The organism is Adlercreutzia sp. ZJ473 (genome assembly GCF_013185065.1).
Lineage (GTDB): Bacteria > Actinomycetota > Coriobacteriia > Coriobacteriales > Eggerthellaceae > CAAEEV01.
The window spans coordinates 1-40,808 of the sequence record NZ_JAAVTO010000021.1 but is presented as its reverse complement, the minus strand read 5'-3'; the positions used below and the strand labels follow the sequence as shown (position 1 = coordinate 40,808).

At 67.0% G+C, this 40,808-nt stretch carries 43 protein-coding genes; 19 read left to right on the top strand and 24 right to left on the bottom strand.

Annotation, left to right across the window (positions count from 1 at the left end):
* From HRL41_RS05710 to gluQRS, 6 genes are all read left to right on the top strand, one after another.
* The coding region (locus HRL41_RS05710; RefSeq protein ID WP_172135925.1) for a VanW family protein at positions 1 to 2,259 on the top strand (2,259 nt) is incomplete at its 5' end.
* On the top strand, positions 2,249 to 3,703 hold the full coding sequence (locus HRL41_RS05705; protein ID WP_172135924.1) for a D-alanyl-D-alanine carboxypeptidase family protein: 1,455 nt from the start codon (positions 2,249 to 2,251) through the stop codon (positions 3,701 to 3,703). The genes HRL41_RS05710 and HRL41_RS05705, both read left to right, overlap by 11 nt.
* 39 nt (positions 3,704 to 3,742) lie before the next feature.
* Complete coding sequence (locus tag HRL41_RS05700; protein WP_165171748.1) at positions 3,743 to 4,195, top strand: FHA domain-containing protein; 453 nt, start codon at positions 3,743 to 3,745, stop codon at positions 4,193 to 4,195.
* Between the two features lie 90 nt (positions 4,196 to 4,285).
* Positions 4,286 to 6,016 (top strand): thiamine pyrophosphate-dependent enzyme, encoded by a 1,731-nt coding sequence (locus HRL41_RS05695; protein WP_172135923.1) that lies wholly within the window; start codon positions 4,286 to 4,288, stop codon positions 6,014 to 6,016.
* A gap of 11 nt (positions 6,017 to 6,027) precedes the next feature.
* Entirely contained in the window at positions 6,028 to 6,609 is a 582-nt protein-coding gene (locus HRL41_RS05690; protein WP_165054810.1) for an indolepyruvate oxidoreductase subunit beta, read from the top strand.
* Positions 6,610 to 7,644, top strand: a complete 1,035-nt coding sequence (gene gluQRS, locus HRL41_RS05685) for a tRNA glutamyl-Q(34) synthetase GluQRS (protein ID WP_371808804.1) — start codon at positions 6,610 to 6,612, stop codon at positions 7,642 to 7,644.
* A gap of 14 nt (positions 7,645 to 7,658) precedes the next feature.
* On the opposite strand, the gene HRL41_RS05680 is transcribed toward gluQRS, so the two are convergent.
* Together HRL41_RS05680 and HRL41_RS05675 are read right to left on the bottom strand one after the other, a co-directional pair.
* A complete protein-coding gene (locus tag HRL41_RS05680) occupies positions 7,659 to 8,555 on the bottom strand; it encodes a prenyltransferase (protein WP_172135927.1) in 897 nt (298 codons plus the stop codon).
* A gap of 180 nt (positions 8,556 to 8,735) precedes the next feature.
* The gene (locus HRL41_RS05675; protein WP_172135922.1) at positions 8,736 to 9,299 is read right to left on the bottom strand and encodes a hypothetical protein; all 564 of its coding nucleotides are present in this window, start codon (positions 9,297 to 9,299) and stop codon (positions 8,736 to 8,738) included.
* A 457-nt stretch (positions 9,300 to 9,756) separates the two neighbouring features.
* Between HRL41_RS05675 and HRL41_RS05670 the strand changes: the two genes are divergently transcribed.
* Together HRL41_RS05670 and HRL41_RS12430 are read left to right on the top strand one after the other, a co-directional pair.
* Entirely contained in the window at positions 9,757 to 11,067 is a 1,311-nt protein-coding gene (locus tag HRL41_RS05670; protein ID WP_172135921.1) for a trigger factor, read from the top strand.
* A 307-nt stretch (positions 11,068 to 11,374) separates the two neighbouring features.
* Positions 11,375 to 11,533: a hypothetical protein gene (locus HRL41_RS12430; protein ID WP_172135920.1), complete on the top strand. Its 159-nt coding sequence runs from the start codon at positions 11,375 to 11,377 to the stop codon at positions 11,531 to 11,533.
* Here HRL41_RS12430 and HRL41_RS05660 read toward each other — a convergent pair.
* Positions 11,517 to 11,708 carry a TetR/AcrR family transcriptional regulator gene (locus tag HRL41_RS05660; protein WP_256368290.1) on the bottom strand — a complete coding sequence of 64 codons (192 nt, stop codon included), beginning with the start codon at positions 11,706 to 11,708 and terminating at the stop codon, positions 11,517 to 11,519. The two genes, HRL41_RS12430 and HRL41_RS05660, sit on opposite strands and share 17 nt — an antisense overlap.
* 355 nt (positions 11,709 to 12,063) lie before the next feature.
* Between HRL41_RS05660 and HRL41_RS05655 the strand changes: the two genes are divergently transcribed.
* Positions 12,064 to 12,432: a 3-hydroxyisobutyrate dehydrogenase gene (locus tag HRL41_RS05655; RefSeq protein WP_172135918.1), complete on the top strand. Its 369-nt coding sequence runs from the start codon at positions 12,064 to 12,066 to the stop codon at positions 12,430 to 12,432.
* Positions 12,433 to 13,059: 627 nt separating this feature from the next.
* Here the strand turns inward: HRL41_RS05655 and HRL41_RS05650 are convergent.
* The 3 genes from HRL41_RS05650 to HRL41_RS05640 are packed head-to-tail and all read right to left on the bottom strand — an operon-like array spanning position 13,060 to position 14,067.
* Positions 13,060 to 13,302, bottom strand: a complete 243-nt coding sequence (locus HRL41_RS05650) for a hypothetical protein (protein WP_172135917.1) — start codon at positions 13,300 to 13,302, stop codon at positions 13,060 to 13,062.
* The gene (locus HRL41_RS05645) at positions 13,292 to 13,849 is read right to left on the bottom strand and encodes a DUF3990 domain-containing protein (protein ID WP_172135916.1); all 558 of its coding nucleotides are present in this window, start codon (positions 13,847 to 13,849) and stop codon (positions 13,292 to 13,294) included. The genes HRL41_RS05650 and HRL41_RS05645 overlap by 11 nt, the downstream gene beginning before the upstream one ends.
* Positions 13,843 to 14,067 (bottom strand): DUF3791 domain-containing protein, encoded by a 225-nt coding sequence (locus tag HRL41_RS05640; RefSeq protein WP_172135915.1) that lies wholly within the window; start codon positions 14,065 to 14,067, stop codon positions 13,843 to 13,845. Before HRL41_RS05640 ends, HRL41_RS05645 begins: the two co-directional genes overlap by 7 nt.
* Positions 14,068 to 14,451: 384 nt before the next feature.
* On the opposite strand from HRL41_RS05640, the gene HRL41_RS05635 reads away from it, so the two are divergent.
* Positions 14,452 to 14,916: a low molecular weight protein-tyrosine-phosphatase gene (locus HRL41_RS05635; protein ID WP_172135914.1), complete on the top strand. Its 465-nt coding sequence runs from the start codon at positions 14,452 to 14,454 to the stop codon at positions 14,914 to 14,916.
* A 174-nt stretch (positions 14,917 to 15,090) separates the two neighbouring features.
* Entirely contained in the window at positions 15,091 to 16,113 is a 1,023-nt protein-coding gene (locus HRL41_RS05630) for a helix-turn-helix transcriptional regulator (RefSeq protein ID WP_172135913.1), read from the top strand.
* Positions 16,114 to 16,326: 213 nt separating this feature from the next.
* Here the strand turns inward: HRL41_RS05630 and HRL41_RS05625 are convergent, their stop codons facing one another.
* Together HRL41_RS05625 and relB are read right to left on the bottom strand one after the other, a co-directional pair.
* Positions 16,327 to 16,611: a type II toxin-antitoxin system RelE/ParE family toxin gene (locus HRL41_RS05625; protein WP_172135912.1), complete on the bottom strand. Its 285-nt coding sequence runs from the start codon at positions 16,609 to 16,611 to the stop codon at positions 16,327 to 16,329.
* The gene (gene relB / locus HRL41_RS05620; protein ID WP_172135911.1) at positions 16,608 to 16,835 is read right to left on the bottom strand and encodes a type II toxin-antitoxin system RelB family antitoxin; all 228 of its coding nucleotides are present in this window, start codon (positions 16,833 to 16,835) and stop codon (positions 16,608 to 16,610) included. Before relB ends, HRL41_RS05625 begins: the two co-directional genes overlap by 4 nt.
* Before the next feature lie 322 nt (positions 16,836 to 17,157).
* Here relB and HRL41_RS05615 point away from each other — a divergent pair, with 322 nt between their 5' ends.
* Genes HRL41_RS05615 through HRL41_RS05605 form a run of 3 tightly spaced genes read left to right on the top strand, consistent with a single transcriptional unit; the run spans position 17,158 to position 20,413 of the window.
* Positions 17,158 to 17,922, top strand: a complete 765-nt coding sequence (locus tag HRL41_RS05615) for a nitrogenase iron protein NifH (RefSeq protein WP_172135910.1) — start codon at positions 17,158 to 17,160, stop codon at positions 17,920 to 17,922.
* The gene (locus tag HRL41_RS05610) at positions 17,915 to 19,174 is read left to right on the top strand and encodes a nitrogenase component 1 (RefSeq protein ID WP_172135909.1); all 1,260 of its coding nucleotides are present in this window, start codon (positions 17,915 to 17,917) and stop codon (positions 19,172 to 19,174) included. Before HRL41_RS05615 ends, HRL41_RS05610 begins: the two co-directional genes overlap by 8 nt.
* Before the next feature lie 3 nt (positions 19,175 to 19,177).
* Entirely contained in the window at positions 19,178 to 20,413 is a 1,236-nt protein-coding gene (locus HRL41_RS05605) for a nitrogenase component 1 (protein ID WP_172135908.1), read from the top strand.
* Positions 20,414 to 20,530: 117 nt separating this feature from the next.
* On the opposite strand, the gene HRL41_RS05600 is transcribed toward HRL41_RS05605, so the two are convergent.
* Complete coding sequence (locus tag HRL41_RS05600) at positions 20,531 to 21,211, bottom strand: Crp/Fnr family transcriptional regulator (protein WP_165172520.1); 681 nt, start codon at positions 21,209 to 21,211, stop codon at positions 20,531 to 20,533.
* Between the two features lie 141 nt (positions 21,212 to 21,352).
* Between HRL41_RS05600 and HRL41_RS05595 the strand changes: the two genes are divergently transcribed.
* Genes HRL41_RS05595 through HRL41_RS05580 form a run of 4 tightly spaced genes read left to right on the top strand, consistent with a single transcriptional unit; the run spans position 21,353 to position 25,548 of the window.
* Positions 21,353 to 22,564 carry a molybdopterin molybdotransferase MoeA gene (locus HRL41_RS05595; protein ID WP_172135907.1) on the top strand — a complete coding sequence of 404 codons (1,212 nt, stop codon included), beginning with the start codon at positions 21,353 to 21,355 and terminating at the stop codon, positions 22,562 to 22,564.
* 2 nt (positions 22,565 to 22,566) lie between these two features.
* A complete protein-coding gene (locus HRL41_RS05590; RefSeq protein WP_216662535.1) occupies positions 22,567 to 23,577 on the top strand; it encodes an iron ABC transporter permease in 1,011 nt (336 codons plus the stop codon).
* Complete coding sequence (locus tag HRL41_RS05585) at positions 23,577 to 24,428, top strand: ABC transporter ATP-binding protein (protein WP_172135905.1); 852 nt, start codon at positions 23,577 to 23,579, stop codon at positions 24,426 to 24,428. The genes HRL41_RS05590 and HRL41_RS05585 overlap by 1 nt, the downstream gene beginning before the upstream one ends.
* 28 nt (positions 24,429 to 24,456) lie before the next feature.
* Positions 24,457 to 25,548, top strand: a complete 1,092-nt coding sequence (locus HRL41_RS05580) for an ABC transporter substrate-binding protein (RefSeq protein ID WP_172135904.1) — start codon at positions 24,457 to 24,459, stop codon at positions 25,546 to 25,548.
* A gap of 401 nt (positions 25,549 to 25,949) precedes the next feature.
* On the opposite strand, the gene HRL41_RS05575 is transcribed toward HRL41_RS05580, so the two are convergent.
* The 4 genes from HRL41_RS05575 to HRL41_RS05560 all read right to left on the bottom strand — a co-directional run bounded on the left by HRL41_RS05575 (position 25,950) and on the right by HRL41_RS05560 (position 27,752).
* Positions 25,950 to 26,393, bottom strand: coding sequence for a hypothetical protein (locus HRL41_RS05575; RefSeq protein ID WP_172135903.1), 444 nt, complete (start codon positions 26,391 to 26,393; stop codon positions 25,950 to 25,952).
* A gap of 113 nt (positions 26,394 to 26,506) precedes the next feature.
* Positions 26,507 to 26,944: a dUTP diphosphatase gene (dut, locus tag HRL41_RS05570; protein WP_256368287.1), complete on the bottom strand. Its 438-nt coding sequence runs from the start codon at positions 26,942 to 26,944 to the stop codon at positions 26,507 to 26,509.
* A 7-nt stretch (positions 26,945 to 26,951) separates the two neighbouring features.
* Entirely contained in the window at positions 26,952 to 27,401 is a 450-nt protein-coding gene (gene nrdR / locus HRL41_RS05565; protein WP_165172509.1) for a transcriptional regulator NrdR, read from the bottom strand.
* Between the two features lie 84 nt (positions 27,402 to 27,485).
* Positions 27,486 to 27,752: a hypothetical protein gene (locus HRL41_RS05560; protein ID WP_172135901.1), complete on the bottom strand. Its 267-nt coding sequence runs from the start codon at positions 27,750 to 27,752 to the stop codon at positions 27,486 to 27,488.
* A 112-nt stretch (positions 27,753 to 27,864) separates the two neighbouring features.
* On the opposite strand from HRL41_RS05560, the gene lexA reads away from it, so the two are divergent.
* Positions 27,865 to 28,497: a transcriptional repressor LexA gene (lexA, locus tag HRL41_RS05555; RefSeq protein WP_165172505.1), complete on the top strand. Its 633-nt coding sequence runs from the start codon at positions 27,865 to 27,867 to the stop codon at positions 28,495 to 28,497.
* A gap of 40 nt (positions 28,498 to 28,537) precedes the next feature.
* On the opposite strand, the gene hflX is transcribed toward lexA, so the two are convergent.
* The 11 genes from hflX to HRL41_RS05500 all read right to left on the bottom strand — a co-directional run.
* Positions 28,538 to 29,890, bottom strand: coding sequence for a GTPase HflX (gene hflX / locus HRL41_RS05550; protein WP_172135900.1), 1,353 nt, complete (start codon positions 29,888 to 29,890; stop codon positions 28,538 to 28,540).
* A gap of 24 nt (positions 29,891 to 29,914) precedes the next feature.
* Positions 29,915 to 30,868 carry a diaminopimelate epimerase gene (gene dapF, locus HRL41_RS05545; RefSeq protein ID WP_172135899.1) on the bottom strand — a complete coding sequence of 318 codons (954 nt, stop codon included), beginning with the start codon at positions 30,866 to 30,868 and terminating at the stop codon, positions 29,915 to 29,917.
* Between the two features lie 32 nt (positions 30,869 to 30,900).
* Positions 30,901 to 31,884 (bottom strand): tRNA (adenosine(37)-N6)-dimethylallyltransferase MiaA, encoded by a 984-nt coding sequence (miaA, locus tag HRL41_RS05540; protein WP_172135898.1) that lies wholly within the window; start codon positions 31,882 to 31,884, stop codon positions 30,901 to 30,903.
* 9 nt (positions 31,885 to 31,893) lie between these two features.
* Positions 31,894 to 33,243: a tRNA (N6-isopentenyl adenosine(37)-C2)-methylthiotransferase MiaB gene (miaB, locus tag HRL41_RS05535; protein WP_172135897.1), complete on the bottom strand. Its 1,350-nt coding sequence runs from the start codon at positions 33,241 to 33,243 to the stop codon at positions 31,894 to 31,896.
* A gap of 9 nt (positions 33,244 to 33,252) precedes the next feature.
* A complete protein-coding gene (locus tag HRL41_RS05530; protein ID WP_172135926.1) occupies positions 33,253 to 33,555 on the bottom strand; it encodes a stage V sporulation protein S in 303 nt (100 codons plus the stop codon).
* A 161-nt stretch (positions 33,556 to 33,716) separates the two neighbouring features.
* Positions 33,717 to 34,790, bottom strand: a complete 1,074-nt coding sequence (locus tag HRL41_RS05525) for an ATP-binding protein (protein WP_172135896.1) — start codon at positions 34,788 to 34,790, stop codon at positions 33,717 to 33,719.
* A 1-nt stretch (position 34,791) separates the two neighbouring features.
* Positions 34,792 to 36,357: a ribonuclease Y gene (rny, locus tag HRL41_RS05520; protein WP_172135895.1), complete on the bottom strand. Its 1,566-nt coding sequence runs from the start codon at positions 36,355 to 36,357 to the stop codon at positions 34,792 to 34,794.
* Positions 36,358 to 36,570: 213 nt separating this feature from the next.
* Positions 36,571 to 37,248, bottom strand: coding sequence for a regulatory protein RecX (locus tag HRL41_RS05515; protein WP_172135894.1), 678 nt, complete (start codon positions 37,246 to 37,248; stop codon positions 36,571 to 36,573).
* Positions 37,249 to 37,257: 9 nt separating this feature from the next.
* Entirely contained in the window at positions 37,258 to 38,313 is a 1,056-nt protein-coding gene (gene recA, locus HRL41_RS05510) for a recombinase RecA (protein WP_165054955.1), read from the bottom strand.
* A gap of 338 nt (positions 38,314 to 38,651) precedes the next feature.
* The gene (pgsA, locus tag HRL41_RS05505; RefSeq protein ID WP_172135893.1) at positions 38,652 to 39,863 is read right to left on the bottom strand and encodes a CDP-diacylglycerol--glycerol-3-phosphate 3-phosphatidyltransferase; all 1,212 of its coding nucleotides are present in this window, start codon (positions 39,861 to 39,863) and stop codon (positions 38,652 to 38,654) included.
* Positions 39,864 to 39,866: 3 nt separating this feature from the next.
* The coding region (locus tag HRL41_RS05500; RefSeq protein ID WP_172135892.1) for a MiaB/RimO family radical SAM methylthiotransferase at positions 39,867 to 40,808 on the bottom strand (942 nt) is incomplete at its 5' end.

The following is a 40,808-nucleotide window of genomic DNA, read 5'->3' as shown; positions in this document are numbered from 1 at the left end:
CAGCCTCGTCGCGCCGCAGGCGAGCACCGTGAGCGCCCTGCTGCCCCTGACCGACCGGGAAGGTCGGCGCAGCCCGCGCGCAAGCCTCGTCCCGCGCGCAAGGAGCAGCCGACGCGCGGAGCGCAGGGCTCGCATGGCCAAGGGCGCGACCGCAGCGCGCAGGGCACCCGCCGGAAGGACCGCGCCCGCCGCGGCGCGCCCGCCGCGGGCATTCCCGTGCAGGTCATCTCATCTTCGCAGTCCGCGGGCGAGCAGAGCCTTCCCGAGCGGGTGCTCGGGCTTCTGGCGGCGGCGCTCCTCGGCCTCATCAAGGTCATCGGACGCGGGCTTTCCCTGCTGCTCTCGCTTGTGCGGCACGTGACGGCGAGAAGCTGCGTCGCGGCGGTGGCGCTCGTGGTGGCGTGCGTGCTCGTGGTGGGCGGCCTCGTGGACGCGGGGCTGACCGGAGGCAAGGTGCACCGCGGCGTCACCATCGGCACCGTCGACGTGTCGGGCATGACGCAGGAGGAGGCCGCCTCCGCGGTGTCGGACGCGTACGCCGGCCGCCTGGCCGCCAACCAGGTCATCATCTTCGCGAACGACGAGGTGGCGAACTCGGTCGACGTCGAGCAGCAGATCGTGCAGGACCAGGCGCGCGCCGAGCAGATATCGTTCGAGGAGGCGCAGAAGAGCAAGTCGCTGTGGGTGCGCTCGGCCCAGTCGCTCAACGCGACGCTGCCCGTCGAGGGCCTCGTGGGCGAGGCGATGGAGGTCGGCCGCGCGGGCCTGGGCCCCATCGACCGCATCCGCGCGCTTGTGGGCGGCTGGAACGTCGACGTGCGCGTGGACATCGGCGCCGACGAGCTCGAGAGCCTCGCGAGCGACATCGACTCGGCCATCGGCGAGCCGCGCCAGGACTTCGACATCGCCTTCGAAGAGGGCGTGGCCAGCGTGGTCGAGGGGCATGACGGCTCCATGGTCAACCGCCAGACGCTCACCGACGAGCTGAACGCGGCGCTCTTGAGCGACGAGGGCGGCGCCCATTCGTTCGTGGCGCGCGTGGAGTACGCGCCGCTGCGCATCGACGAGGCGGGCGCGCAGGCGACCTGCGACGCGGTGAACGCGCTCATCGCCGACGGCGCTGCCTTCTCCACGGGTGACAAGGACTTCTCTGTCGAGCGCGCGGAGCTTGCCCGCTGGGTCGGCACGCGCGTGGAGGGGCAGGAGGGCGCCTATGAGCTCGTGCCCTTCGTCGACCACGCCCTCGCCACGCCGTCGCTCGTGGAGCTTCTGAACGAGAGCGTGTCGGGCTCGGGCGTGGCCGTCGACTTCGACGTCTCGGGCGACGACGTCACCGTCACGCCGCGCGGCGAGGTCACCGCGCCCATGCTCGACGCCGCGCTCAACGCGCTCGACGCCAACCTGTTCGGCCCCTATCGCGAGAAGGGGACGGCCCAGGTGGCGAGCGGGGATGCGGTGCCCGTCGAGACGAAGGCGGTCTCGGGTGCCCTGACCTTCGACGAGGCGGTCGGCTACGGGCTGGTCACCGAGATCTCCTCGTTCACCACGCTCTACACCAACACCGAGTCCACGAGCAACCGCAACCACAACATCCGCCTCGTGTCCGACCTGCTCAACAACTCGGTGACCCAGTCGGACGGCGGCACGTGGTCGTTCAACGACACGGCCGGCAACTGCAACGAGGAGGCGGGCTTCCTGCCGGCGGGCGCCATCTCGGGCGGCGAGTACGTCGACGAGGCGGGCGGCGGCATCTGCCAGGTGGCCACCACCGTGTTCAACGCGGTGTACGAGGGCGGCTTCCCCGTTGACAAGCGCATGAACCACACGCTCTACATGGCGAGCTACCCGGCGGGGCGCGACGCGGCCGTGTCCTATCCCGACCTCGACTTCGTCTGGCGAAACGATACCGATTCCGATGTTTTGCTGCGCACCAGCTACACCGACTCGAGCGTAACCGTTACACTGTACGGAGTTGACCTCGGCTACAGCGTCTCGACGGAGACCGGCGAGTGGGTCGAAGGCGAGGAGTACGACACGCGCGAGGAGGTCGACGACACGCTCCCACCCGGCACGCGATACGTCAAGACCGTGGGGACCGACGGCCTCGAGATCACGGTGCAGCGCACGGTCAAGGCCAAGGACGGCGCGCTGGTGCGGCAGGACTCCTTCTACTCGGTGTACGCCCCCATCGACGAGGTCATCGTGAAGGGCCCTGATGCGCCCGTCGACCAGAACGAGAACGGAAGCCATGCAGCTTAGGACTGATGTGACATACGCCCTTGCCTCGCCCGTCCGCCCGCGCGGGCGCGGGGGAGGCCGCCTGGGTCGCCTGGCGTGCGCGGGCCTGCTGTGCGCGAGCATGGCCATGGGCCCTTGCGCGCTTGCGCTGTCGGACGCGGACGCCGCCTGGGCTGACGTGCGCCGCACTGACGTGATCGCGGGCACCGCCATGGAGCAGCGCGGCGTCGCGGCGGCGGCCTGCCCCTCGATCGACGCCGAGCGGGCCATCGTGGTGGGCGCCGACGGCAAGGTGTACTTCGAGCGCAACGCGAGCGACCCCGCGCAGATCGCCTCCGTCACCAAGGTCATGACCGCGGTGGTGGCGCTCGACGCCGCGCCGCTCGACACGCCGGTCACGGTGAGCGCCCTTGCCGCCGAGGTGGGCGAGTCGAGCGCGCATTTGCAGGAGGGCGACGTCATGCCGCTCGAGGCGGCGCTCAAGGCCCTCATGATCCCCTCGGGCAACGACGCCGCCATCGCCATCGCCGAGAGCGTGGGGAAGGTCATGCTCGGCGGCGGCACTGACGAGGAGGCGCTCGCGGCGTTCGTCGAGGGCATGAACGCCAAGGCCGCCGAGCTCGGCTGCGCCGACTCGGTGTTCACGAACCCGCACGGGCTCGACGACGGCGAGTGGGCGGGCGACCTGCACAGCACCGCGGCCGACGTGGCCAAGATCGCCGCGTGCGCCATGGGCGACGAGACGTTCCGCGGCATCGTGGGCACGGAGGCGGCCACCATCGAGGTGGAGCGCGACGGCGAGAAGGCGAGCGTCGAGCTTGAGAGCACCGACGAGCTGCTCGGCGTCTACGAGGGCGCCTGCGGCATCAAGACCGGCTTCACCGACCTGGCGGGCGCGTGCTTCGCGGGCGCGGCGACGCGGAACGGCGTGGAGCTCTACGCCATCGTGCTGCACTCGAGCTCCGAGGCGCAGCGCTTCGCCGACGCCACCACGCTGTTCGACTGGGTGTACGACAACCGCGTGACGTATGCGCTCGCGCACGCCGCCGAGAGCGTGCCGGTGACGCTTGGCGGCACGCAGGTCGACGCGCCCGTGGTCGCCGAGGTGGCGCATGCCGACTGGCCCGACCGCACGGTGAAGGCGACGTTCGCCGACCCCGCGGCGTCGGTCGAGGTGTTCGCGCTCGACGGCAACGTGAGCGAGTCCTTTGAGTTCGACGAGCCGACGGGCGACGTGAAGGTGGGAGACGTGCTCGGGCGCGCCACCTTCCACCAGGGCAACGAGGTGGTCGCGCAGGTCGACCTCGTGGCGTGCGAGGACGTCGCGGCCCCCGGCGCGCTCGAGGGCATCGGCATCTGGTGGGACCGCTTCATCAAGGGATTCACGGGCGAGCCGACCACGGCTGACTCGGTCGTCCTCAACGACGTATCGCTCATCTACGACAAGCAGGCGCTTGTCGTGTAGGCTGGCCGCAGGCGAGCCTGGGCAGACGGGAAGGTGAACATGACAGAGAGATGTCCGGTGTGCCAGTCGCCGGTGAACCCCGGTGACGCGAGCTGCGCGCAGTGCGGCTTCAAGCTGCTCGGCGCGACGCAGAAGTTCAAGCCGCTCGTGCTCGACGAGCAGGAGCGCGCCTCGGCGAAGCGGGACGCCTGCGAGTGCGTGCTGCGCGTGGTGCGCGGCCCGCAGGTGGGCGTGACGTATCGGCTGAGCCCCGAGGAGCGCGAGCTCACCATCGGGCGCAGCCCGCAGTGTTCGATCTTCTTGAACGACATGACGGTGTCGCGCATGCACGCCACGCTTCGGCGCGAGGGCGACTGCTACGTCATCGCCGACGAGAACTCGTTCAACGGCGTGTGGGTGAACAACCAGAGCGTCGAGGCGAAGGCGCTCCGCTCGGGCGACTTCGTCCAGATCGGGACGTTCTGCCTGCTGTACGAAGAGAGCGCGCTCTAGCCCGGCGCCTCGGGCGCCTGCGGGCGGAGGGCATGGGCAGGGCATGGAAAGGGAAGGAAGAGGGCGCTTCGGCGCCAAGTGAGGTGTGGTATGGAGCTGTTGTCAGGTAACGAGGCTATCGCCCAGGGCGCATGGGAGGCGGGTGCCACGATCGGCGTGGCGTACCCGGGCACTCCCTCCACCGAGACGCTCGAGTGCTTCGGGCGCAAGGAGGGCGTGTACGCCGAGTGGTGCACGAACGAGAAGGTGGCCGTCGAGGTGGGGCTCGGCGCGTCGGCAGCCGGCGCGCGCGTGATCTCCACGATGAAGCACGTCGGCGTGAACGTGGCGGCCGACCCGCTGTTCACCGCGGCGTACACCGGCGTGGGCGGCGGCATGGTCATCCTCGCCGCGGACGACCCGGGCATGTACTCGTCGCAGAACGAGCAGGACTCGCACTACTACGCGCAGGCGGCGCACGTCCCGATGATGGACCCGGCCGACTCCGCCGAGGCGCTCGCGTTCACGCGCGACGCCTTCGAGTTCTCGGAGCGCTTCGACGTGCCGTTCATGATCCGCTCCTCGGTGCGCGTGTCCCACACCAAGACGCCCGTCGAGGTGGGCGAGCGCGCGGCGTTCGAGCCGAAGCCCTACGAGAAGGCGCCGCAGAAGTGGGTCATGATGCCCGCGTTCGCGAAGCCGCGCCGCAAGGTGCAGCTCGAGCGCATCGAGGACCTGCGCGCGTGGGTCGAGGAGTGCCCCTACAACGTCGTGACGAAGGGCGCGGGGAAGGTCGGCGTCATCTGCGCCGGCGCGGCGTACCAGCACGTGGCGGAGGCGCTGCCGGAGGCGTCCGTCCTGAAGCTCGGCGTGACCTGGCCTCTGCCCGCGGGCAAGATCCGCGCCTTCGCCGAGTCGGTCGAGGAGCTCTACGTGGTGGAGGAAGCCTCGGAGTACCTGGCGAGCGGCGTCGCGGCGTGCGGCGTTGACGTGAGGGCGTTCCCGCGCGAGCTGCCGCGCGACGGCGAGCTGTCGCCGGGCCTCGTGCGCGCCGCGTTCGGCTTGGAGGCGCCCGAGCACCTGCCCGCGCGCGACGACCTCCCCGGCCGCCCGCCGGCGCTGTGCCCAGGCTGCCCGCACCGCCTCGTGTTCAAGGAGCTCACGCGCCTGCGCGCCGTGGTCACCGGCGACATCGGGTGCTACACGCTCGGCGCCCTGCCGCCGCTCGCGGCCATGGACACGTGCGTCGACATGGGCGCGTCCGTCTCCATGGCGCACGGCTTCGAGCTGGCCTGGGCGGGCGAGGAGCACCGCCCCGTGGTGGCCGTCATCGGCGACTCCACGTTCGGCCACTCGGGGTTGAGCTCGCTCATCTCAACGGTGTACAACTGCGGCAGCGGCACGGTGTGCATCCTCGACAACCGCACCACGGCCATGACGGGCCGCCAGGGCAACCCCTTCAACGGCGTGACCCTGCAGCAGCGCCCGAGCCGCGAGCTCGACCTCGAGGGCGTCGTGCGCGCGCTCGGCGTCGAGGACGTGCGCGTGGTCGACCCGCATGACATGGCGGCGGTGCGCACGGCGCTCAAGGAGGCCACGTCGGCCGCCGACGAGCTGTCGGTGCTCATCTTCCGCGCGCCGTGCGTCCTGCTCGAGCGCAAGCGCCGTCCCCCGTATGCCGTGAGCGCGGCGTGCACGGGCTGCGGCGTGTGCACGACGCTGGGCTGCCCGGCCATCGCGCGCGACGCCGAGACGGGCACGGCGTCCATTGACGCCGGGTTGTGCATCGGCTGCGGCCAATGCGCCCAGTACTGCCGCTTCGACGCCATCGTCGCAGAGTAGGAGGTTCGTTTATGTCTGCAACAACTGTTTTGCTGTGCGGCGTCGGCGGCCAGGGCACCATCCTTGCGGCCGACCTGCTCGCCCGCGCGGCGCTCGCCGCCGGGCTTGACGTGAAGGTGTCCGAGATCCACGGCATGGCCCAGCGCGGCGGCGCCGTGACCACCGTCGTGCGCTTCGGCGACGAGGTGGCCTCCATGGTGTCCGACCTGGGCTGCGCCGACATCATCGTGTCGTTCGAGACCACCGAGGCGCTGCGCAACCAGGCGCAGCTCAAGGCAGGCGGCTCGCTCGTGGTGAACGACGAGGCCATCAAGTCGCTGCCCGTGCTCACCGGCAAGGCGCAGATGCCGGCGCGTGCGCGCGAGGACCTCGTCGGCCTCGGCGCGCTGCTCATCCCCGCCGAGCGCCTCGCACGCGAGGCGGGAAACGTGAAGGCGTCGAACGTGGTGCTGCTCGGCGCGCTCTCGGCGCGCCTCGACTTCCCCGTGAGCGCGTGGGAGGACACCATCTCGCGCCGCGTGCCGCCGAAGACTGTCGAGGCGAACCTCGCGGCGTTCGCCGCGGGCCGCGCCTTCGTGCTGAACGAGGCGTAGGTGCCCAACAACGCTCACGAAGGGGGTGGGCGCGTCGTCGGGCGCTTCGCCCCCTCGCCGACGGGGCGCATGCACGCGGGCAACATATTCGCCGCGCTCATGGCCTGGCTCGTGGCCAAGTCGCAGGGTGGGGAGATGGTCCTGCGCATCGAGGACCTCGACCGCGAGCGCTCCAAGCCGGAGTACTGCGACGCGGTGCAGCGCGACTTCGAGTCGCTCGGCCTCACGTGGGACGCCGGCCCCTTCTACCAGCACGGGCGCGACGAGGCGTACCGCGCCGCCTTCGACGCGCTCGCCGCGCGCGGCCTGACCTACCCCTGCTTCTGCACGCGCGCCGACCTGCACGCGGCCTCGGCCCCCCACCAGGGGGAGAAGCACGTCTACCCCGGCACGTGCCGAAACCTGACGGACGATGAGCGCGCGGCGCGGCGCGAGCGCCTGGAGGTCGAGGCGCGCGCCACTGGCGCGCCCGCGCGGCAGCCCTCGTGCCGCCTGCGCGTGGACGCGCGCGTGATCGAGGTGGACGACCAGATCCAAGGCCCCTACGTGCAGCAGCTCGACCGCGAGTGCGGCGACTTCCTCGTGCGCCGCTCGGACGGCGCGTTCGCCTACCAGCTCGCGGTGGTGGTCGACGACGCCGCGCAGGGCGTGAGCTCGGTGGTGCGCGGTGTCGACCTCTTATGCTCCACGCCGCAGCAGGTGTACCTGCAGGACCTGCTCGGCCTCCCGCATGCGCGCTACGCGCACGTGCCGCTCTTCGTGGCGCCTGACGGGCGCCGCCTCGCCAAGCGCAACCGCGACGCGGCCCTCGACGAGCTGCTCGCGCGCTTCAAGACGCCGGCGGGCGTGGTGGGGCACGTGGCCTATGCGGCGGGCCTCATCCCCGCTGACGAGCCGACGACGCCCGAGCAGCTGCTCAAGGCGTTTGACCTTGACGCGCTCGCGCGGCGCTGGCGCGGCCAGATCGCCATCGCGTATCCCCCTGACGGCGGGAAGGGCGCGCAAGGCGCTTGCGCGGCGTGCGCTGCCGGCTAGATGCGCGCGGCGCGCTAGATCATGAGCGTCATGCCGCGGCTCGCGAGCACGGCGGCGGCGTAGAACGCCCCGAGCGCCACGTTCAGGCTGCAGATCTGGGCCATGGCCCCGATGCGCGCCGGGTTCGCGAGCGGGTTCGAGCGCAGCGCCTTGGCGATGGGGTAGACGGCGAGCAGCATGAAGGGCATGACGACGAGGCCGCCCGTGAACCAGACGCCGACGATGACGATGACGGCTGCCACCCACGCGTACATGAGCGCGTGGTAGAGCCTCACGGCCCGCGCGCGCCCGAGCAGGACCGCGAGCGTCTTGCGCTGCGCCGCGACGTCCTTCTCGATGTCGCAGGTGTTGTTCGTGAGCATGATGAGGCCGATGCCGATGACGGTGGGGACGGCCCATGCGAGCGCGCGCCAGTCCAGGCTGCCGGTGAGCACCTGGTAGCATGCGAGCGGGATGAGGCCGCCCATCACGAACCCGCTCACGAGCTCGCCGATGGGCAGGTACGAGATGGGCGTCTTGCCGCCCGAGTACAGAAAGACGATGAGCGCGCCCACCAGCGCGATGACAAGCGGGATCCAGCCTGCCTGCACGATGGGGTAGATGCCGAGCGCGAACGCCGCGGCGAGCATGCCGAGGGCGAGGCGCAGGGCAGAGGCGGGGTTCACGTCGTTGTACACGAGGACGGCGTCTGAGGGGTCGACGTTGTCCTCCTCCGAGTCGGTTCCCTTGACGTAGTCGAAGTAGTCGTTGAGCGTGTTCACGGCCGACTGCATGAGGACGCAGATGACGAGCAGCGTGCACGCCATCGTCACCGAGAGCGCGCCCGTCGTGGCGTACGCGCAGGCGCAGGCCACGAGCACGGGCAGGATCGACGCAGGCCAGGTGTGGGGCGCGGCGAGGAGCCACGCCATCTGGGGCGTGAGGCGCGCCTGCGGCTCACGGCCGCGCGGGGCGGGGGCGGACGCGCGCGCAGCCTGCGTCGCAGGGCGGCGCGCGCTCGTGCTCTTCGAGGTGGTTTCGCTCATGAGGGTCGCTTCCTTCGGACAGCAGAGAGCCGCCCGCATAAGCAGGCGGCTCTCACGGGGCGCATGCTAGTTGGTCATGAGGGCGGTGGCGACGTCGTTGCTCGTGGAAGCCGCGGGCTCCCACACGTTGCCGGACTTCGTGTACTCGATGGTGACCGGCTCGGTCTGCGCGACCTCCACGCTGTCGAGCGCGTCCATGATGGTCGAGCCGATGAGGGCGTTGACCTCCTCCTCGCTCATCTTCAAGATGCTCTCGTCCTCCATGATGCCGGTGGCGGCCTCCTCGAGCGCCTTCTCGTAGCCGGAGTAGCTCTTGCAGGTCATGGTGATGACGGCCTCGGCGGTGTCGCCGTCAACCGTGACGCTGTCGATGGTGTAGTCGAAACCCGAGAGGTAGGACTTGATGAACTCGGCGCCGTCGATGCCGTAGTCGGACAGCTCGTCGGCGTCCATGTCGGCGATGAGCGTGTTCACGACCTCGTCGTCGAGCGTCTTGTAGGAGTCGAGCTCGTCGGCGATGGCTTCGCGGATGACCTGCTCGTCGTTGGCTCCGCAGCCGGTGAAGGCGACGAGCGAGAAGGCGAGCAGAGCGCCCAGGGAGATCATGGCGATCAGCTTCTTCATCTTCATGTTGCTTCCCCTTTCGTGCCGCCGTGCGCGGCGGGCCTTGGTTTCCCACGCAGACCATGATAGACCATCTGCCGCTCCTCCCCACGCTGAAAGGGGAAAACGTCGGCCGAAGCGCCCCTTGGCGAACGGTGGCGAAGGCGGGCCGATCCGGTCGGGAAGACGGCGGGCAGGAAGGCGGCGGGACGTGCGCCGCCTGACGCGCACCAGACGGCAGGACGTGCGTCGCCTGACGCGCGCCAGCGCGCCAGACGGTTTCCCCGATATGTGCCACTAGGCAACACACAATGCGAGAATGTCGCGATCTTAAACACGCCCAGTTTTTTGCTGACTACGAAACCCCAGCTCGAAACGGTAGATTTGAGTAAAGCCCCTAAGCGCTGAGGAGCTGCCCCCTTGCGGCGCGCCTCGCGGCGCAAGGGGGCGGTCGGACGGCGTGTCTATACGAAGGGGTGCGGTCATGAAGCCAGAGCACATGAGCCTCGCTGACGCGGGCGATGGGAAGGTTCGCGTCGAGGCGTCGTTCGCCGCAGCGGACGTCAGCAGCGTTTTCGAGGTCGTCAGGCGCATACTGGCCTACACCAACGTCATAGACTCCACGAGCGACGAGGACATCATGACGCTCTTGGTCGAGAAGCTCGGCCAGGACGAGGTCGAGAGCCGCTGCGCGGAGGGCGTGCCGGCCATGCTCGTCTCCTGGATAGTGGACGCGCTCGACTTCGAGACGATCCTCGACCCCGTCATAGTCGACGCGCCCCAGCCGACGCAGGGCGCCCCCTACGCGCTTGCCGTCGAGGTGACGCGCAAGCCGCGCTACGAGCTGTCGTCGTACGAGCCGGTGCGCGTGCAGCTTCCGGAGCAGAAGGTCACTGACGAGGAGGTCGAGGGATACCTCAAGCAGATCGTCTTGGACCACGCCGCGTACGTGGAGACCGAGGAGGATCGGCCCGTGAGGCCGGGCGACAGGGTCAACGTGTCCATCAGCACCCTGAGGGGCGCACAGCCCGTGGAGCACCTGACGTCGCCGAGCCGCTCGTTCGACATAGGGGAGGGGTGGTTCTCCCCGGAGTTCGACGAGAACATCACGGGCATGAGGCGCGGGGAGACGAAGACCTTCGAGTTCCAGGCCCTCGGCCTGCACTCCAAGAACGAGCGCGACACGGAGACGCTGACGTGCACGGTGACGGTCCAATCCCTCGCCGAGTTCACCCCGCCCCAGCTCACCGACGAGTGGGTTGCCCGTCATATCGAGGGCGCGAAGAGCATGGGGGAGCTTCGGGAGGCCATCCGCGCGCGCATGGCGCAGGAGCGCGCGAAGCCTGACGAGGAGGCCCTGCTGCGCCCCGTGGCGCAGGAGCTGTCCCGGCGCCTCGACGCGCCCATCTCCGACGCCCTGTACGAGAAGGTCGTCAACGACCTCATCTACCAGATCAGCGGGCAGGCCGAGCAGAGCAACCTGTCGCTTGACGACTACCTGGCGACGCAGGGCATGGACCGGGAGGCGTTCGGCGCGTTCCTCATGGAGCGGGCGCGCGAGGCCATCCTCGAGGGGTTCGCCCTCGACTCCTACGCGGACCACTTCGGGCTCGACCTTGCCGACGCCGACCTTGACGAGGTGTTCCTCGAGATGACGGGCGGCAGGGTCGCCGCGGCCTCGAGCCTGAGGGAGCAGTACGAAAAGGGCGGGCATATGTACGAGATCCGCGAGAAGGCGCGCCGCCTCAAGGCGAACAAGCACGCCGCGCGACGGGCGGTCCTCGCGCTCGGCTGAGGCGAGCTACCGCGGCTGGCCCCTTGCGGCAGGCGCTCGGCAGGCCAGCCGGCCGCTGTCGGCATGCGCTTCCGGGACGCTCGTCTCCCCGCGTCGCTGCCCCTCGCGCCCTCGGCTGAGACGTGGACAATTCGGGGGTCGGTGTTGCCTAAGGCGGCGCTTTCGGGGCGGTGTCGGGGTAACGAACAGACGGGAGATACTGTTGATGGCGAAGCGCCCCTATCTTCGATACGTTGAAAAGGCGAGGTCAAAGGGCCTCGCGAGAGTTTGAAGGTAATGGAAGAGAAAGAAGAAGGAGGAGAAGGAAATGGCGACAGAGGTCAAACCGATTCTGTGTCACAGCAGTCATGAGCGATGTGGTTTGCTTGCCACTGTTGTGGACGGGCGTCTGACCAAGCTCGAAGGCGATCCGACCTCGCCGAACAACGCAGGGCGCGTATGCGAGCGACTCAAGTACATTCGATGAGGTTGGCCTCCTCGGGCATGATCTCGTATATGCCGTAGTTGAGCAGGTCGAACTTGCTCTCGAAGTGGTTGTAGAACGTCGAGCGGTTCACGTGTGACCGGGCGCAGATGTCCTTCACGCTGATGTTGTCGAAGTGACGCTCCTCTATCAAGGAGAACAACGCATCCCAGAGCATCTTTCGGGTGACCCGGCCGCGAAAGTCGTTCCGATTCGATTCGTCTGCGTCTGCACTCATATATCCCCCTAGCTTGTCAGTTTTCGCTCAGGGCGGCTCTAAGGCGTCATGCCGCGCCCGTTGATTGCGGATCGGGTAAACAAGCTCTTAACGCTATATTAAACTGCAGGTGGGAGTCTGAATAGTAAACAAATAGCCGCAGAGTGTCGGCTTAAAAGACACTGCGGGAAGATCAATCTAGAAGAGCGTCGTTCCCGCTGCTTTGTCGGTCGCGCGGCGCGCTCGACGCGCGTTTGACGTAGAGTTTGCCCGTCGCTATGCTTGACCTGTCTATCGTCGAGCCAAGGAGGCAGCTATGGAGAAGGAACTATTCGATTTTGTGGCCACGCGTGCTGACATCCTCGCGGAGGCCGGCTTGAGCACGCAGGTCACCAAGGATGCGGCGAACGCTTGGAAGACCGCTGTCGCGGCTGACGGCAGCGACGTGGCCGTTGAGGCGGCCACGGCTGAGCTGCTCGACATCTTGGAGGGGCGCCCCACCACCATCGACGGCGTGATCGCCTTTTTGCAGGGACCGGCTGCCGAGATGTTCGGGGCAGAGGTCGCCGAGGCCAAGCTGGCCGAGCAGCTGAAGCGCAAGGAAGAGGGCGCGAAGTACTGCGACTGCGACGCCTGCGCCGCCGCCTCCGAGCTCCTCGCCAAGTTCGGCCGCATCGACCTGTAGCTCCCGACCTGCGCTTGCTCTAAGCGGAGCGCCCAGAGGGCGCGGAGTCGAAGGGTCTGGTCGCGAGGGAGTTGCGCACGCGGGCGCATCATGCTCGGAACCAGATCCTTCGACTCGCTTCGCTCGCTCAGGACGACACGAGGCGCCTTGTGCTCGTGAACTCAGGCACTTCGCTCAGTGACGCGGGGCCCGAGGTGCTTCGTCCGTCGGTCGCCGACAACGTTACCGACAACGGCGCTTTTCCATCCATCTCTCAAGCGATCCCTGAGGCGAATCACCGACAACGACAGATTTCCATCCACCTCCCAAGCGATCTTGGATGCAAAAGGGTCGTTATCGGCGGTTTCTCGGGAAAAGTGGATGCGAAAGCGCCGTTGTCGGTGGTTTTAGGGGCTCGGATCGCCGATAACGGGCGTTTTCCATCCAGCTTTCCAGAATCATGGATGGAAAGTGGACGTTGTCGGTCGCTCGGGCAAAAGCGCCTGCAATCGCCCCGTGCCAGCATCCGCGGCGTCTCGGAGGGCTGAAGCGCTCCGCTCAGGATGACAGGGAGGTGACGTGTCCTTTAGCCCATGAGATAAGTGACCAAGAAGGCTCTCTTTACCAAACGAGGGGCTCTCCTCATTTTCAGGGATTCCTTTCGATTTCGCGTTCCCAAACGCCGCGGAGATAATCGGGGCCTTCCGCCCAAAGGCGGGTCTCGAAGTCGAACAGCATCGAGTAAGCGTTTGAGCTCGCAAACGCCACGAGCAGCTCGTCGAACGCACGGCCCGTTTCAGTGGCGAGGTCCTCCAGCATCATGCGCATGGCCAGGACGGCGCAGGCTTCCATCTGGGAGGGGGAGAGGGGGTCGCCGAAGCTACTCGTCATAGCGGTCGCTCCCCTCGAACATGAGGCAGCGAGCAGCTTTTGGGGTGCGGAAGCAGTACTGGTCAGACAGCCGATTGGGCATGAGGGCTGCAACGGCAAGCTGGTCGGCAGCCTCGGTCCCGGGCTTGCCGAAAGCCTCGGACACATAGAGCTGGAGCGTTCGCGCGGTCTGGTCGTTCGCTACTTTACCCGCGATGACATCGAAGTCTGCGTAGTGGGAAACCAAGCAGGAGAAGAGGTCGTTGCGTCGATTCGCCGCCACGAAGTGGAGCCAGTTTTCATCGGCGTCCTCAAACGCATAGAATTGCAGCAGATTCGGTTCGGTCACCTTGAACATGGAAACATAGCCCCCATGGACTTCTTCACCGGTGTCGGCCTTGTGCTTGCGCACCGAAAGCGCCACGAAGCTACGCGCTTGCTCGTAGTCGGTGGTGAGGTAAAAGCCTTGTCCAAAGTCTCTTCCCGGCGCGCATCGAGCCAGGTCAACATCTTCCACTCGCGCGTAGCTTCCATGGTAGAGGACAAGGCCGTCGGGTAGGGCTAGCATGGCGACGTTCCCTTGCTCCTCAGGTAGCTCTCAACATCAGCGAGGGCGAGGTCATAGCTGCTGAGGTGCAGGATATCGTAAAAGCCGGCCAAGTAGCCGAATACGTCGTGTTGCTGGAAGAGGGCGGCAACTTGGGGGGCGGGCATGTGCCACTTCTTTTCCGCCATGCGCAAAAGCCAGCACTGCATGTCAGCGATGTCGATCTGGCGCGGATTCACAGGGCCACCTCCTTTGGTTGCGAGCGCTTGACTCCATTATAAAGCCGTTCATGGCTTGCGAACATGGGGGCAACTCTGTCGCAGACTCGTCATGGAAGCATTCTATAATGAGACTCAAAGAATAGGGGGTTTGTTCGCACGTCAACGTGTTGGCGCGGACGTTTCTACGAGTGCGCCCTTCGTGTCATCCTGAGCGGAGCGCCCGTAGGGCGCGGAGTCGAAGGATCTGGTCGCAGGTGAGTTGCGCATGCGAGCGCATCATGCTCGGAACCAGATCCTTCGACTCGCTTCGCTCGCCCAGGATGACAAGGGAGAAGGACTTCGCGCGTTCCCAGACGACAGAAAAGGATGCGTGCATGAGGACGGCGAAACCGAAGGAGGACCATGAAGCCGACCAAGATACTGTTCGTCTGCCACGGCAACATCTGCCGCTCGCCGATGGCTGAGTTCGTGATGCGAGACCTGCTTGAGAAGCACGAACTCGCTGACGTGGTGGAGGTGGCCTCAGCCGCCACGAGCTCCGAGGAGCTGGGAAACCCCGTGCACCAGGGCACGCGCCGCAAGCTCGCGAGCGTGGGCATCTCGTGCGCCGGCAAGACGGCACGGCGGATCACCCCGCGCGACTACGCCGACTTCGACCTGCTCATCGGCATGGACGAGGCGAACGTGCGCAACATGCGCCGCCTTTTCGCCGACGACCCCGAGGGCAAGGTGCGCCTTCTGCTCTCGTTCGCCGGAGCGGACCGGCCCATCGCCGACCCCTGGTACACCGGGGACTTCGACGCCACCTACCGCGATGTCCTCGCCGGCTGCACCGGGCTGCTGAAGTATTTGGAAGCGAAAGCGTAGGTTTTTTCCTCATTACATCTCTGACCTGGGCTTTGCAACTGCTGGCTGCGCGGTTTTCGCCTAAAAAGCACGCAGCGGTTGGTGGCGGGCAACCGCAGCGTCGCTTAACTTTGCAGTGGCATTTGCGACGGCATTTGCGATAATCAAAGCTACAGCAAAGAGAAAGGCAATACCGTGAACTTCAGAGACAACCTCGTGCACCTGCGCGCGGTGAACAACATGACCCAGGAGCAGCTCGCCATGCGCTTGGGGGTGAGCCGCCAGTCCGTCGCGAAATGGGAGGCGGGCAAGTCCTATCCCGAAATGGACAAGATGCTGGCGCTCTGCCAGGTGTTCAGCTGCACGCTCGACGAGCTCGTGCAGGGAGACCTCACGGCGCGGGAGGCGGACAGCTCCCTCGCCGTGAGCGGATCGGCGCAGCCGGAGGACGTCTTCGGCTACGACGAGCAGGCGCGCTCCCTCGCCAGCAAGGTGTCCAACGGCGTCATGGCCATCATCCTCGGAGTGGCCCTTTGCACGTTGTTCGGCGCGATAGGGGAGGCGGGCGAGGGGATGGCGCAGCATGTCATCTCGTCGAACGTCTTCGTCTCGCTGAGCGTCCTGCTGCTCTTCGCAGGGATCGCGGCGGGGCTTGCGCTCATCATCCCGGCCGCCATGAGCTATTCGGCTTTCGTGAAGGCCCATCCGTACATCAGCGACTTCTACCGCCCCGAGGACAAGGCCCAGGCGCGGTCGATGTTCTCGCGCGAGCTGATCGGCGGCATATGCTGCATCTTCCTCGGAGTCTGCGTCATGGTGTTCCTCTCCGACACGGGCTACGAGGACATCTTGGGCACGCCCGCCATGCTCTTCCTCATCGCCATCGGCGTGCGCTTCATCGTCCACGGCGGCTTGATGCTCGGACGCACCAACCTGCACGACTACAACAAGAGCGCCGGGGAGTACCTGACGCCGGAGGAGATAGCCTCATCGGATCTGCCCCATGAGCAGAAGCAGCAGATGATATCGGCCCATAAATCCGACAAGCGCGTCGGCGCGATCTGCGGCGCCGTCATGATGCTCGCCACCATCGTGGGACTCGTGCTCCTGTTCACGACACCGCTCCAAGCCTACTTCTGGCTCGCATGGGTCGTGGGCGGGTTGCTCTGCGGCGTCATCGCCGTGCTGATGAAGGGGTTCGACGTCACCATCGGCTAGCCTCGAAGTAGTTCAGGGCAGGATAGACCCGAGCAATCTGCATTTGACGCCTGCCCCGCCGCCTCCGAGCTTCTCGCCAAGCTTGGTAGCATCGAACGGTGACGTGTGAGAGGCCCGCGACGATCGCGGGCCTTGATCTTCTCAGCCGCTATGGGCTTCCAGCGGAAGGGGATCGCATCGCCTGCGGCCCCGCATTGTTTCGCAGCCCAGCGGTCACATCTTCGGCAGGTTGCCGTAGACGCCTTGACGATGGCCTACCCGGACGACTTCAATGATGAGCTCGTCCTCTTCGATGCGCGCAAGCACGCGGTAGCTGCCCACGCGATAGCGCCAGCCCTGAACGGAGCCCTGGATGGCCTTCGAGTTCGGGATGGCCTTTGGGTTGGCGCAGCCTTCCAGGTTATCTTGCACCCACGTGGCTATCATGAGGCGCTGCTTTTTCGGAATGGCCAGAAGCTCCTTGGAAGCGCGCTTCGTCCAGACGACGCGGTAGCTCATGGCGCCATCATGGCCATGCGCATAACCTCGTCCGTCGAATAGCGAACCCCGTCGTCTTCTTCGAGGGCCTGGGCATAGGCTTCGAGGTCGACTGCTTCCTCGACCTTTTCTAGGGCAGCCTCGCGAACGACGTCCGAGAACGTCTTCCCGCAGAAGTCCGCGTAGCTTTGAATCCAGGCCTTCTCCTCAGGTGCGAACCTGACGGCCGTCGCCTCCATTGCCATAGCGAGTCCTTAGAACGTATAACAATGCAGTACATTCTATCGCAGAAAAAGGGGAGAGCCAACAGGACGTTCATATGGCTCATGAGGGAGCGCTTGCCAAGCAAGACGAGGCATGCTCTTGTGAGGACATCTTCTCGTAGCACTTGCTGATTGCTTCGGAGCTCGGCCAACCCATGATGCGGTAGTTGTTGCCGAGCAGCTTCTCGTCCCAAGCCCCGCATGTTGCCGTTGCAACGTCTTTCGGCCTGAGATCAACTATCCTTGTTTGCAGATAGAAAAGAGCGCAGCCTTCGCAAGGCTGCGCGGCGGACGAGGAGGCTTCGTGAGGCGCGTTGCGATCTACGGAAAAGGGGGCATCGGCAAGTCGACCACCACCTGCAACGTGGCGGCGGCCTTGGCCGAACGCGGCCTCACGGTCCTGCAGATAGGATGCGACCCCAAGTCGGACTCGACGCGCCTGCTCATGGGCGGGCAGCGCATCCCGACCGTCCTGGACAGAATGCGCGACGGCGGCGCTGTGGCCTTGGAGGACATCGTGTTCCGATCGGCGTCAGGCGTCTACTGCGCCGAGTCGGGCGGGCCGCTGCCGGGGGTTGGCTGCGCGGGCCGCGGCGTCATCACGGCGTTTCAGCAGCTCGATGCCTTGCACGCCTTCGACGTCGTGCGCCCTGACGTCGTGTTGTACGACGTCTTGGGCGATGTGGTGTGCGGGGGATTCGCCATGCCCCTGCGGAGCGCGTACGCCCGGCATGTCCTCGTCGTCTCCTCAGGCGAGATGATGTCGCTGTATGCGGCAAGCAACATCTTGGCGGCGCTGCGCCACTTCGAGGGCCGTGGCTACGCCGAGTTCGCCGGGCTCGTCGCCAACTGCCGAAACGTCAGGAACGAGGATGAGGCCCTGGCGCGTTTCTGCGAAGAGGAGCAGGTGAGCCTGGTGGCGCGCATCCCTCGGAGCGATGAGGTCCAAGAGTCGGATGAGGCGGGCGCGCTGTGCTTCGAGCGCTTCCGCGACAGCGCCGCCGCCCGCGCATACGGGGACCTGGCCGACTTCATAGCAGCGCTTCCCGAGGCCGTGCCGCATGACTGACCTTCGCTACCGCACGCGCCTGCCGCAGCGCCATCGCGACCGCCTGCGCGTACCTGAGAGCCACACCCTGTTCGTGTGCCCGCCTGCGTGCGGGCGTCGCCATGCGCTGCGCGTCCTGGAGAACGGTGCGTCGGATGACTACTCGTTCTGCTTCCTCAGCCCCTCTGACATCGCCCTCGGTGACTACGAGCGGCGCTTGCCCCTGGTGGTGGCTGACCTTGCCGCGCGCCTTCCTGAGCGTCCGCGCGTCGTGACGCTCGTGTTCAACTGCGTCGACGATTTTCTGGGCACAGACGAGCAAGCGCTCGTGCAGGCGCTTGAGAGGGCCGTGCCGGGCGTCCGCATCGCCGTCACGCGGGTCAACCCGGTGTCAGAAGGAGGGCGGGAGAAGTCATCCGGCATGCAGGGAGGCATATGCGACCTGCTCGAGCCGCAAGAGCGCCACGATGACGCCATCATGGTGGTGGGGCGGTTCGACGACCTTCCGGCAACATCCGAGTTCGTCGCGGTTATGCGCGCGTGGGGCGTGAGCGAGGTGCGCAACGTCGCCACCTGCCGCACCTTCGACGAATACCGGCGCCTTGCATCGAGCGCGCTTGCGCTCTCGGTCTCCTGGATCGGAAGGCGCCAGTGCCTCCAGCTCGAGCAGAGGCTGCGCCTGCCGACGTTGCACTGGCAGACGACCTATGGCGTCGGCCGCATGGCCGCCAACTACGCCGCGCTCGCTCAGGCGCTGCATGCGCGCGGCGTGGTCGACGAAGCTGCCTGCACGTGCCCCGAGGCGTCGTCACATGACCTCAGGCGCGCACGCGAGCGTGCCGAACGCGCGCTCGAGCAGGCACGCAAGGCGGTAGGGGAACGACCCGTCGCCGTTGACTCCCTTGCGACGCACAAGCCGCATGCGCTGGCGCAGTCGCTTGCTGACGCGGGGTTTCACGTCATCGCGGTCGTGGCCCCGCACGCCAAGGCGTCCCAGCGTGAGGGAGCGCGCGAGCTTGCGCGGACGCATCCTGAGATCATGCAGCTGGACAGCGCCTTTGGGCTGAACGCGGGCGCCCTGGGCGGCGCGGAGGGGCTTCTGGCCGTCGGCGCCGACGCGGCGGCGTGCTTCGGAGCGCATGCCGCGGTGGACATGTTCCATGACGAGGGATGCTTCGGCTTCGACGGCGTGGCGCGCTTCTACGAAGCGCTGGCGCGCGCGGCGCGGCATGGGCGCTCATCGGTCAGGGGCGACGCGGAAGGTCTGGTGTGAGCCATGCAGCTGTCGCGCTTCCTCCCGCCCTTCGCCTCTGACTACTCAGGCGCCGCGAGCGTCCTTTCCGGCTGCGACGCGCAGCTGGTCTTCGTCGACCCGGGATGTTGCTCGTACAGCTTCCTCGAGGCCGAGGGCGTGCGCCTCGACGATGCGGAGCGTCCGGTGCTTTCCGCGCAGCTGCGCACCGTCGACACCGTGCTGGGCGTTGACGAGGCGCTGGCATGCCAGGTCGGCGCCATGCTGAGACGCTCGCGCCCCCGCTTGGCCGCGCTGTTGGGAACCCCCGTCCCCTCGCTGGTGGGCATGGATCTTCCCGGGTTGGCGCGCCAGGTTGCAAGCGAGGCCGGTGTTCCGGTCGTCGGCATCGAGACTGACGGGTTCGCCAGCTATGACGTCGGCATCAAGCGGGCGTACGAAGCCGCCCTGCGTCTCGAGCCCGCCGCGCCGCCGCAGCATGATCGCGGCGGCTGCCACGCGAGCGCGGAGGCAGGCCGGCAGGCGGGCGCGGGCGACCGTCCTGCACGCGAGGCCTCAAAGCCGCGCGCCGCCCTCGTGGGGTTCAACCCGTTCGACTTCGGAAGCTGCGAGGCCGTACGCGCCGCGATGCGCTTCGTCGAGGACGGCGGGTGGACGCCGGCGCTGCCCTTCGGCGCCGAGCATGCGAAAACCGACGACCTTGCCAGCTGCAAGGTCGCGCTCGTCGGCTCGGAATCGGGCCTCGAGCTCGCCCGTGAGCTCGAGGCGCGCTTCGGCATCCCCTCCCTGTGCTGGTCGCCGGCATGCTTCGACCATGGCATGGACGAGCTGGCGGCGATCGCCGCGAAGGGGGATTCCTGCGCGCTCCTCGCGGCAAACGCATGCGGCGGCTCGGGCGCGCGCGTGCTGGTGGTGGCCGAGCAGATCTCCGCCCATGCGCTGTCGCATGAGGTTGCGCGGCGAGCATGCGGTGCCTCGGTTGCGGCGGCTTCGTTCTTCACCGACCAGCGCGCAACGCAACGGCTGGGCACAATCGAGCTCGACTCCGAGGAGCGCCTGGCGGCGCTCTTGGCGCAGGGCGCCTACGACGTCCTGGTGGCTGACCCGCTGCTCTTCAGGCTCCCCGAGGCGCGTGACATGGTGACGGTCCCTTGGCCTCATCGGGCGGTCTCCGGGAAGCTGTTCGATCAGCACGGCGACATGGGCAGGTGGGAGGACGTGATCGCGCGGACGATCGAGGCGTGCGCGCGCGTGGCCTGACCCGCCGCTGCCTGAAACGCTGCCGGAGTCACGGCCGGAAGCACCGCCGGAGTCGCTGCCGCAAGCCCGCTTCGCCGCGTCGCCTTCGGCGCTCAACGGCTCAGCGCGCTCTGCCCCTCATTCGCCGAGCAGCGTGAACTCGTTGCGCTCGCAGGCGATGAGCCCTTCCCTCCGCATCTTGCCGAGCTCGCGGGAGAGGGCGGTCCGCTCGACGAAGAGGTAGTCGGCGAGCTGCTGGCGGTCGAAGTCGATGGTGAAGGAGCGAGATCCCGCCTTCTCGGCCTGCTCAGCCAGAAACGACGTGATCTTGCCGCGCACCGAGCGCTCTGACAGCACGCAGATCCTCCGCGCCATCTGCTCGTTCATCTGCATGATGGCCTTGGTCGCGTTCTCTTGCACGATGTCGGCGTAATGGCGGCATCGCTCGCAGCCGGTCACCCTCACGTCCATGCTGAAGCTCACTACCACGCAATCCCGCGTGGCCACCACGTCGAGCGGAGCTATAGCAACGCCGCTTGTCAGCGCATCTCCGGCGATGATGGATCCCGGGGCGTACTCGCTGATGATCGAGCGATTCCCCTCGCGGTCAACCCATACGTTCGCAGCGCATCCCCGCGCAAGCACGCCCGCCGTGCGCCGATTGTCGCCGCTGTGGAATATGGTCTCGTCCTTCGCGTAGCAGCGCTGCTGAGCCTTGAGGCAGATGAGGACCTGCTTGAGCTTCTCGGCGGGAATTCCCTCGAAGAGCGGAAGGCGCGCAAGCGCCTCGTGGTCGATCGTGGTCGGATGATGCTGCATTGCGTGCTGCTCCTTCGGCGGAACCCAACGGTTCGTCTTGCGAGATACGTTCATGTTGCCATGGCAACTTATTATTCTTGAATAACTATTATTCTAATATATGTATTGATTAAGGACAACGTACGGAGGGGGAGAGCTGCCGTGAGGTTCGATGTCGAGAAAGCGCTCACGCGTCCCGAGGCCGTCTGCGCGCTGACGAGCCGCTGGAAGGTGCCCGCTGAGACGGAGCTGATAGGGCTCGAAGAAGCTTTCGGGCGCGTTGCTGCCCGGGAGTACCGCGCGCAGTGGAATGCGCCCGTGCATCGCGTGTCGGCTTTTGACGGGATAGCCGTCAGGTCGGCGGACTTCGCGGGCGGCATGCCTGATGCGTCATCGTGGAAGCTGGGCGTTGACTTCGCGCGCGCCGACACGGGAGATGACTTCCCCGACGAGTTTGACGCGGTGATCGCCATCGAGAAGGTGGGGGCCTTGCCGGACGGGACCCTCTCGCTCGCCGACGTCAAGGGAGTCGAGCCGGGTGATGGCGTTCGCGCCGCAGGGTCCCAGCTTGCGGAAGGCGAGCTCCTCTGCGCTGAGGGAACCGTGCTGCGTCCCGAGGACGTAGCGCTGCTCGCCGCCGCCGGCTTTGACGCGGTGGAGGTGAGGCGCAAGCTGCGCATCGGCTACCTTCCCACGGGAAGCGAGCTCGTGGCAGTGGGCACGCGACCCGCCCGCGGCAAGACCATTCAAAGCAACGGTCTCATGATCAGGGGGTTCGTGCAGCAATGGGGCGCCTGCCTCGTCGAGCACCCCATCGTCGCCGACGACGAGGCGCTCCTCGGCGCAGCGATCGACGAGCTTGTGGCGGACTGCGACATCGTCCTGGTGAACGGCGGCTCCTCGCGCGGCTCCGAGGACTTCTGCGCCCAGCTTCTGCAGGAGCGCGCCTCGTACTTCTCGCATGGCATCAAGGCGGTTCCCGGGCGCCCCGTGGGCCTTGCCGTCATCGACGGAAAGCCGGCGCTCAACGTTCCCGGCCCCATGATGGCCGCATGGCTGGCCTGCGACTGGCTCCTCCAGGCGCTCATATGCTTCTACCAGGGCCAGGAGGTGCCTCAGCGCATGACGCGAGACGCCGTGCTCGACGTCCCGCTCGCGGCGCGCCCGCAGCTCGAGTATCTGGTTCGCCTGGTTGCCGAGGAGCGTGACGGCAGGCTGCATGTCGGCGTGCCCTCCCGCGCGACGTCGCTCGCCCAGAACGTGCGGGCAGTCAACGCCTGGTGCGCCCTGGCGCCGGGAAGCAGCCTTGCGGCGGGAAGCGAGCTTGCGGTGGAGATGCTGGGCACCTCGGCGCAAGGGAGGGCGAGCCGATGAGGATGCGCGATCGGCGTTTCTGGGTGAAGATGGGCCTCTTGGCGGCGACGCTGGTCGTCGTCTACCTGTGCTCGTTCGTCATCGGCAGCGTCGACGCGTCTGTGTCGCTCGTGGTCGACGTCCTGCTCTCGCGCCTGACGGGGATCGAGCCGTATTGGTCTGCCGTGACCGACCAGATCATGCTCGGCGTCCGCTTTCCGCAGATCACGCTCTCGGTGTTGATCGGCGGTGCGCTGGCGGTGTCGGGGGCGTCGTATCAGACGGTGTTCAAGAACCCCATGGTGTCCTCGGACATCTTGGGAGTGTCGGCAGGCGCGGGCTTCGGCGCGGCGCTCGCCATGCTCAACGGGTGCACCTGGTGGCAGATCCAGCTCGCCGCCTTCGTCGGCGGCTCGGTGGCCGTGCTGCTCGCCTACGTCATCGGCGCGGTGCTGGGCCGGCAGAACCTCACGGTGCTCGTGCTGGCGGGCGTGGTGACGTCCAGCTTCTTCCAAGCGCTCATCTCCATCGTGAAGACGGTGGCCGATACTGACAGCGTGCTTCCGTCGATCACGTTTTGGCTGATGGGGAGCTTGAACAAAGGGGACAACGCCGACCTTGTCCTCATGTTGCCCGCCGTCGTGCTGTCGCTGGCCCTGCTGTTCGCGTTTCGCAACAAGATCGACGTCCTGGCCGCGGGGGAGGACGAGGCGCGGTCCATGGGGGTCAACGTCAACGTGGTCAAGGGCGTCGTCATCGTGGCCTCCACCCTCATGACCGCATGCGCGGTCTCCGTTGCGGGCATCATCGGCTGGATCGGCATGGTGGTTCCCCATATCGCCCGCACGATAACGGGCGCGTCGTTCTCCAAGCTGCTGGGAAGCTCGTTTCTCGCCGGCGGCATCTTCTTGCTGCTCATCGACGACATAGTGCGCTCCTCGTTCTCCGATTTGCCCCTAGGCGTGCTCACGGCGCTCATCGGCACGCCGATGTTCGTGTTCCTCCTCATCCGCACGCGGAAGGAGTGGGTGTGATGCTCGACGTCAGCAACTTGAGGTTCTCGTATCGTCGGGGCAGGGAAGTGCTGAAGGGCGTCAGCTTCAGCATTGACCGTGGCGAGATACTGTGCCTTCTGGGGTCGAACGGAACGGGGAAGACGACGCTTCTGCGCTGCCTGCTCGGGTTTGAGAAGCCGGATGGCGGGCGCATCCTCGTTGACGGCGAGGACGTGACGAGGATGCGCCTCGAGAGGCGCGCCCGCTACCTGGCCTACGTGCCGCAGTCGACGAGCATCGCGTTTCCCTACACGGCGCGCGAGGTGGTGCTCATGGGGCGCGTGGCGCATCTTGCAACTGGCGCCAGCCATACGGCGCGCGACATGCAGGTGGTTGACGAGGCCATGGAGCGCCTGCAGATAGCGCACTTGGCTGAGTGCCGCTACCAGGAGATGTCGGGAGGGGAGCGCCAGATGGTGCTCGTCGCGCGGGCGCTCGCCCAAGACGCGCGGCTGCTGGTCATGGATGAGCCCACCGCCAACCTCGACTACCACAACCAGGTCAAGATCCTCACGGCCCTCAAGTACCTGGCAGGGCAGGGCCTGGGCATCCTCATGACCTCGCACTACCCCGACCATGCCTTCCTGGCGTGCACGAAGGCGGCGCTGATGAAGGGCGGCGCGCTCGTCGACGTCGGCCCGCCCGACGACATTGTGACCAGCGAGTCGTTGACCAACCTGTACGACACGCCGGTTCACGTGGGCGGAACGTTCGTGGGAGGCCTCGTGGTCAAGACGTGCATCCCCCTGCTTGACGAGACGGTCTACGCCCGCGTGCAAGCTGATGCCGAAGGAAGCCAAGAGCTCGATGCGAGCTTTGAAAGGGCTTGAAAGACAGAAGAGAAAGGACTTCGAAGCTATGGCAAAACGAAACATGCGAAAGGTCGCCGGCACGGCGCTCTCGATGCTGCTGGCAGCAGCGCTCGCGTGCCTTGCGCTCGCCGGCTGCGCGTCAAGTGAGCCGGGGACGGCGGGCGAGAGCAGCAGCTCGGCCGCTGAGGCTCCGACGACGCGCATCGTCACCGACATGGCGAACAGGACGGTTGAGATTCCCGCTGAAGTTGACAGCATCGCCACGTTCGGGTCGGTAGGGGTGCTGAACGCCTTCGTCGAGTGCATGGGCAAAGGCGATGCGATCGTGAACGAGATGCCGGCGAACTTCACGAAGAACGACAAGTGGGCCATGCAGTACAAGTTCGCGCCGCAGATCAAAGAAGGGGAGGTGCTTGAGACGGCCGACGGCGTCGACATCGAGAAGACGCTCACCGTGAACCCCGACCTCTGCATCACCATGACCGAGGAGACGGCGCAGCAGCTGGAGGAAAACGGACTCGCCTGCATCGTCTTGAAATGGAACGACGTCGAGGACGTGAAGGAGGCCGTCACCTTGATGGGGGAGGCTCTCAACGTCCCCGATCGCGCACAGGACTACAACGACTACTTTGACACGATGGTCGGCAAGGCGGAGTCGCTGACCAGCGGGCTTGCCGAGGCTGATCGCATCAAGACGCTCTACGGAGACGTCACGTCGCTGACGAACCCCCACATCATCTCCGAGTGGTGGATCGACGCTGCGGGCGGGGACAGCGTGACGAAGGAGGCCCACGTCAAGAACTCGCTGGAATACACCATGGAGGACCTGCTCAGCTGGCAGCCCGAGGTCATCTTCTCGTCGAACGTGAAGGTGGGCGACATCCTCGCTGACGCTAACCTGCAGAACATCCCCGCTATCCAAGACGAGCGCGTGTACGCCGTCCCGACGGTGGCGCATGTGTGGGGCAACCGCACGGTCGAGCAGCCGCTCACCGTCATGTGGGCGATGAACAAGCTGTACCCCGACTTGTACTCCGAAGCTGAGCTCGCTGAGGACATCACGTACTTCTACGAGCACTTCTTCGGCTACAAGATGTCCGAAGACGAGGTGAACGGCATCATCAACTACGGCGCCTAGCGTCTAGGTCTACTTAAAGAAGCTCAGGGCAGAGCGCGCTCAAACAGAACAGTCTGATCGCGCTTGGGCAAGTTAGGGTCAACCAAGGCGAATCAAGGCAAGGTTGACCCGAACAAGGCGAGCCCTCTTCAACTGGCCCCCGGCATCGTGCCTCACTCCCTCCGAGGCGCGGCGTCGGGGGCCTCGTTTGACGCATGATCCGCCCGCCAGGTAGTACTCCTTCCCAAACGGAATAAAACTTGGAAGGGCAGCTTCTTCCTCCATATGATAAGTACTTATTGCATTACTTTACATAACATATGTTATCAATAATTTGTATCATACGCAGGTAGTGATCCAGGGGCTGCTTGTGGGCTGGGAATCTCGCCTTGCTCGCATAGCCCTCGCAGGGGCGTTTAAAGTTAGCCCCAGATCGAGGAGGTTTCTGCGGGAGGCGTCTGCTGGCCGGGCATGTTGCCGAAGTCGAACATCGTCGAGAGATCGCCCGAGCTGACGGCCTCGATGATGCTCGGCATCATGATGACCAGGTAGATCGCGTTGAACACGAGCGCCACGGCGCTGACGGCCAAGGCCACGAGGGCCTGTCGCTGGATCGCGCGGGCTGTGGCGTCTATGGACTCCTCGGAGCTGATGACACCGCGCACCTTCACGTACGCGATGATGGAGCACGCAAGTGCGATCGAGCTGACCAGCACGCCGCCGAGCAGCATGGAGACTGGGCCTGCGATGATGCCGAAGGTGACGAGCGACTGGGCTGACTTGAGCTGCGCCGTTCTTCCAAGCGTCGGCGGCTGCATCGGGTTTTCGCCTGCCTGGTTGTCCTCTTTGCGCTGGTTTTCGTCCACAGGTGTTCTCTTTTCTGAAAAGTAAGCTTCTGACCTGGTGTTTTATCTACGAGGCGCTGAGAGCCGCTCTAAGGCCCCGTTTTGCCTTCCCCTGACCTCTGAGTCGTGGAAATCTAGCGTCCGCTGCTCCCGAAACCGCCTTCTCCGCGCTCGCTTGCCGGAAGGCTCTCTGCGCCCTCGAGCGAGACGGCTGGAACGGCGACGATCACGAGCTGCGCGATGCGGTCTCCAGGCTCGATGTGAAACGCCTCGTGTGCGTCGAGGTTGACGAGGATGACCTTGACCTCGCCGCGATAGCCGCTGTCGATGAGTCCCGGCCCGTTGACGACCGAGATGCCGTGCTTCGCCGCAAGCCCGCTGCGCGGGATGACGAGCCCGGCGTAGCCCTCGGGAATGGCGAGCGCAAAGCCGCAGCTGATCGTCGCGCGCTCGAAGGGCTCGAGCACGGCGGCGTGCGTCGCGCGCAGGTCAAGCCCCGCGTCACCTTCATAGGAATAGGACGGACGTTCGATTTCAGCGTCAGTCATGAGAAAGGGCACTTTAAGCGACATGGCGCACCTACGCATTCATTTCCTTGAGGGCTTGGGCGAACTCCTCGATGCTCTGGAAGTCCTTGTACACGCTGGCGAAGCGGATGTAGGCGACGTCGTCGAGGTTCGCGAGGCGCGCGAGGACCATGTCGCCGAGGTCCTTCGAGCGCGTCTCAGTGCGCGGCGAGGATCTCAGGTCGCCCTCGATGCCCGAGATGAGCCCGTCGATCTGCTCGGGTGAGATGGGGCGCTTCGCGCAGGCGATGAGCAGGCCGCGCATGAGCTTCTGGCGGTCGAACGCCTCAGATGAGCCGTCGGACTTGATGATGATGATGGGGTTCTCGCCGAGGCGCTCGTAGGTGGTGAAGCGATGCGCGCACGCAAGGCACTCGCGCCGACGGCGAATAGACGCTCCTTCTTCAGCTGACCGGGAGTCAACGACCTTTGACTCAGCGTATCCGCATGATGGGCAGTACATGGCGCTCCTTAAGCTCGTTTGCGCTCCATCATACCGCATGCAGTGCAGACGGCGTCCATCTGCACGAAATAAGGATGCTGGCCGCTAGAGGACGAGCGCGGCGACGCTCATGAGGATGCCCGCCGTGAAGGCGACGATCACCTGGGTGCGCGTGAACCGGTTGAACGGAAGCCCGGCGAGCGAGCCCGCAGCTTGCGCGGGGTCTGAGGCCGCGGACGCCTCGCGAGGCATGGCCCCGTCGCCTTTTCCGGGAAAGCTGATGATGCGCGCACAGCGCACGGGCGTGCTCTCAGGGGCCAAACGAAGAGCGGATGTGCCTTCCACAGGGTAGTTCATCTCAAGATTCTTCATTTTTCTTCCCTCCAGGTCTTGCGTAGAACCTTTGTTCGTGGATATAATAGGTCGAACAAAAGTTCATGTCAATACCTTTTTAAAACATTTGTTCGCGAAGGAAGGAAAAGCCATGGCACAGAAGATCACGAAACGCCAACAGGCAGTGCTCAGCTGCATCGAGGATTGTATTCGGGAAAAGGGCTATGGCCCCACGGTCCGCGAGGTGTGCCAGACCCTGGGCCTCTCCTCCCCTTCCACCGTCCACGTGCACCTGAAGGCGCTTGAGGAGAAGGGCTACATCAAGCGCGACCCGCTGAAGTCGCGTTCCATCGCGCTCACCTATCCGCTCGAGGACGAGGCCACCAACATCATCACGCCGAGCTTCGGCAAGGTCGTCGACGTTCCCCTCGTGGGTGACGTGGCGGCCGGCACGCCCATCCTCGCACAGGAGAACATAACCGACACCATCACGCTGCCCACGGACATCGTGGGGGACGCGCCGTCGTTCCTCCTCTCGGTGCGGGGTGACTCCATGATCGAGATCGGCATCAACGACGGCGACTACGTCGTGGTGAAGGAGCAGCCCGTCGCCAACAACGGGGACATCGTCGTGGCCATCGTCGACGACGGCGCCACGGTCAAGCGCTTCTACAAGGAGAAGGACCACATCAGGCTGCAGCCTGAGAACTCCAGCATGGATCCCATCATCGTGAGCGACTGCTCCATCGCGGGCAAGGTCGTGGCGGTGTTCCGCAGGCTGTAAGGCGGGCGAGCGCATCTCGAAAGCGCACCCGCCTTACAGCTCATGGCCGCGCAGCCTTCGGCGTCTCGGCCCCCTCCCCTTCCCGCTTGACGCGGTAGGGGGCGAACGTGTCGGCGTAGCTCGGCGGGACGAGCATGGTGAGGCGCGTCCCCTCTTCCTCATGCGCCTCCCCTATGAGGTGGCAGCGCTCGTGCGCAAGCGCGACGAGCGAGCCTTTCGCGTAGGGGATGAGCACCTCCATGTGCACGTCGGACGCGGCAGCGGCAGCGCTGATGCGCCGCACGAGCTCCTCGATGCCGAAGCCGGTATGGGCGGACACCACCTGGGCGAACGGGTAGCGGGCGGCAAGGCCTGCGCGCTCCTCGTCAGCGAGGAGGTCCGCCTTGTTGAACACCTCGATGCAGGGGATGCCCTGGGCGCCGATCTGGCCGAGCACCTCGCGCACGGCCTCGGTCTGCCCATCGAACTCGGGCGACGAGGCGTCGATCACGTGCAGGATGAGGTCAGCGCCCGTGATCTCGTCGAGCGTCGACTTGAACGCCTCCACGAGCGTGGTGGGGAGCTTCTGGATGAAGCCCACCGTGTCGGTGACGGTGATCTCGCGTCCCTCGGGAAGCTCGAACTTGCGAGTGGTGGAGTCGAGCGTGGCGAAGAGCTTGTCGTAGCTGAGCACGTCGGCGTTCGTGAGGCGGTTGATGAGGCTCGACTTGCCGGCGTTGGTGTATCCGGCGAGCGCCACCTTGAACATGCCGCTCGCGTACCGGCTCTCGCGCTGCAGCGCGCGCACCTCCCCCAGATGGGCGAGCTCGCGCTTGATCGAGGTGATGCGCTTGCGCACCATGCGGCGGTCAACCTCGAGCTGGCTCTCGCCTTCGCCGAAGCGCGACCCCACGCCGCCGCCCATGCGGTTCGAGGCCAGATGCGCCCACATGCCGCGCAGGCGCGGGTAGAGGTACTGGTTCTGCGCGAGCCTCACCTGCAGGCGCCCCTCGCGGCTGGTGGCGTGCAGGGCGAATATGTCGAGGATGAGCGCCGTGCGGTCGATCACCTTGACGTCTTTGTCAACGATGTGCTCGAGGTTCGACTGCTGCGAGGGCGTGAGCTCGTCGTCGAATATGACCAGGTCGGCGCTGTGGGCGCGCGCGAGGTCGGCGATTTCCGCGGCTTTGCCGCTTCCCACGAACGTGCGCGGGTTGAGGGCGTCGAGCTTCTGCGTGGTGGTGGCCACCACATCGGCGCCGGCGGTGTCGGCAAGGCGCTCGAGCTCGGCGAGCGAGGAGGAGAGCGGCCAGGCAAGGCCCGGGCGGTCGACGCCGACGAGGACGGCGCGCTCGCGGCGCTCCTCCGAGGTAGTGACGGGGCCGCGGTAGATGACGGGTTCGAATTCAGACACGGTAAGGCTCCTTGCTGCGCGCCGTCACGCGCCGGTCGAGAGCCGGGGCAGCTCAACCGGCAGCTCGACCGTGCCGGCGAAGCTCTCGGCGGCAGGCCCCGTCATCATCACGTGGCCGTCGTCGGCCCAGCGGACGTGAAGCGTGCCGCCGCGCAGGACGAGGTCGTTCTCGCGGGTTGCGCGCCCGGTGAGGAAGGCGGCGACGTTCGTCGCGCACGCGCCCGTGCCGCACGCGAGCGTCTCGCCGCAGCCGCGCTCGAACACGCGCATGTGAATCCCGTCATCCGCGATGACGGCGAACTCGACGTTGACCTTCTCGGGGAACGCCTCGTGGCGCTCGAAGAAGGCCCCCACGGCGTCAAGGTCGAGCGCCTCGAGCGACTTCTCAGCCGGATCGGCGAACAGCGCGTCGGGCACCTCGTCCCAGCTGTCGACGAAGCAGATCGCGTGCGGGTTGCCCATCGACACGCACGTGAAGCGAAACGCACCCCACAGGGACTCGAGGGGAAGCTCCTTCACGAACGCGGCGCCTTGGTCAGACGCGGCGTTCGCCGGCGCGTCCACGGGCACCTCCGCGGGATCGAGCACGGGGCGGCCCATGTCGACCGTCGCGCTCGTCAGGAGCCCCGCCTCGTCGGTCGTGAAGCTTATGGGCCGCGGGCCGGCGAGCGTGTCGGCGACGAACGCGCCGTCCTGCGCGTTCACGAAGCCGCGGTCCACGAGGAACTTGGCGAAGCAGCGCACGCCGTTCCCGCACATCTGGGCGAGCGTGCCGTCCGAGTTGATGTAGTGCATGTACGCGGCGCAGGCGGGGTTCGCGGAGGGGCGCGCGAGGATGACGCCGTCGCCTCCGATGCCGAAGTGCCGGTCGCACAGCCAGCGCACCTGCCCGGCCGTAAGCTCGAGCTCGCGGCTGAAGTCGTCGATGAACACGAAGTCGTTTCCCAGCCCGTGGAGTTTGGCGAAGTTGAGTTCCATTCCCTGCTTCCTTGATTGCGTCGTCCAGATGCTCATGAGCGCCGCTCCCCTGCCCGCTGCGCCTCGAAGGCCGCGTCGGCGTCGCGTATGAGCGCGAGGGCCTCCTCGGCGAGCGCGTCGGCGTCGAAGTCGTCGGCGTTGATCCAGCGGATGCGCTCGTCCTTGCGAAACCACGTGCGCTGGCGCTTGGCGTAGCGCCGCGTGGCCACCTTGATGCGCTCGACGGCCTCGTCGAGCGTGCACGTGTCGTCGAGGGCCGCGACGACCTCCTTGTATCCTATGGCCTGCGGCGCGGTGATGCCCGCGCGGAAGCCCTGGTTTAACAAATTCTTTACCTCCTCGACGAGCCCTCGCGCCACCATGTCCTCGACGCGGCGGTCGATGCGATCCTTGAGGACGTCGGGGTCGACGGCCAGGCCGATGAGCACGACGGGCACGGCGGCCTCGATCTTGCCGAGGTTCTCCTTCTGCTCGGCGTAGCTCATGCCCTCCTCGAGCAGCTCGAAGGCGCGCACCACGCGGCGCACGTTGTTCGGGTGCACGACGGCGGCGCTTCGGGGGTCGCGCTCGCGCAGAAGCTCCCAGAGCGCCTGCGGCCCCTCCTCCTCGGCGAGGCGCGTGTAGCGCTCCCGCACGGGGTTGCCCACCTGCTCGCCTTGCGGGAAGTCGTAGTCGTCAACCGCCGCGCGCACGTAGAGCCCCGTGCCGCCTGCGAGCACCGGGCGCCGCCCGCGCTGCGCGATGTCGGCGAAGCAGGCGCGCGCATACGCCTGGAAGAGCGCCGCGGAGTAGGGCTCGCCAGGGTTGACCAGGTCAAGCCCGTGATGCGGGACCACGCGCCCGGAGGGCGCGACCTTGCCCGTGCCGATGTCCATGCCGCGGTACACCTGCATGGAGTCGGCGCTCACCACCTCTCCCCCGACGCGCAGCGCGATGGCCTGGGCGAGGTCGGACTTGCCCGACGCCGTGGGGCCGACGATGCCGATGACGGGTGCGGGCAGGCTCAAGCGCGTCATGCTCTCCGCTTACGCGATCTCGCCCGACAGGTACCACGTGCGGGCCTCGTCGACGCGCACGTTCACGATGGTGCCGGCGAGGTCCTCGATGCGCACGCCTTGCGGGATGCGCGCGTGCACGGTCTGGTTCTTGGGGCTCTTGCCCATGAGGATGGACGCGTCGCGCTTCGACGCGCCTTCGACGAGCACGGGAACCGTCCTGCCCGCCTCGGGCTGGTTGAGCTCGAACGCCTTGCGCTGCACCAGGTCGACCAGGCGGTCGAAGCGCTCCTGGATCACCTCACGCGGCGTGTCGTCGACCATCTGGGCCGCCGGAGTGCCCTCGCGCTTCGAGTAGATGAACGTGAACACCTGGTGGTAGCCCACCTCCTCGACGATGCGGTAGGTGTCCTCGAAGTCCTCGGCCGTCTCGCCGGGAAAGCCCACGATGACGTCGGTCGACAGGGCGATGTCGGGGCGGGCCGCGCGCAGCTTCTCGATGAGGTCGAGGTAGTGCTCGCGCGTGTAGCGGCGGTTCATGGCCGCAAGGATGCGGTTCGAGCCCGACTGCACGGGCAGGTGGAGCGCGGGCTGCAGCGAGCGGAGCGTGGCGAAGCGCTCGATCACCTCGTCGGTCAGGTCCTTCGGGTGGCTCGTGGCGAAGCGCAGGCGCTCGATGCCCGCGGCGTCGACGGCGTCGAGCACATCGGCGAAGCGCGGCGCGCCGTAGAGGTCGCGCCCGTAGGAGTTGACGTTCTGCCCGAGCAGGGTGATCTCCTTCACGCCGGCCGCGACGTAGCCGCGCGCCTCGGCCGCGATGTCCTCGAGCGGGCGCGACTTCTCGCGTCCGCGCACGTACGGGACGATGCAGTAGGAGCAGAAGTTGTCGCAGCCGATGGTGATGGGCAGCCACGCCGCCCACGCAAGCTCGCGCGAGCTCGGCAGCTCGGTGGGAAAGGAGCTCGACGCGTCGAGAACCTCCACCTGATGTCCGCCCTCGTCGATGGTCGCCATGAGCAGCGCGGGGAGCGAGCCGAGGTTGTGCGTGCCGAACACCACGTCGAGGTGCGGCAGGTCGCGCGTGAGCTTCTCGCCGTCGCGCTGGCCGATGCAGCCGCCCACGGCGACGATGCGCTTGGACAGCGGCGTCTGCGGGCGCAGGGCCACGTTCTTCAAGGAGGCCACCTGCCCGTAGAGGCGCACGTCAGCCGCCTCGCGCACGCAGCACGTCATGAAGACGACGATGTCGGCCTCCTCGATGGTGGCGACGGACGTGGCGCCGAGCCCCTCGAGCATGCCGGAGATGCGCTCGGAGTCGTGCTTGTTCATCTGGCACCCGAAGGTGTGGACGCAGAAGGTGAGGCCGAAGAAGGTTGACATGGGCGGCCTCTAGTCGCGCGCGGCGTCAGGCGTGCGCGCGCCGCCGCGGATGGAGCGCGGCTCGACGGCGAAGCGGATGGCCGTGCGGTACTCGCCGTCGATCACGATGTCGGCGAAGGAGGGCACGCACACGATCTCGATGCCGATGGGCGAGAGGAAGCCGCGGGAGATGGCGATGGCCTTCACCGCCTGGTTGACCGCGCCGGCGCCCACCGCCTGGATCTCGACGACGACGCCGTCCTTTATCATGCCGGCGATGGCGCCGGCGACGGAGGCGGGAGATGACTTGGATGATACCTTGAGGCACCCGATCTCGGGTTTTTGTTCTGTCGACACGTGCGTTCCTTGTTCGTTCGATGCTCCGGGTATGGTGCGTTCAGCGTGCGCCCTGCCGCATGTCTTGTGATGCCGCTTGTGAGCACAAACACATATTCTATCTGATGAGACACTTGTACGCAACAGATGCGGCGCAGCTAGGAGAGCTTTTCCACGGGGATGGTGATGGTGATGGCCTCTTGCGTCACGCGGACGCGCGGCTCGACGTCAGGCTCGAGGTAGTAGCGCCGCGCGACGTCGGCGAAGGCGCTGCGCGCGGCATCGCGCAGAAGCGCGGCGTCGGGCTCGGCGAGCTTGAGGCCGCGCCTGTCGCGCGCGCTTGCGGATTTAGCGCGGGCAGGCGCATCTGCGGGGAAGCTCTCGGCCTGCAGGCGCTCGAGCAGCGACGGCGTGCCTTTGATGGCGCCGTCGACGATGCGGCGCGCCGAGCGCTCCGACATCGGCAGGCCCAGGTCAGCGGCGATCTGGGCGAAGGCGGCCGGGTCGGTCGCGCAGGCGAGGCGCTTCGCGAGCGCAAGGTCGTCCGAGGCGAAGGTGCGCTCGGCGAGCGAGGTGGTCGCGCGGCCGTACTCGTACAGGGTAGCTGCGATCTCGGTGGCCGAGCCGCAGTAGACGCTGCACTCCCGGCGGTGCTCGAGCGCGAACTCGGCGGCGGTGCGCACGATGTTGCGGGGCCCGCGCATGGCGTGCACGCCGTCACGCACCTCGAAGCGGGGAAACGTCGACTGGTCGGTCTTCTCCTTGAGCTTCTTCAGGTTCGTCCTGATGACGAGGGAGGTGCCGGCGCCCTCGTCTGAGGCGGCGACGTAGGCTTCCTCGGCGTTCACGGAGACGGAGTAGAGCGCCATGCCGCGCCCGTGCATGCCCCACTTGTCCATGTGGGCCGTCTCGAGCTTCGAGGTGACGCGCGGTTCGAACACCCGCGCGCGCATGCTCTCGGGGATGCCGCAGCCGTCGTCGATCACGGTGAGCGTGCGCGTCACGTCGTCGCGCTGAGCGACGACGAACACGTGGCGCGCGCCGGCGTCGCGGGCGTTGCGCAGAAGCTCGATCACGATGTCCTCGGTCGAGCGGATGTCCTGGGCGGCCTGGCGCTTCTCGGCCTCGGTGCTCCGAAGACGAACGTAGCCACCCCCGAAGTCCTGCTCGACGCGGAGGTGGCTATCGCCGCACACTGACTCCACGAACGTGGTCAGCGCGTTCTCGCTCATGTTACTTTGCGTAGTCGACGGCGCGGCTCTCGCGGATCACCACGACCTTCACCTGACCGGGGTACTGCATCTCGCTCTCGATCTGGTGGGCGATATCATGCGCGAGGACGACGGCCTGCGCCTCGTCGACCACCTCGGGCTTCACCATGACGCGCACCTCGCGGCCGGCCTGGATGGCGTAGGTGCGCTCGACGCCCTCGTGCGCGTTGGCGATCTCCTCGAGCTTCTCGAGGCGCTTGATGTAGGCGTCGAGCGTCTCCTTGCGGGCGCCGGGGCGCGCGGCGGAGACGGCGTCGGCCGCCTGGATGAGCACGTCGAGGATGGTGTTGGGCTCGACGTCGGCGTGGTGCGCCTCGATGGCGTGCACGATCTCGGCCCGCTCGCCGAAGCGGCGCGCGAGGTCGGCGCCGATGACGGCGTGGCTGCCCTCGACCTCGTGGTCGACCGCCTTGCCGAGGTCATGCAGAAGGCCCGCGCGCTTGGCGGGGATGGGGTCGAGCCCGAGCTCGGAGGCCATGACGCCTGCGAGGTAGGCCACCTCGAGCGAGTGGTTGAGCACGTTCTGCCCGTAGGAGGTGCGGTAGCGCAAGCGGCCGAGCGTGCGCACGAGCTCGGGGTCCAAGTCGTGGATGCCGGTGTCGAACACGGCCTGCTCGCCCGCCTCCTGGACGCGCTGGTTCACGAAGGAGACGGCCTTGCCGTACATCTCCTCGATGCGCGCGGGGTGGATGCGCCCGTCGGCGACGAGGTTCTCCATGGTGACGCGGCCGATCTCGCGGCGGACCGGGTCGAAGCACGAGATGGTCACGCACTCCGGCGTGTCGTCGATGATGAGGTTCGTGCCGGTGAGCTGCTCGAACGAGCGGATGTTGCGCCCCTCGCGGCCGATGATGCGGCCCTTGAGGTCATCCGACGGGATGTGGATGGTGGACACCGTGTTCTCGGCCGAGTGGTCGGCGGCCACGCGCTGGATCGCGAGGCTCAGGATCATGCGCGCCTTCTTGTCGGCCTCGGCCTTGGTGCGCGTCTCCGCGTCGCGGATGATGGCGGCGGACTCGTGGGTGACCTCGTCACGCAGGGCGTCGAGCATCTCGGCCTTCGCCTCCTGCGGCGTCATGCCCGCCACGCGCTCGAGGCGGCGGCCCATCTCCACCTCGGCGGCGTCAAGGTCGCGCTCGCGGCGGTCGATCTGGCCCTGGAGGGACGAGAGCTGGTGCTCGCGCGCGTCAAGCGTCTCGACGCGGCGGTCGAGCGACTCCTCGCGCTGCGACACGCGGTTCTCGGCCGCGCGCACCTCGCGCAGGCGCTCCTTGTTCTCGTCGTCAACGCGCTGCTTGTACTGGATCGCCTTGTCCTTAGCCTCGATGTCGGCCTCGCGGCGCATGTTCTCCGCCTGTCGCTTCGCGTCTTCGACAAGCGCAGACGCCTCATCAGCAGCCTTTTTCGTGAGCGAGGCTGCCTCGTCGGCGGCCTTCTTCGTGGAAGAGTTTGCGATGAAGCGCGCAACGACGATACCGAGAGCGATGCCGACGGCGACGCCGACAATGAGCAGGATCATCTCGATCATGTGCTCCCCCTTTCGTCTGAGTTGGTTACGTCTTTAAGGTGGTCAGTCAACAAAAAATGCCGGCAACAAGCCGACATGAGCAATAGGCACGACAGGATAGACTCACTATGAAGTTATATCTATAGGCAAATACCCATCGGGTACGTATCGCTCAAAGCAAGAATCAAGTATACCGCATCAAGGCGCCGTTTCGCCTGAGCAAATGCGAACGGATTATCCTTCCTCACACCATATCCTCGCAGCGGAGGTCGCGACGTCCGAGGAGAAGCCCTTCGCGACGCAGCGTCGGAAGGCCGCCTCGCGCTTGTTCTTGGCGCGCGGCGGGCGCGCCCTGATGGCGGCGAGCGCGCGGGCCACCTCGTCGCCATCGCCTGCGTCAAGGTGGTCGCGGTAGGCGTCGAGGGAGTTGACGTCTATGCCGAGCTCCTCGATCTCCGCCTCGGCGAAGCGCAGGCCCTTGCCGGCGGCGAGCGTGGCGCGCACGAGCGCCTCGGCGTAGCGGGCGTCGTCGAGCGCGCCGACGCGGCAGGCGCGCTCGATCGCGCGGTCGGCCGCCTCGGGGGCGAAGCCGGCGCGCATGAGCTTGTCGCGCATGCGCGCCGTGGACTGCTCGCGCACGCTCACGCAGCGCAGGACCTTCTGATACGCCTCGTCAGCCTGCTCCTCGAGGGCGTTCGGCTCGGCGGAGCTGACGTGAGCTGCCCCAGAGCCCGCAGGGCTTGTCGGCGTCGAGGAAGGCGCGGCGGCTGCGAAGCTCGCACGCCCCGCAGGGTGGCGTGCGGCTTTCGGGGAGCGGGCGGGGCGCGGCGCCCGCCCCCCGCCCGCTCCCCCGCCTTCGATGGCGGCTATGCTGCCTCTCAGCTGCTCGATCACGCTGCTCTTCGACGACATGGGCGCGCGCTACTTCCGCTTGCCGTCTTTCGGGAGCGGCGTGGCCGCGTCCTCGCCGAGGTTCTGGTCGAGGACCGGGATGTCGAACGCCTCGCGCACCTTGCGCTCGATCTCGTCGCGCATGTCGGGGTTCTCCCGCAGGGTGTTCTTCGCCGCCTCGCGCCCCTGGCCGAGGCGCTCCTCGCCGTAGGTGTACCACGCGCCGCTCTTCTTCGCGACGCCGCACTCGACGGCCATGTCGATGATGCAGCCCTCGCGCGAGATGCCCTCGCCGTACATGAGGTCGAACTCCGCCTGGCGGAACGGCGGCGCCACCTTGTTCTTGACGACCTTGGCGCGCACGCGGTTGCCGACGATCTCGCCGCTCTGCTTGATGGAGTCGATGCGGCGGATGTCGATGCGCACGCTCGCGAAGAACTTGAGCGCGCGGCCGCCCGTGGTGGTCTCGGGGTTGCCGAACATGACGCCGATCTTCTCGCGCAGCTGGTTGATGAAGATGCACGTGGTGTTCGACTTGGAGAGCGAGCCGGCGAGCTTGCGCAGCGCCTGCGACATGAGGCGCGCCTGCAGGCCGACCGTGGTGTCCCCCATCTCGCCCTCGATCTCGGCGCGCGGGACGAGCGCCGCCACCGAGTCGATCACCACGCAGTCGATGGCGCCTGAGCGCACGAGCATGTCGCAGATCTCGAGCGCCTGCTCGCCGGTGTCGGGCTGGGAGATGAGGACCTCGTCGATGTCGACGCCGAGGCGCGCGGCGTAGACGGGGTCGAGCGCGTGCTCGGCGTCGATGAAGGCGACGATGCCGCCCATGGCCTGGGCCTCCGCCAAGATCTGGAGCGCGAGCGTGGTCTTGCCGCTGGACTCGGGGCCGTAGATCTCGATGATGCGCCCGCGCGGCACGCCGCCGATGCCGAGCGCCGCGTCGAGCGGGAGCGCGCCGGTGGGGATGACGCCGATGTTGAGGTCCGCGCCGCCCTCGCCGAGCTTCATGATGGAGCCCTTGCCGAACTTCGACTCGATCTGGTCGGTCGTGAGCTTGAGCATCTTCTCTTTGTCTTGGTTCATGTGCGCTCCTTTGCGTGCGGCGGCGTAGGCTGTTCGTCTTGAAACGGTATACGCCTATTATACGAACACCTGTTTGTTGGTCAAGGAGGTTTCCTTTTTTTCCCGAGAAAGTTCTGCGGGCGCGCCTTGACGCCTTGCAGCATAGCGGCGCCGCCTGACGGCGTGATGGCGGGGAGTTGGCCAGGATGCGGCAGGAGGCTGCGCCCTGAGGCGCATGACGCAGCGGCGGGAGGTCGCCTGCATGTCGCCTCTACCTGGCGCACGTCAAGCAAAAGCGCGCCGCGTCCTGGCGGGCAGAGCCGCCGCGCATGACGCACAGCGCGCCGCGTGAAGCCGCCCTACGCCTCGCCCGCGAGGGCGCAAAGCGCCTCGAGGGCCGTCTGCTGGCGGACCTGCTCGCGCGTCCCCTCGAAGCAGCGCGTCCAGGAGCGCGCCTCGCCCTCGGAGGCGAGGCCGAACCAGACGGTCCCCACGGGCTTGCCCTCCTCGGCTCCCCCGGGGCCGGCGATGCCGGTGACGGCGACGGCCACGTCGGCGCCGAGCGTGCGCCGGGCCCCGCGCGCCATGTCCTCGGCCACCTCGGCGCACACCGCGCCCTGCGCCTCGAGCACGCCCGCGTCGACGCCGAGGACGCCGTGCTTCACCTCGTTCACGTAGCTCACCACGCCGCCGCGCACCACTTCCGAGCTGCCAGGAACCGACGTGAGCGCGCTCGAGATCATGCCGCCCGTGAGGCTCTCGGCCGTGGCCAGGCGCGTGCCGCTCGCCAGCGCCTTGGCGACCACCGCGCGCGCCTGGTCGTGGACGAGCGCGTCGAGCTCGGCTGCCGAGGGCACCTCCCGGCCCGCCGCGCCCTCCGCCGTGCCCTTCGCCGCGTCCTCGGGCCCGTCCTCGGCTTCGCTTCCAGCTGCGTCCTTCGCCTTCCCGCGGGCCTTCGCCGGCGCGAAGCCGAGGAGGTGGCGCGCCTTCGACAGGTAGTCGAGCATCGACACGATGGTGAGCACGAGGGCGACCAGCATGACGAGCCATGACAGCACGTACAGCGGGTCGCCGAGCGCGGAGCCGACCGTGGCCGGATGCAGGCCGTCCTTCACGAGGAACAGCACGATGGCGATGATCTGGAACACCGTCTTGGCCTTGCCGTACCAGCTCGCGGCGATGACCTCGCCCTTCGTGGCGGCGATCATGCGCACGCCCGAGACGATGAACTCGCGCGCCAGTATGATGAGCACGGGCCACGACGGCAGCACGCCGAGCTCCACGAGCGCGAGCAGCGCCGCCGCCACGAGGATCTTGTCGGCGAGCGGGTCCATGAACTTGCCGAAGTCGGTGACCTCGCCGCGGCTGCGCGCGAGGTAGCCGTCGATCCAGTCAGTGCACGAGATGAGGACGAACACCCCCGCCGCCATGAGCGACTTCATCTGCGTGCTGACGAAGTCGAGCCCGAGCCACTCGGGCCAGGGGCTCAAGAGGACGAGCACGAACACCGGCACGAGGCAGATGCGCGTGAGCGTGATGACGTTGGCAGGTGTCCAGAGCTTCTCGGGCATGCGCTACTCCGCCTCCATCTCGTACATGAGGGTGTCGCCGACGCGCACCTCCACGATGCTGCCCACCTCTCCGGCGTCGAGGTAGGTGACCCCGTCAACCTCGGGCGCCTGGCACTGGGCGCGCCCGAAGAGCTGCCCGTCCTCCTCGCGGCCCTCCACGAGCACGCGCACGGTGCGGCCTGCGCGCTCGGCGACGCGCGCGGTGCAGGCCGCGTCGGCGATGTCGCGCAGGCGCTGGGCGCGGTCGGCCTTCTCGTCCTCGTCAACCTGGTCGGGCAGGTCGAAGGCGCGCGTGCCCTCCTCGCGCGAGTAGGCGAACACGCCCACGTAGTCGAAGGGCGCCTCGGCCACGAAGTCGCAGAGGTCCTCGAACTGCTCGTCCGTCTCGCCGGGGAAGCCCGCGATGAGCGTGGTGCGCAGCGTGACGTCGGGCACGGCGGCGCGCACGCGCTCGATGAGCGCCTCGAACCGTGCGCGTGACCCGCGGCGGTTCATGGCGCGCAGGAGCGCCTCGTCGACGTGCTGCAGCGGGATGTCCAGATACGAGCAGACGTTGTCGTGGCCCGCCATCACCGCGAGCAGCTCGTCGGTCACGCCCTCGGGCTGCAGGTACATGACGCGAAGCCACGTGTGGGGGAACTCCTCGGCGAGGTCCTCCATGAGGCGCGCGAGCGTGCTCGGCTCGTCGAAGTCCTGGCCCCAGCGCCCCGTGTCCTGCGCGATCAGGACGATCTCGCGCGTGCCGGCGGCCACGTGCTCGGCGACGCTTGCGCGGATGTCGGCGGCGGGGAAGCTGTGGTAGCGCCCGCGGATGAGCGGGATGGCGCAGTACGAGCACCAGCGGTCGCAGCCGTCGGAGATCTTCACGTAGGCGGACGGCGCCGCGGGGGCGTCGACGCTCGCCGGCGCGGCGCCGGCGGGAGGCTCGCCCACGCCCGCGCCGCC

Bases quoted from the DNA above. Each gene is read 5' to 3' on its own strand.
- HRL41_RS05705 (WP_172135924.1), top strand. From the start codon at position 2,249: ATGCAGCTTAGGACTGATGTGACATACGCCCTTGCCTCGCCCGTCCGC.
- HRL41_RS05700 (WP_165171748.1), top strand. From the start codon at position 3,743: ATGACAGAGAGATGTCCGGTGTGCCAGTCGCCGGTGAACCCCGGTGAC.
- HRL41_RS05695 (WP_172135923.1), top strand. From the start codon at position 4,286: ATGGAGCTGTTGTCAGGTAACGAGGCTATCGCCCAGGGCGCATGGGAG.
- HRL41_RS05690 (WP_165054810.1), top strand. From the start codon at position 6,028: ATGTCTGCAACAACTGTTTTGCTGTGCGGCGTCGGCGGCCAGGGCACC.
- HRL41_RS05680 (WP_172135927.1), bottom strand. From the start codon at position 8,555: ATGGCGTGGCTCCTCGCCGCGCCCCACACCTGGCCTGCGTCGATCCTG.
- HRL41_RS05675 (WP_172135922.1), bottom strand. From the start codon at position 9,299: ATGAAGATGAAGAAGCTGATCGCCATGATCTCCCTGGGCGCTCTGCTC.
- HRL41_RS05670 (WP_172135921.1), top strand. From the start codon at position 9,757: ATGAAGCCAGAGCACATGAGCCTCGCTGACGCGGGCGATGGGAAGGTT.
- HRL41_RS12430 (WP_172135920.1), top strand. From the start codon at position 11,375: ATGGCGACAGAGGTCAAACCGATTCTGTGTCACAGCAGTCATGAGCGA.
- HRL41_RS05660 (WP_256368290.1), bottom strand. From the start codon at position 11,708: ATGCTCTGGGATGCGTTGTTCTCCTTGATAGAGGAGCGTCACTTCGAC.
- HRL41_RS05655 (WP_172135918.1), top strand. From the start codon at position 12,064: ATGGAGAAGGAACTATTCGATTTTGTGGCCACGCGTGCTGACATCCTC.
- HRL41_RS05650 (WP_172135917.1), bottom strand. From the start codon at position 13,302: ATGACGAGTAGCTTCGGCGACCCCCTCTCCCCCTCCCAGATGGAAGCC.
- HRL41_RS05645 (WP_172135916.1), bottom strand. From the start codon at position 13,849: ATGCTAGCCCTACCCGACGGCCTTGTCCTCTACCATGGAAGCTACGCG.
- HRL41_RS05635 (WP_172135914.1), top strand. From the start codon at position 14,452: ATGAAGCCGACCAAGATACTGTTCGTCTGCCACGGCAACATCTGCCGC.
- HRL41_RS05625 (WP_172135912.1), bottom strand. From the start codon at position 16,611: ATGAGCTACCGCGTCGTCTGGACGAAGCGCGCTTCCAAGGAGCTTCTG.
- relB (WP_172135911.1), bottom strand. From the start codon at position 16,835: ATGGCAATGGAGGCGACGGCCGTCAGGTTCGCACCTGAGGAGAAGGCC.
- HRL41_RS05610 (WP_172135909.1), top strand. From the start codon at position 17,915: ATGACTGACCTTCGCTACCGCACGCGCCTGCCGCAGCGCCATCGCGAC.
- HRL41_RS05605 (WP_172135908.1), top strand. From the start codon at position 19,178: ATGCAGCTGTCGCGCTTCCTCCCGCCCTTCGCCTCTGACTACTCAGGC.
- HRL41_RS05600 (WP_165172520.1), bottom strand. From the start codon at position 21,211: ATGCAGCATCATCCGACCACGATCGACCACGAGGCGCTTGCGCGCCTT.
- HRL41_RS05590 (WP_216662535.1), top strand. From the start codon at position 22,567: ATGCGCGATCGGCGTTTCTGGGTGAAGATGGGCCTCTTGGCGGCGACG.
- HRL41_RS05585 (WP_172135905.1), top strand. From the start codon at position 23,577: ATGCTCGACGTCAGCAACTTGAGGTTCTCGTATCGTCGGGGCAGGGAA.
- HRL41_RS05580 (WP_172135904.1), top strand. From the start codon at position 24,457: ATGGCAAAACGAAACATGCGAAAGGTCGCCGGCACGGCGCTCTCGATG.
- dut (WP_256368287.1), bottom strand. From the start codon at position 26,944: ATGTCGCTTAAAGTGCCCTTTCTCATGACTGACGCTGAAATCGAACGT.
- nrdR (WP_165172509.1), bottom strand. From the start codon at position 27,401: ATGTACTGCCCATCATGCGGATACGCTGAGTCAAAGGTCGTTGACTCC.
- HRL41_RS05560 (WP_172135901.1), bottom strand. From the start codon at position 27,752: ATGAAGAATCTTGAGATGAACTACCCTGTGGAAGGCACATCCGCTCTT.
- lexA (WP_165172505.1), top strand. From the start codon at position 27,865: ATGGCACAGAAGATCACGAAACGCCAACAGGCAGTGCTCAGCTGCATC.
- dapF (WP_172135899.1), bottom strand. From the start codon at position 30,868: ATGGAACTCAACTTCGCCAAACTCCACGGGCTGGGAAACGACTTCGTG.
- miaA (WP_172135898.1), bottom strand. From the start codon at position 31,884: ATGACGCGCTTGAGCCTGCCCGCACCCGTCATCGGCATCGTCGGCCCC.
- miaB (WP_172135897.1), bottom strand. From the start codon at position 33,243: ATGTCAACCTTCTTCGGCCTCACCTTCTGCGTCCACACCTTCGGGTGC.
- HRL41_RS05525 (WP_172135896.1), bottom strand. From the start codon at position 34,790: ATGAGCGAGAACGCGCTGACCACGTTCGTGGAGTCAGTGTGCGGCGAT.
- rny (WP_172135895.1), bottom strand. From the start codon at position 36,357: ATGATCGAGATGATCCTGCTCATTGTCGGCGTCGCCGTCGGCATCGCT.
- HRL41_RS05515 (WP_172135894.1), bottom strand. From the start codon at position 37,248: ATGTCGTCGAAGAGCAGCGTGATCGAGCAGCTGAGAGGCAGCATAGCC.
- recA (WP_165054955.1), bottom strand. From the start codon at position 38,313: ATGAACCAAGACAAAGAGAAGATGCTCAAGCTCACGACCGACCAGATC.
- pgsA (WP_172135893.1), bottom strand. From the start codon at position 39,863: ATGCCCGAGAAGCTCTGGACACCTGCCAACGTCATCACGCTCACGCGC.